45 protein-coding genes, 2 tRNA genes, 1 other RNA gene, 1 pseudogene and 1 riboswitch (2 of these 50 running past the window's edge) are annotated in these 57,671 nt (G+C 55.2%); of the genes and pseudogenes, 16 read left to right on the top strand and 33 right to left on the bottom strand.

Features of this window, described 5'->3' with window-relative positions; all coding sequences use genetic code 11:
• The 16 genes from B5F98_RS01830 to glgB form a co-directional block, all read right to left on the bottom strand.
• A protein-coding gene (locus tag B5F98_RS01830) for a class C sortase (RefSeq protein ID WP_087369361.1) crosses the window boundary here: on the bottom strand, positions 1-454 show its 5' portion. It extends 410 nt beyond the left edge of the window; 454 of the gene's 864 nt are visible here — the first part of the coding sequence; its start codon is at positions 452-454; its stop codon lies off the left edge, out of view.
• Positions 441-2,381, bottom strand: coding sequence for a SpaH/EbpB family LPXTG-anchored major pilin (locus tag B5F98_RS01825; RefSeq protein ID WP_087369360.1), 1,941 nt, complete (start codon positions 2,379-2,381; stop codon positions 441-443). Before B5F98_RS01825 ends, B5F98_RS01830 begins: the two co-directional genes overlap by 14 nt.
• Before the next feature lie 15 nt (positions 2,382-2,396).
• The gene (locus B5F98_RS01820) at positions 2,397-3,908 is read right to left on the bottom strand and encodes a SpaA isopeptide-forming pilin-related protein (RefSeq protein ID WP_087369359.1); all 1,512 of its coding nucleotides are present in this window, start codon (positions 3,906-3,908) and stop codon (positions 2,397-2,399) included.
• 282 nt (positions 3,909-4,190) lie between these two features.
• Entirely contained in the window at positions 4,191-4,706 is a 516-nt protein-coding gene (locus tag B5F98_RS01815; protein ID WP_143482709.1) for a hypothetical protein, read from the bottom strand.
• Positions 4,707-5,210: 504 nt separating this feature from the next.
• Positions 5,211-5,295 (bottom strand) — tRNA-Leu (locus B5F98_RS01810).
• A gap of 97 nt (positions 5,296-5,392) precedes the next feature.
• A complete protein-coding gene (locus tag B5F98_RS01805; RefSeq protein ID WP_087369357.1) occupies positions 5,393-6,055 on the bottom strand; it encodes a hypothetical protein in 663 nt (220 codons plus the stop codon).
• Positions 6,056-6,282: 227 nt separating this feature from the next.
• Complete coding sequence (gene ppk1, locus B5F98_RS01800; protein ID WP_242961573.1) at positions 6,283-8,451, bottom strand: polyphosphate kinase 1; 2,169 nt, start codon at positions 8,449-8,451, stop codon at positions 6,283-6,285.
• On the bottom strand, positions 8,424-9,323 hold the full coding sequence (locus B5F98_RS01795; RefSeq protein ID WP_087230245.1) for a hypothetical protein: 900 nt from the start codon (positions 9,321-9,323) through the stop codon (positions 8,424-8,426). Before B5F98_RS01795 ends, ppk1 begins: the two co-directional genes overlap by 28 nt.
• A gap of 176 nt (positions 9,324-9,499) precedes the next feature.
• On the bottom strand, positions 9,500-10,771 hold the full coding sequence (locus tag B5F98_RS01790) for a glucose-6-phosphate isomerase (protein WP_206418052.1): 1,272 nt from the start codon (positions 10,769-10,771) through the stop codon (positions 9,500-9,502).
• A gap of 36 nt (positions 10,772-10,807) precedes the next feature.
• Positions 10,808-11,719, bottom strand: coding sequence for an ROK family glucokinase (locus tag B5F98_RS01785; RefSeq protein WP_087369354.1), 912 nt, complete (start codon positions 11,717-11,719; stop codon positions 10,808-10,810).
• Positions 11,720-11,757: 38 nt separating this feature from the next.
• Positions 11,758-13,536 carry a glycoside hydrolase family 13 protein gene (locus B5F98_RS01780; RefSeq protein ID WP_242961576.1) on the bottom strand — a complete coding sequence of 593 codons (1,779 nt, stop codon included), beginning with the start codon at positions 13,534-13,536 and terminating at the stop codon, positions 11,758-11,760.
• 90 nt (positions 13,537-13,626) lie between these two features.
• Complete coding sequence (locus tag B5F98_RS01775) at positions 13,627-16,032, bottom strand: glycogen/starch/alpha-glucan phosphorylase (protein WP_087369352.1); 2,406 nt, start codon at positions 16,030-16,032, stop codon at positions 13,627-13,629.
• Between the two features lie 120 nt (positions 16,033-16,152).
• A complete protein-coding gene (gene glgA, locus B5F98_RS01770; protein WP_087369351.1) occupies positions 16,153-17,583 on the bottom strand; it encodes a glycogen synthase GlgA in 1,431 nt (476 codons plus the stop codon).
• A complete protein-coding gene (gene glgD, locus B5F98_RS01765) occupies positions 17,580-18,698 on the bottom strand; it encodes a glucose-1-phosphate adenylyltransferase subunit GlgD (protein ID WP_087230226.1) in 1,119 nt (372 codons plus the stop codon). Before glgD ends, glgA begins: the two co-directional genes overlap by 4 nt.
• A 14-nt stretch (positions 18,699-18,712) precedes the next feature.
• Positions 18,713-19,903, bottom strand: coding sequence for a glucose-1-phosphate adenylyltransferase (locus B5F98_RS01760; RefSeq protein WP_087230223.1), 1,191 nt, complete (start codon positions 19,901-19,903; stop codon positions 18,713-18,715).
• Positions 19,904-19,950: 47 nt separating this feature from the next.
• Positions 19,951-21,933 (bottom strand): 1,4-alpha-glucan branching protein GlgB, encoded by a 1,983-nt coding sequence (gene glgB, locus B5F98_RS01755; RefSeq protein WP_242961572.1) that lies wholly within the window; start codon positions 21,931-21,933, stop codon positions 19,951-19,953.
• Between the two features lie 361 nt (positions 21,934-22,294).
• On the opposite strand from glgB, the gene B5F98_RS01750 reads away from it, so the two are divergent.
• From B5F98_RS01750 to thiC, 3 genes are all read left to right on the top strand, one after another.
• A tRNA-Ser gene (locus B5F98_RS01750) sits at positions 22,295-22,383 on the top strand.
• 139 nt (positions 22,384-22,522) lie between these two features.
• Positions 22,523-24,235: an ABC-ATPase domain-containing protein gene (locus tag B5F98_RS01745; RefSeq protein WP_087369349.1), complete on the top strand. Its 1,713-nt coding sequence runs from the start codon at positions 22,523-22,525 to the stop codon at positions 24,233-24,235.
• 37 nt (positions 24,236-24,272) lie between these two features.
• Positions 24,273-24,377, top strand: a riboswitch (TPP riboswitch).
• 80 nt (positions 24,378-24,457) lie between these two features.
• Complete coding sequence (gene thiC / locus B5F98_RS01740) at positions 24,458-25,762, top strand: phosphomethylpyrimidine synthase ThiC (RefSeq protein ID WP_087230213.1); 1,305 nt, start codon at positions 24,458-24,460, stop codon at positions 25,760-25,762.
• Between the two features lie 61 nt (positions 25,763-25,823).
• Here the strand turns inward: thiC and B5F98_RS01735 are convergent, their stop codons facing one another.
• From B5F98_RS01735 to B5F98_RS01715, 6 genes and pseudogenes are all read right to left on the bottom strand, one after another.
• A complete protein-coding gene (locus B5F98_RS01735; RefSeq protein ID WP_087369348.1) occupies positions 25,824-27,248 on the bottom strand; it encodes a hypothetical protein in 1,425 nt (474 codons plus the stop codon).
• 125 nt (positions 27,249-27,373) lie between these two features.
• A complete protein-coding gene (locus B5F98_RS01730) occupies positions 27,374-27,769 on the bottom strand; it encodes an arsenate reductase ArsC (protein ID WP_087369347.1) in 396 nt (131 codons plus the stop codon).
• Positions 27,770-27,783: 14 nt separating this feature from the next.
• A complete protein-coding gene (locus tag B5F98_RS13515; RefSeq protein WP_343219384.1) occupies positions 27,784-27,912 on the bottom strand; it encodes a thioredoxin family protein in 129 nt (42 codons plus the stop codon).
• Positions 27,885-28,130, bottom strand: a complete 246-nt coding sequence (locus B5F98_RS01725; RefSeq protein WP_343219383.1) for a thioredoxin family protein — start codon at positions 28,128-28,130, stop codon at positions 27,885-27,887. The genes B5F98_RS13515 and B5F98_RS01725 overlap by 28 nt, the downstream gene beginning before the upstream one ends.
• 20 nt (positions 28,131-28,150) lie before the next feature.
• Positions 28,151-29,157: pseudogene (locus tag B5F98_RS01720) on the bottom strand (permease).
• Positions 29,158-29,241: 84 nt separating this feature from the next.
• Complete coding sequence (locus B5F98_RS01715) at positions 29,242-29,529, bottom strand: metalloregulator ArsR/SmtB family transcription factor (protein WP_158099745.1); 288 nt, start codon at positions 29,527-29,529, stop codon at positions 29,242-29,244.
• Positions 29,530-29,729: 200 nt separating this feature from the next.
• On the opposite strand from B5F98_RS01715, the gene B5F98_RS01710 reads away from it, so the two are divergent.
• The 5 genes from B5F98_RS01710 to B5F98_RS01690 all read left to right on the top strand — a co-directional run bounded on the left by B5F98_RS01710 (position 29,730) and on the right by B5F98_RS01690 (position 38,844).
• Positions 29,730-30,395 (top strand): ABC transporter ATP-binding protein, encoded by a 666-nt coding sequence (locus B5F98_RS01710; protein WP_087369345.1) that lies wholly within the window; start codon positions 29,730-29,732, stop codon positions 30,393-30,395.
• 13 nt (positions 30,396-30,408) lie between these two features.
• Positions 30,409-33,579 carry an FtsX-like permease family protein gene (locus B5F98_RS01705; protein WP_087369344.1) on the top strand — a complete coding sequence of 1,057 codons (3,171 nt, stop codon included), beginning with the start codon at positions 30,409-30,411 and terminating at the stop codon, positions 33,577-33,579.
• Between the two features lie 44 nt (positions 33,580-33,623).
• Entirely contained in the window at positions 33,624-36,836 is a 3,213-nt protein-coding gene (locus B5F98_RS01700; protein ID WP_087369343.1) for an FtsX-like permease family protein, read from the top strand.
• A gap of 74 nt (positions 36,837-36,910) precedes the next feature.
• On the top strand, positions 36,911-38,413 hold the full coding sequence (locus tag B5F98_RS01695) for a Y-family DNA polymerase (RefSeq protein ID WP_087369342.1): 1,503 nt from the start codon (positions 36,911-36,913) through the stop codon (positions 38,411-38,413).
• Positions 38,410-38,844, top strand: coding sequence for a hypothetical protein (locus B5F98_RS01690; RefSeq protein WP_087230182.1), 435 nt, complete (start codon positions 38,410-38,412; stop codon positions 38,842-38,844). The genes B5F98_RS01695 and B5F98_RS01690 overlap by 4 nt, the downstream gene beginning before the upstream one ends.
• Before the next feature lie 37 nt (positions 38,845-38,881).
• On the opposite strand, the gene B5F98_RS01685 is transcribed toward B5F98_RS01690, so the two are convergent.
• The 5 genes from B5F98_RS01685 to B5F98_RS01665 form a co-directional block, all read right to left on the bottom strand.
• A complete protein-coding gene (locus B5F98_RS01685; RefSeq protein ID WP_087369341.1) occupies positions 38,882-40,588 on the bottom strand; it encodes a hypothetical protein in 1,707 nt (568 codons plus the stop codon).
• Between the two features lie 122 nt (positions 40,589-40,710).
• A complete protein-coding gene (gene trxA / locus B5F98_RS01680; RefSeq protein WP_275532466.1) occupies positions 40,711-41,043 on the bottom strand; it encodes a thioredoxin in 333 nt (110 codons plus the stop codon).
• Between the two features lie 48 nt (positions 41,044-41,091).
• A complete protein-coding gene (locus tag B5F98_RS01675; protein ID WP_087369340.1) occupies positions 41,092-43,389 on the bottom strand; it encodes a molybdopterin cofactor-binding domain-containing protein in 2,298 nt (765 codons plus the stop codon).
• A gap of 3 nt (positions 43,390-43,392) precedes the next feature.
• Entirely contained in the window at positions 43,393-43,866 is a 474-nt protein-coding gene (locus B5F98_RS01670) for a 2Fe-2S iron-sulfur cluster-binding protein (RefSeq protein WP_087369339.1), read from the bottom strand.
• Between the two features lies 1 nt (position 43,867).
• Positions 43,868-44,659 carry an FAD binding domain-containing protein gene (locus B5F98_RS01665; protein WP_087369338.1) on the bottom strand — a complete coding sequence of 264 codons (792 nt, stop codon included), beginning with the start codon at positions 44,657-44,659 and terminating at the stop codon, positions 43,868-43,870.
• 417 nt (positions 44,660-45,076) lie between these two features.
• On the opposite strand from B5F98_RS01665, the gene B5F98_RS01655 reads away from it, so the two are divergent.
• From B5F98_RS01655 to B5F98_RS01630, 6 genes are all read left to right on the top strand, one after another.
• Entirely contained in the window at positions 45,077-45,262 is a 186-nt protein-coding gene (locus B5F98_RS01655; RefSeq protein WP_087230161.1) for a helix-turn-helix domain-containing protein, read from the top strand.
• Positions 45,263-45,395: 133 nt separating this feature from the next.
• Complete coding sequence (locus B5F98_RS01650) at positions 45,396-46,067, top strand: response regulator transcription factor (RefSeq protein ID WP_087230158.1); 672 nt, start codon at positions 45,396-45,398, stop codon at positions 46,065-46,067.
• Positions 46,064-47,251 carry a HAMP domain-containing sensor histidine kinase gene (locus B5F98_RS01645; RefSeq protein ID WP_087230155.1) on the top strand — a complete coding sequence of 396 codons (1,188 nt, stop codon included), beginning with the start codon at positions 46,064-46,066 and terminating at the stop codon, positions 47,249-47,251. The genes B5F98_RS01650 and B5F98_RS01645 overlap by 4 nt, the downstream gene beginning before the upstream one ends.
• Positions 47,252-47,311: 60 nt before the next feature.
• Positions 47,312-47,992: an ABC transporter ATP-binding protein gene (locus B5F98_RS01640; protein ID WP_087369337.1), complete on the top strand. Its 681-nt coding sequence runs from the start codon at positions 47,312-47,314 to the stop codon at positions 47,990-47,992.
• 4 nt (positions 47,993-47,996) lie between these two features.
• Entirely contained in the window at positions 47,997-50,195 is a 2,199-nt protein-coding gene (locus B5F98_RS01635) for an ABC transporter permease (protein WP_087369336.1), read from the top strand.
• A gap of 157 nt (positions 50,196-50,352) precedes the next feature.
• Positions 50,353-50,538 carry a cysteine-rich KTR domain-containing protein gene (locus tag B5F98_RS01630; protein ID WP_087230146.1) on the top strand — a complete coding sequence of 62 codons (186 nt, stop codon included), beginning with the start codon at positions 50,353-50,355 and terminating at the stop codon, positions 50,536-50,538.
• 52 nt (positions 50,539-50,590) lie between these two features.
• On the opposite strand, the gene B5F98_RS01625 is transcribed toward B5F98_RS01630, so the two are convergent.
• The 6 genes from B5F98_RS01625 to rnpB form a co-directional block, all read right to left on the bottom strand.
• On the bottom strand, positions 50,591-51,169 hold the full coding sequence (locus B5F98_RS01625) for a nucleotidyltransferase family protein (RefSeq protein WP_087369335.1): 579 nt from the start codon (positions 51,167-51,169) through the stop codon (positions 50,591-50,593).
• A 70-nt stretch (positions 51,170-51,239) separates the two neighbouring features.
• Positions 51,240-52,583: an RsmF rRNA methyltransferase first C-terminal domain-containing protein gene (locus B5F98_RS01620; protein ID WP_087369334.1), complete on the bottom strand. Its 1,344-nt coding sequence runs from the start codon at positions 52,581-52,583 to the stop codon at positions 51,240-51,242.
• A gap of 28 nt (positions 52,584-52,611) precedes the next feature.
• Positions 52,612-53,409, bottom strand: a complete 798-nt coding sequence (locus B5F98_RS01615) for an HAD family hydrolase (RefSeq protein WP_087369333.1) — start codon at positions 53,407-53,409, stop codon at positions 52,612-52,614.
• A gap of 113 nt (positions 53,410-53,522) precedes the next feature.
• Positions 53,523-54,227, bottom strand: a complete 705-nt coding sequence (locus tag B5F98_RS01610) for a queuosine precursor transporter (protein WP_087369332.1) — start codon at positions 54,225-54,227, stop codon at positions 53,523-53,525.
• Positions 54,224-54,937 (bottom strand): radical SAM protein, encoded by a 714-nt coding sequence (locus tag B5F98_RS01605; RefSeq protein WP_343219382.1) that lies wholly within the window; start codon positions 54,935-54,937, stop codon positions 54,224-54,226. The genes B5F98_RS01610 and B5F98_RS01605 overlap by 4 nt, the downstream gene beginning before the upstream one ends.
• 237 nt (positions 54,938-55,174) lie before the next feature.
• An RNA gene (gene rnpB / locus B5F98_RS01600) (RNase P RNA component class A) lies at positions 55,175-55,526 on the bottom strand.
• A 104-nt stretch (positions 55,527-55,630) separates the two neighbouring features.
• On the opposite strand from rnpB, the gene murD reads away from it, so the two are divergent.
• Both murD and B5F98_RS01590 read left to right on the top strand, forming a co-directional pair.
• Positions 55,631-57,022 carry a UDP-N-acetylmuramoyl-L-alanine--D-glutamate ligase gene (gene murD, locus B5F98_RS01595; RefSeq protein WP_087369331.1) on the top strand — a complete coding sequence of 464 codons (1,392 nt, stop codon included), beginning with the start codon at positions 55,631-55,633 and terminating at the stop codon, positions 57,020-57,022.
• Positions 57,019-57,671: the 5' portion of a M20/M25/M40 family metallo-hydrolase gene (locus B5F98_RS01590; protein WP_242954871.1), read on the top strand. It continues 385 nt past the right edge of the window; the window shows 653 of its 1,038 coding nt (coding positions 1-653); it begins with the start codon at positions 57,019-57,021; the stop codon falls past the right edge of the window. Before murD ends, B5F98_RS01590 begins: the two co-directional genes overlap by 4 nt.

The raw sequence follows: 57,671 nt of genomic DNA, 5'->3' as shown, positions 1-57,671 counted from the left end.
TGTGGCCAGCCAGAACTGCATGGCTTCCTGTGCCTCCCACTGGGAGGGAGCTGCCCTCCACCACCCCCACACCGGCGGTGAGGGTGGTGGACTGAGTTCCGTAGTACACGGGGAGAATCACGTCGATGGCGGGAATCTCCAACGTGGCCAGCATACCGCCTCCGGTGGGGTCCAGGGCGGTGAGGATATCTTCGTCTGGGGTTGGGGCACCAGAGACAGAGAATCCGGCAATGGAACAGCTCTGCTCCAGCAGATCTCGGTTGTAGGCCTGGGCCAGCTCCAGGGCTTGTTGGGTGGCCTGGTTGTCCAGCACCTCCACCGCCGTCTCATATTCTGTAATGACCTGGGAGCGTGTTTGGCCCGAAAGCCAGTTGCTGGCCATGGGGTAGAGCATCATCCCCACAGCCAGCACACAGCCCAGCCCCAACAAAAGAGGCGCTTTACTTCTTTTCATCCAGCTCACCCTTTCGCTTCCAGTAGCGAAGGGCGATACACCCGGTGAGCATCCCGCTGGCCAGCACGATGCCTACCACAGTGGTCACCATGGTGCCTTTGCCGCCAGTCTCGGGCAGATCAAAGCCACGGGTGTTGAGGACAGTCAGTGGAACCAGGGCATTGCCGCTGTTCCCCATGGCCTCCATGGTGGCGGAATAGCCATCCACGGTGGCGGTAGCAGTGAGGGAGCCCACCTGCACACCAGGTGTGTACTTGGTGTCGATGTCCACGGTGATCACATCCTCCAGCAGGGTGTAGCCAGCATCGGTCTGGGTCTCAGTAAGCTGGTAAGTGTCCTCCTCCACACCATACAGATACAGGTGGCCGGTCTCATCAGGGGTCATGCGGGTGGCCTCGTCCACGTTGGTGGTGGTGCCGGTGGCGTAGTACACACCCTTTGCAGGGTTGGCCTCTGCCACCACATAGTAGTTGCCGGTGGCGTTGGTCACATTCTGGGTGATGAACTGGACGGCATCAAAGTTGGTGCCTCCGGCGGAGAACTTCTTGGTGAGGTGGATGCCGTAGCTGTACACCTTGGCTTCGTCGGTGAGGGTGCCGATATAGTCCTGGCTGGTGCGCTCCCAGGTGAGGGTGACGGTATTGGGGTTGCCCTCATCACCCAGAATCATGTCCTCGGTGCTGTTGATCTTGGCAGTGTAGTACACCACGCAGGTCCAGTCGGAATACCGCCCTTCCTGCTGGCTGTTGTCCACGGGGGTATTGATGCGTTCCAGACCAGCCTCGTTGAACTGAAGGGTCATCATGGTGGAGCCGTCACTACCATTGGAGTAAGACAGATCGAAATAAGTGCCCTGTCCCTTCTCATTGCACTCCCAGATCTCCACGGCATTGGCGCCCTGGGTGGCAGGGGTGTTAGGGGTGGCAACGGTGTAGTCCTTCTGGGCCGCCTCGTAGCTCTCATACCAGCAAACAATCACGTCGTTCTGGTTGTACTCCAGGCCGGGAGAGAGCATATCCTCGAAGCGGTACTGGGTGAGCTGGGTGGCATTGGAGGTGATGGTGGGCAGGGTGGACAGGTAGCGGTAGCCCATCACGTCCCCGGTGCTGCCGGTGGCCACATCCCGGTAGCCCAGCCCGTCAATGTCTCCGGAGAAGCTGATGCCGTGGGCCAGGTCTGCCACCTCTTTCTCCAGGGTGGGGTTCCCGGTCTCGTTTTTGGGGTAGACATGGACATCGTAGAACCAGCCGTCAGCGGTCTGGGTGTCCATCATGGGCAGGGACACCAGGAAGGGGTTGACGGTGGAGGTGACGTTCTCCGGTACCTCGGTTTCCACTACCAGGTACAGGCCCAGGTCCAGGCCGTCCACAGAAGTGGTGCCCGTGATGTCATCGGTGAGGGCCATGGCAGTGCCGCTCTGGTTGGCCTCCGCCTCCAGAGCATCCTTGGTGGCTCGGCGGTTGGCGGTGAGCTGTTCCTCCAAAGCGTCGATCAGGGTATCCGAGGTATACCAGGGGATTCCACCCTCGGTTTTCACCACGTCCTCCGAGGTGAGGCCCAGAGTGTCCCGCACATCTTCGTTGTCCACCCCGTAGATGACCTGGACGGTGGCATTGGCGGCATCCTGATCCGAGTACATATCAATGCCGCCCAGGCGCAGGTAGGTAAACTCCACACCGCCCAGGGTGTAGTCCTGGAGCATGGTCTCTGCCTCGTGGTTTTCCTTGCCGGTGGACACCAGCCCACCAGTGCTTACCCCCGCCTGAGTGGCGGCGGTGAGGTCATACTTGGTGACGGTGAGACTGGCAGTGTGTCCGTAGTCAATGGTGGCATCCTGGGGGGTATAGGCCAGGGCCGTTCCAGACAGGCCAAGGGCGGCACACAGGGCCAGACCCATGGCGGTAAAGCGATGCATCTTCTGTTTCATGATTCATTGTCCTCCTCAGTGTTTAATTTGATGTTTTTTATACACAACCAGCCCGGTGACGCACAGGAAGGCCAGGGCCAGTCCGGCACTCATCAGCCAGATGGCATAGCCTCCTGTGGCAGGCAGGCGATACACCAGGGTATTGCGCAGGTCGTAGGTGAGATGGTAATAGTAGTTGGTGCCATTGCTGTAGTACACCTCGTCGCTGGTGGTGTCCTTGGCTCCGGCTACCCCATAGGGCAGGGTGATGGTGACGGGCTGGGGCAGAAGCTGATAGCCTTCCTCTGTCTGGATTTCCCGCAGGGTGTAAGTGCCAAAGGGGATGTTCACCAGCTCTACCCGGCCCTTTGCGTCGGTAACCAGAGTATCCGTTCCTTGCCCAGGGACAAACTGGCCGTTCTGCACCACCAGAGCGGCATAGCGTCCATCCGCCTGCTGGCTCCAGGTCACCACATTTCCCTGGTTATCCAGCAGTTGCAGCTTCACCCCAGACAGGTCCTGGTCTCCCTGACCGGACTTGTGAATGGTGAGCATCCCCAAGGGCTGGGTACGCAGCTGTAAATAAAAAACCACCGGGTCTTGCACTCCGGTGGCTAAGGTCTGGCCCACGCCGTTGGACCAGATGAGCAGGGCTCCTGTATTTTGGGGGATGTTCTTCCGCATCGTCAGAGTAACGGGATCGGTAATCTCCTGGGTGGTGGAGAAGGTGTAGGTGTTGCCCTGGCGGGAGACGGTAATCCCGCTGGTGGAGGGGAAGGTGATGTCACAGCCGGTGGTGTTGGTATCTGTGAGGGTTACGGTGTATTTACCGCTGATGGCATCATACTGCATGGTGTGAGCCATATTGAGGCCCACATCCGTGCTGGCAAAGCTGGGGATTACTCGATGTTCAGCCATTTGGTCCAGCATCCAGTCATAGCAGTTCTTGGCCGGATGTCCCTCGATCCACTTCACATAGTTGTCTGCCTCGATGGTCTTGCCCCCATAGGATAGAGCGGAAATGGAGGTGGGGCTGTTGCGGATGCCGCTTTGATACTCCCAGATAATGATCTGGGTGGCAAAGGCAAAGTCGTCCACGTTGAAGGCACATCCAACCTGGCTGGTTGTTGGAATATAGCTGGGGTTTTCCGGGTTGTAGCCGTAGAGCATGGCAAGCATAATGCCTTCACGGGCCGTGGGAGACAATAGTTTGAGATAGTCCGATGTGCCAGCTTCTCCAGAGGTGTAGTCTCCTCCGTCAAAGGCCTTACCGGACTCGATGCAGTAGGCCAGGGTGTTTCCCACATAGTACTTGTTGTTGGTATAGCCACTGGCCTGAGTGCTGGTGATAATTTTTTTGGTACCGTCGCTGTAGTAGCGCATAAAGCTGAATTTCATCAGAGCGTACTTATGGCCGGTAATAGAGGTGTATGGCTCTCCCTCCCAGGTGTTGACCACCTCGCCGGGAGACCAGGCCGACATGGTGGCCAGCAGGGGCGTTTCTTCCTCTGCGGTGGTCTCAACGATGGGGTCGGCTGTCTCTGTCACTACCTCTTGGAACGGCTGCACTTCTGGGGGTGCCGCTGCTCCAGGCAGTACCCCGAGACACAGGGCACCGCACAGAGCTGTGGTAAGGATGCGTTGGATGAGTTTCACTTGTATCACGTCCCTTCTGAGTTAAAATGATCTGTCTCATCTCTTGTAAAAGTGTTCCGGGTTCCTCTCTATCATAGAGGGGAATCCCGTGTGAAGTAATGGGGCATGGGCAATGTCCTCCTTTCGCCGAAATAGAAAAAGCGCCGGAATCTTGGTTAGAACTCCGGCGCAATTTCACATGGTCTGCTGGGGGATATAAGGTTGTGCGAGTTGCTGTTCCTGCTCTTTGATGCGATCGACAACATCGGGTATGCCATTTTCAATCTGATCCTGAATACCCCGGATGCATGCCTCCTGTTTGGGAGACAGGTTCAGGTTGGTGTTTAGGGTATCAGCGCAGCATCGAAAGATTTCTGTGAGCTGTTCCTGGTTGAAAACTTGGTACTGGGGGACAAGGCCGGAACGGATAGCAAAGTCTTGCTTGGCAGCCAGGTAATTGTCTTGAAAGTAGTGGCCGTAGTTGAGACCTGTCCAGCGGAAGTCCCGGTCCCAGGTGACAAAGTGGATGCCGAATTTGGTCTGGTGTCCAGCCAGCACAGTCCCGTTGAAGTCGGCCAGAACTCGAAAGTCTCCGGTCAGTCCCTGTGCCCTCAAGGGGGGAGCCTGCTCCAGCAACGTCATGTATTCCCGCACTGTACCGGCCAGATGGGTTGCCTGCTCACAGGCCTGTTCCCGTTCCAAAGTTGCCACATCCTCCTGTCGGTAGCGTACACCGCCGCCCTCTGTGATCCTGCAGAGAGGGTGGCCATCCCATTCCACAGGTAACAGACTATCCCGTTCTGCTTGGGTGGTGAAGCCTACCCGTTGGAGTACTCGGCGAAGCTCCTGAAAAAATGTGTCTCGTTTCATAATGATTACCTCCTTGGGGCGTGGCGCCCTTTTTGAATTTTGCTGGAAATGAAAAAAGGCGCCAATCTGATGATCGATCACGACCAACAAATTGACGCCTAGAAACGCTGTATATTCTATTTGGAAAAGAGTAGCGCCCTTTTTGAAACTGCTTTGTTCAAAAAGGGCGCTGTTTGCCTATATCTGTGCCAACGACGGGGGAGAGGAGGGTTCGAGTCCCACCAGTCGGGGAAAACAGGGCGTTTGCATCTATGGAATTTTCGGTGAAATTTTGAGGAGAAAAATCCCGGAAACGGTTGATGCCGTAGGCGTTGCGCCTACGGCATCTATAGTGTTGGGATAACATGGTACGGGTAGTGGGGGTCGAACCCACACGCCTTTCGGCACAGGAACCTAAATCCTGCACGTCTGCCAATTCCGCCATACCCGCTTATATGAGCGACAGGAGTTTTTCCTGTCGCTTTTGATATCTCGTTTTTGCTTGAGAAGGATAGATGCAGACAGCACATCCTGCTTGCGCTGCTCTTTCACCCTTCTTTTTCGGTACCGTCCGAATACTCGTATACATCGTATTCCCCGCAGTACGCGCATACGCCCATTCTTGGGGAATTGACCACGGGCAGTGCGCATCCTTCGTGCTCGTGGGACGCCATACATTTCTCGCAGAAAAACGGGTACTCCTCCATCGCGTCACATTCACAGCAGACGTAATCCGCCGCCTCGCCGCACTGTCCGCACTCGAAAAGCAAAGGCAGATTCCGAGCCAGCAAACGGACAGCCTTGCGCTGTTTGGGACGGGACACAGGATGCAGAAACGTAATCCGAAGCTCTGTCGTACTGCCGAAATCATACTCGTAAAAGAGAACGGAACCGGTCGGAATGCGATCCAGCTTTGTGCTCTTCCCTATCTCCACCCCGCCGCGTTGATAAAATGCGCTCATATGCCCACAGCACTCAAGCCAGATCTCCCGCAAAAAAGTATCCAGCGTTTTAAGCGTAGAGGTCAGCGGCATATCGAGGTACAGCCAATACACCTTATCCTCGGCGTCCTCCACCTTAAGGAGGACACATTTCTGGTTCTCCGCTTCCTCCCCGCCAGAATGTCTGGAGGAAAAATGCTTCAAAAAACCCGATTTTGCAACGATTGCGCCACAGAGATAGCAATGCCCTTTTGTCATCTGACTTTCCATACCACACCTGCACTTTCTTCACTGAGGTGACAGCACCTAAATCCTGCACGTCTGCCAATTCCGTCATACCCGCATATATGAGCAGCAGGAACTCCCTGCCGCTATTTTTACAAAAACTTCTTCACTGAGGTGACAGCACCTAAATCTCGCATGTCTACCAATTCCATCATACCCGCATATCTCATTATGACTACGGGTATGGAGTATACCACAGAATTGGGAAAATTTCAATACTTTCTTGTAATCGTCCAGGGGAAGCGATCTTTCAGCCGCTGGAGCAGGGAACCCTGAGGTTTGGACTTGGCAGGTGCGGAGCTAGGTTGTGCCGTGTGGGAAGAGGTACGCATAAACTCCTCTTGACTGTTGAGAGGAGAGACGGTACTGGTTTTTCTCAGATAGCTTCCGTCGCTGAGCATGGAACTGGCCTTTACATTGTCCAGCAACTGGGTGCGGAGAATCCATTCCAGCTGGGATTTTACCTGTGGGTCGTCGATAGGACAGGCGATCTCAACTCGGCGCAACAGATTTCGGGTCATCAAGTCCGCCGAAGAGATGAAATACTTGGCCTGTTCTCCCCGACCAAAGCAGTAGATGCGGGCGTGCTCCAGATAGCGGCCCACAATGCTAGTAACGTGGAGGCTCTCGGTTTTTCCGGGAATTCCGGGCCGAATACAACAGATGCCCCGGAGAATCAGCTGTACCTCTACGCCTGCTTGGCTGGCTTGCTGAAGCTTGTTGATAATGGCCCGTTCTGTGAGGGAATTGGCTTTGATGCAGATATATCCCTGATGTCCCAAGATAATCTGTTCATCCATGTGGTCTAAGAGAGCCTGGTGAATACCGTTGGGGGAGACCAGAAGGCGCTGATAGCTGCCGCTGAGATTGCTCACCAGCATATTGCGGAAGAAAGCGGCACCGTCCAGGCCAATCTGCTTATCAGCAGTCATAAAGCACAGATCCGTGTACATAGCACAGGTCTTTTCGTTGTAGTTTCCTGTGCCGATCTGAGTGATATAGTTGAGGGTATCGCCCCGGCGCATGGTAATCTGGCAGATCTTGCTGTGACACTTATAATCTTCGACACCGTAGATGACCCGGCATCCGGCTTCTTCCAGCACTTTGGACCAGGCGATGTTGTTGGCCTCGTCAAAACGGGCTCGCAGCTCCATGAGTACGGTGACTTCTTTCCCATTTTCCGCCGCTCGACAGAGAATACGGGCAATCTTGGAAGAAGAGGCCAGACGGTAGATAGTCATTTTAATGGCGATGACATCCTTGCGCTCGGCGGCCTCTTGAAGCAATTGCAGGAAGGGGTTGACGGAGTCAAAGGGATAGAACAGGAGTCGGTCTCGCTGCTGAATCTGTTGAATCATGCTCTGCTTGGGGTTCAAATCCTCCGGTTGGCGAGGCTGATAGGGAGGAAAGAGGAGTTTCTCACTGACATCAGCAGGCAGCTGACCAATCAGGGCAAAGACATAGCTCATATTCAACGGAGAGCGGTCCACAAACACCTGGTGCGCTTCCAGGTCCAATCTGTCCCGTAAAATGTCCAGAAAGGCCTGAGAAATGGGCCGAGAGACCTCTAGGCGCACCGCAGACTGTTTACCTCGAAGGTGGAGCAGCTTGCTGACATGGTTCCGGAAGTCCTCTTCGGTGGTGTCCTCAAACTTATCTACGTCAAAGCTGATATCTGCATTGCGGGTGACACAGATGACACAGCTGTCTGCCACCTTGTATCGCTCAAAGAGGGAGGGCGCCCAGTGGAGGAGCATCTGCTCCATACGGAGATAGCGGCCATTGGAATTGGGCAGCATGAGAAAAGCGGGCAGGGAGGCAGGGAGGGGGACAAATCCCAGGGAAAGTCGATCTTTTTTCTCCCGTAACAGCAGAGAAATGTAAAGCCGCTTTGTTTCCAGGTGGGGGAAGGGGTGGTGGGAGTCCACAATCTGGGGAGAGAGGGTGGGAAGTACGTTGGCGGTGTAATACCGGGAGACGTACTGCTGTTCCGCCTCTGTCAGCTGGTCCATGGAAACATCCACGATGCCCTCTTCTTCTAGCTGAGTGCAGAGGGACTCGTAGAGATGGTTTTTTAGGTCGATGAGGGGAGGAATGGTCTCGTAGACACAACGCAGCTGCTCCCGGGGAGACATGCCGCTTTTGTTATCCCGCTCTTTGTTGTTGGAAATGGCAGCCAGGTCGAAGAGACTGCCCACTCGAATCATAAAGAATTCATCCAGGTTGCTGGTGAAGATGGAGATGAATTTCAGGCGCTCCAACAGCGGCACGGTCTGATCCGCTGCCTCTTCCAACACGCGGCGATTAAACCGCAGCCAGCTCAGTTCTCGGTTTTGGGTGTAGCTGTAATCTTTCATAGTTTTGACTGTATCTTCTGGCATAAATAACCCTCCCGGACACCGTACCGACTGACGATGACCTCGTTTGCTTGACAAGTTTTCACCACATGGCGCAGAATCATCAGGCCAGGGATGAGTGTGTGCAGCCGCTCAGGTGCTGCCTTCAAAATCAGATCGGTGGCCGTGCGCTGGTCGGAGCGGAGTAGGGCAAATACCTCATCCAGCTGGTCGGCGGTGACAGACCGGCAGGTCTGGGGCAGCTGGAAGACCGTGCGGGACAGCTTCAAAGCGGCTCGGGCAGAGCCGCCCACCGCTGCAATCTGGTGGGAAGTCAGGTCCTGGGCAGGCAGTTTTCCAAGCTCCCGCTTCAAAGCTTTCTCCATGCGCTCATAGGAGCCGTTTCCGGGAAGAATCCGCTTGACACAGTCCCGGTACAGCTTCAGTGAGCCAATGGGGAAGCTGGAGGCCTGGTTTACCTGGCCATGTTCAAACTCCACCAACTCAGTACTGGCGCCGCCAATGTCCACAAACAGTCCACTGTCCATGGCAGTGTCCTGCATGGCACCCACATAACCGAACGTGGCCTCCTCCTCGCCAGAGAGCACCTCGATGGGGAACCCCACCATCTGGCTGATGGCGGCAGCAGCCTGCTGGGAGTTATGAACGTTACGCAGGGAGGCGGTGGCAAAGGCGGAGATGTTGGTGATCTCCAGGTGGTCCAGCGTCTTTGCAAAGGAGAGCAGTCCAGCTCCAGCTCTGCGGATACCTTCCTCCGTCAGGATGCCGTGCTCCATATAATTGGCCAGCCCGGCCATAATCTTTTCTTTAAACAGAACGGTAAAACTCTCTTTTTCCACGGAATACACCGTCAAACGCATGGAGTTAGAACCGATATCAATCACTGCATGCTTCATGTCTATCCTCCTGTTATATGATCTTCACAGCGGTTTTAGCTATGAATGGACGTAATACACCACTATCTATACTTTACAAAACCTGTGTCAAGATTTCCTGTCGTATTTTGTAAAGAGTATGTAAAAACTCCTATGGCTGCCCAGAGACAGCCATAGGAGTTTGCACGAAAGAAAAATTAGGGACGGCCCAGGAGAGCAAACATGTTCTTCTTATAGGCCTCCACGCCGGGCTGGTTGAAGGGGTTGACCTTCAGCACGTGGCCGCTGATGCCGCAGGAGAGCTCAAAGAAGTAGAAGAGCTCGCCCAGAGTGCGGGCATTCATCTTGGGGCTGCGCAGGACCATAGCAGGAGCGCCGCCGTCGTGGTGAGCGGCCAGGGTGCCCTGGCAGGCCATCTCACGGACAAAGCTCAGGGGCTTGCCTGCCAGATAGTTCAGGTTGTCGCCGTCGTCGTCACAGTGGGGCACAGCCACATCACAACCAGTGTCATCCACATAGATCACAGTCTCGAAGAGGATGCGCTCACCGTCCTGGATGAACTGACCCATGGAGTGCAGGTCGGTGGTAAGCTGCACGCTGGCGGGGAAGATGCCCTTGCCATCCTTGCCCTCGGACTCACCGAACAGCTGCTTGAGCCACTCGCCGAAGAAGGTGTAGGAGGGCTCGTAGTTGCAGAAGATCTCGATCTTCTTGCCCTGGCGATACAGCAGGTTACGAGCGGCGACATACTGCCACACGGGGTTGTCCATGGAGCGCAGGTCATACTTCTCCATAGCCTCGGCAGCGCCGGCCATCAGCTCGTTGATGTCGGTGCCGGACACAGCGATGGGCAGCAGACCCACAGCGGTGAGGACGGAGAAGCGACCACCCACTTCATCGGGAATGACGAAGGTTTCCCAGCCGTTCTTGTCGGCCACGGACTTCAGAGCGCCACGGGCCTTGTCAGTGGTGGCGTAGATGCGGCTGTTGGCCTCAGCGCCGTACTTCTTCTCCAGGTGCTCACGGAAAATACGGAAGGCAATGGCGGGCTCAATGGTGCCGCCGGACTTGGAAATCACATTGATGGACCAGCTGCGGTTGCCGATGCGGCGCATGACCTTCTGAATCTCATTGGGGCTGAGAGAGCAGCCGACAAAGCAGATATCGGGACCGTCGGAGGGGAAGATCTCCAGGGCGGTGCGGGCGCCCAGGTAGGAGCCACCGATGCCGATGACCACCAGCACCTCGGAGTCGGAGCGAATCTTCTTGGCGGCTTTGAGGATGCGGTCAAACTCCTCCTTGTCATAGGCCTCGGGCAAGCGCACCCAGCCGGTGAAATCGGAACCGGGGGCAGAACTATCATACAGCTTGGCGTGAGCGGCGGCCACTTCGTCGGTCATAGCGGTCAGCTGCTCCTTGGACACGAAACCATCCAGATGAGACAAATCCAACGTTAACATAGTGTGCAACTCCTTGTGAAATAAATTTACCCTTGGTTAAGGGAATTAAGCATGATAGAAGAACAGACCAGCGCCGCCATAAATTCCGGCGTTGTTGCCCAACTGGGCCAGAGCGAAGGTGGCCTGACGGGCAGGGGAGAACACGTTTTCCCGGTAGGCATCCACCACGGGGTCCATGAGGATAGAGCCAGCAGCAGATACACCACCGCCGATGATAAAGATCTCGGGGTTGACGATACAGCCGATCATAGCAGAAGCCACACCTAGGGCCTTGGCTGCGGTCTGAATGACCTCCATGGCCTGCTGATTCCCCTCCTTGGCTGCGTCAAACACGTCCTTAGCGGTAACCTTCTCCATGTCTTGGAAAGGCTGGAACTCCCGAGCGGCACGGATGATGCCGGTGGCAGAGGCAGTGACCTCCAGACAGCCGTACTTGCCGCAGGAGCACTGCCAGTCCTGGTGGAAGCTCATGGGCATATGGCCAGCTTCACCGCCTGCGCCGTTGGCGCCAGAGATGATTTGGCCATTGGAAATAATGCCGCAGCCAATGCCAGTGCCCACGGTGAGCATGGCCAAGCTCTTGCGGCCTTTGCCGGCGCCGTGCCACAGCTCGCCCAGAGCGGCCAGGTTAGCGTCATTTTCCACCTTTACCACCAGACCAGTGCGGCTGGATAGCTCGGTGGCCACGTTGATATCCCCCCAGCCCAGGTTGACACAGCCCTTGACCTGTTCCTGGTTGAACACAGGTCCGGGGACGCCCACGCCTGCACCCACAAAGGCACAGTCGTCAAATTGCGCCTTTACCTGCTGGATTTCCTGAGCAATCCGGTCAAACATGGCGGCAGGGTCACGGGGAGAGGGAAATTCGCTCTTGTGCAGCAAAGGGCCTTCTTCGTCCACAAGCCCCAGCTTCACGGATGTTCCGCCGATGTCCACGCCAAAACACACTTGCTTCATTGCGCTCAACTCCTCTTTTTCTTGTCGTCAAGATACGCTTATTCCAAAATAATGGCAACACCCCAGGGCTCCAGATGCAGCAACCGCTTTTCCATATTGATATAGGACTGGAACAGCAGCTGTCCCGTGATGGGGAGGGTCATGGGGTCGGAGCCTCCGTTGACAAAGGTGTGAATCCGCTGTCCGTTCAAGGTGCGGATGAAATGAATGACATGATCGTTGGGGTTTTCAAAGGTGATATGGCCCCGTTTGAGGGCGGCATATCTGCCTTTGATGCGGCTGAGAGACTCATAGGCCGTCTGTAGAGAGGTTAGCTCACGCCCCCAGGGGAAGCACCGGCGGTTAAAGGGGTCTTCAAACCCTTCCAACCCTGCCTCATCTCCGTAGTAGATACAGGGCATGCCGGGCAGCGTGAACTGAAGCGCTGCCGCTGCGCACTCCCGCCGCACTGCCCAGAGTTTGGCATCCTCGCTGAGGAATCGGTTGGCCTTTTCCTGCTTGGAGCCGTCAAAGCTGTCGCCCAACAGGGTGAGGATGCGGGGGGTGTCGTGGGTAGACAGGCTGTTCATGAGGCAGTGGAGAACCTCCTGGGGATAGTGCTCCACCACCGACATGATGTTGGCCCGGAAGCTGTTGGCATCCGGCTGGACCAAGAAGGAGAGAATGGCACTGCGGAAGGGATAGTTCATCACCGAGTCCAGTTCTCCGTGGGAGAAATACTTTCTTCGGGCTCCGTAGCTGATCTTGTTGGAGGCATCCTCCCACACCTCGCCCAGCAGCAGCGCCTCAGGGTTCAGCTCCTTGAGGCGCTGGCGGAACAGGGCGATGAAGTCGTCGGGCAGCTCGTCGGCCACGTCCAGACGGAAGCCATCGGCGCCCAAGCTCATCCAGTGGGCAATGACGCTATTCTCTCCTGTGATGATGTGCTCCAGAAAAGCCGGGTCCATCTCATTGACGCAGGGGAGGGTGTCGATGCCCCACCAGGAGGTGTAGCGGTTGGGGTACTCCTGGAAATCAAACCAACTGCGGTAGGGGGAATTGGGGTCACTGACTGCACCGTGTCCGAAGATATGGTTGCGGTCAAAGTACACGCTGTTGCTGCCGGTGTGGGAGAACACGCCGTCCAAAATCACCTTCATACCCAGCTTGTGGGCGTCGGCACACAGGGCGGAAAAGTCCTCCTCGGTCCCCAACATGGGGTCGGGACGCATGTAGTCGGCAGTGTCATAGCGGTGATTGGAAAACGCCATGGAGATGGGGTTGAGATAGATGACGTCCACATGCATCCGTTTGAGATAGGGCAGCTTTTCCCGAATTCCCCGCAGATTTCCGCCGAAGAAATCGTTGTTCAGTACCTCTCCGTGCTCGTTGGGGAGATAATGGGGGGTGTCGTTCCAGTTTTCGTGTACCCAGTAGGGCTGCAGTTTCTCGGTCAAATCACAGGAGCCCGAGCGAAAAAAGCGATCGGGAAAGATCTGATACATCACGGCTCCGGCATAGGCCTTGGGCGTGTGAAACTGCCGCGGGTAACAGGTCAACTGCCAGAGGTCTCCCTGGTTGATGCTGGTATCCGTCTCTCCGCAACGGTAGACCTGGAACGGCCCCTGAGCACCCTGGCAGCGGAAGTGATAGAAATACAGTCCGCACCGGGGGAGGGAAAACTGCGTTTTATAAATTTGATATCCGTCCTGCGTGTCGGTCAACTCGAAGGATACCTGCATCCCGTAGGCGGTGTCGGTGGTGAGAATCACATCCACGCCGCTGACGGCGTAGTAGTCCGGTACCTTCACCGTCAGGGAACAGGGCTGGTTTTCCATCACACAGCCAAAAGGAGTCTTATATTCTTCTAACAGACAATTAAACGCGACATTCATCCATCAAAACTCCAGACAATGAGGAAAAATAGGTCACTTCAGATGCCAGATGTTCTCGGCATATTCGGTGACGGCGCGGTCGGCAGAGAACAGACCGGCCTTGGCGATGTTGACCAGGGACATGTTGGTAAACTTGCGCTGGTCAGCATACAGGGCGGACACATCATTCTGAGCCCGCACGTAGTCGTGGAAGTCTGCCAGGCACATATAGGGGTCGGCAGGTCCACGGTGGTTGGTAATCAGGGAATTGACGATATCGTCAAAGCGCATGTTGGAGAAACCGGTGCGCAGCAGATCCATCACAGCCTGGAGCTGGGGATCGTTATGAATATATACGAGGGGATTGTACCCGTGATGCCACAGGTCGTTGACCTCGGGGGTACGCAGACCGAAGAGCACGATATTCTCATCGCCCACCTGCTCCCGAATCTCCACATTGGCCCCATCCAGTGTACCCAAGGTAACGGCGCCGTTAATCATTAGCTTCATGTTACCGGTGCCGCTGGCCTCCTTGCCGGCAATGGAAATCTGCTCGGAGATTTCGGCGGCAGGGATGATCTTCTCAGCCAGAGAGACGTTGTAGTCCTCCATAAACACCACTTTCAGCTTGTCGCGCACCACGGGGTCGGAGTTGACCAGGCGGGACACCGCGCAGATGAGCTGAATGATCTGCTTTGCCATGATGTATCCAGCGGAGGCCTTGGCGGCAAAGATGAAGGTGCGGGGCTGGAAGGGGGCGTTGGGGTTGTGCTTGATCTCCAGATACATGTGCAGAATCTGGAGGACGTTGAGCAACTGGCGCTTGTACTCGTGCAGACGCTTGATCTGGACGTCAAACAGGGAATTGGGGTCCACCTGGATGCCGTTGCGCTGGAGAATCAAATCGCTGAGGCGCTGCTTATTGGCCAGCTTGATCTCCTGCAGGCGGCTGAGCACGCTGGCATCGTCCTGGTACTTCAGCAGCTTCTCCAACTCTCTGGAGTCCTTGACAAACCCGTCGCCAATGAGCTCTTTGAGCAGAGCGCTGAGGTCGGGGTTGGACTGGCACAGCCAGCGGCGGTAGGCGATGCCGTTGGTGACGTTGAGGAAGCGGTTGGGCTCCATCTGGTAATAGTCCCGGAAGATGCTGTTCTTGAGAATCTCAGTGTGCAGCTTGGACACGCCGTTGATCTTGTGGCAGGCGGCCAGACACAGGTTGGCCATGCGAATCTCGCCGTTGGCGATGACAGCCATGTAGTTGATCTTACCCATGTCGTTGCCATACTTGGCCCGCAGATCCTCCACCAGGCGGCGGTTGATCTCGCACACAATTTGATACACACGGGGCATCTGCTCGGAGAAGAGGCTCTCGCTCCAACGCTCCAGAGCCTCACTCATAACGGTGTGGTTGGTGTAGGACAGGGTGTTGCAGGTGATCTCCCAGGCCTCATCCCAGCCGTAGTCGTACTCGTCCAGCAGCAGACGCATCAGCTCGGGCACGCACAGAGCAGGGTGGGTGTCGTTGATGTGGATGGACACCTTGTCAGCCAGATTATCCAGACTGCGATAGGTCTTCAGGTGCTTGCGCAAAATGGTCTGGAGGGAGGCAGATACCAGCAGATACTGCTGGCGCAGGCGCAGCCGCTTGCCAGCGATGTGATCATCGGCAGGGTAGAGGACCTTGGAGATGACCTCGGCCATGGTGTCGCCCTCCAGAGCCTTGGCGTAGTCGCCCCGGGAGAAAGCGGTCATATCAAAGCTGCGGGGAGACTTGGCGCTCCACAGCACCAGCTTGTTCACGGCGTCGGTGTCGTGGCCGGAAATATACATGTCGTTGGGCACAGCCATGACGGACTGATAGTTGACGTGGGCCACACGGTACTTGCCGTTGTCGTCCCAGCCGTGGGCTTCGCCGCCGAACTTGACCTCCACGGCCTCGTCCTCTCGGGGCACCAGCCACACATCGCCCATGGTCAGCCAGTCATCGGGGAACTCCATCTGCCAGCCGTCGATGATCTTCTGCTTGAAGATACCGAACTCATAGCGAATGGAATAGCCCGTGCAGGGAATGCCCAGAGTGGTGGCAGAATCCATATAGCAGGAGGCCAGACGTCCCAGACCGCCGTTGCCCAAACCGGCATCAGGCTCCATCTCATACAGGTCATGGATGTCGATGCCGCACTTATCCAGTGCCTGGGTGAACAGCTCTTCCAGACCTAAATTATACAAATTATTCCGCAGGGAAGTACCAACCAGGAACTCCATGGACATGTAGTATACCTGCTTGTCCTGGTCCTTGTTGGTCTTGCGGTTAAACTGTGTGTTCTTTTCCACCAGCATCTCATTGACGAGGTAGCAGAGACAGCGGTAGATCTGTTGGGGAGAGGCGGTGTCAGAATGACAGCCATAGCGTCGTAACAAGGTCTCTTCCAGTTTTTCAATAATCTGTTTCTGATTCATGAAACTGAACTCCTCTGTGCGGATCACAAGGCATCCGCAAAAATTTGAAAACCGTGTTGCCCGTACCCGAGCACAGCCCGCATGAGCGGGCTGTAATCGGGGGGAGGCAACACGGTACAATTATAACATGGAACGATAGATTTGCCAATACTCCTGGACGGACTGATTCCAAGAACTATCAAATTTCATGTCATTTTTTTGCAGGAGCTTCCAGTGCTTGCTGTCCTGATAGAAAGCAGCAGCGCGCCGGACAGCATCCAGCATGTCATGGGCGTTGTAACTTTTGAAGGTAAAGCCGCGCCCTTCCATGGTCTCCGGGTTCAAAGCGGGTACGGTATCGTACAATCCGCCGGTTTCCCGGATGATGGGTACGGTGCCGTAGCGCATGGCGATGAGCTGCGTCAGGCCACAGGGCTCCATTTTGGAGGGCATCAGCACCAGATCGCCGCCGGCGTACGTCTCGTGAGCCAATTTGTTGTCGAAAACGATGTTAGCAGACATCTTTTCCGGGTACTGGTCGGCATAGGAGCGGAACATATCCTCATAATTCTGCTCGCCTGTGCCGATGATGACCAGCTGGATATCCTCCTGCATCAGGTCATCCATGACGGCCTGCACCAGGTCCAGGCCCTTGTGGGAGACCAGGCGGGTGATCATAATCACCATGGGCACGTCGTCCCGGCACTCCAATCCCAGCTTTTCCTGGAGCGCCCGCTTGTTCTCCGCCTTCTTGTCCAACTGGTCACAGGTGTAATTCACCGGGATCAGGGGATCGGTGGAGGGGTCAAAGACATCGGTGTCGATGCCGTTGACCACGCCGCTGAGCTTATAGCTGTGGTGGCGCAGTACCCCATCCAGCCCGTGGGCGTAATAGGGGTCCTGAATCTCGTAGGCGTAGGTGCGGGAGACAGTGCTCACCCGGTCAGACACCAGAATGGCGGCCTTCATCATGTTGGTGCAGCCGTCAAACTGGGTGGTACCCCGCCAATCCTCCGGCAGACCCAGCACTTCGTCCACAAAGGACTCCGGTGCTTTGCCCTGATACTCCATGTTATGGATGGTAAACAGGGTACGGATAGGCTGGTAGGCATCCAAGCCCATATAGAAAGCCCGGAGGAAGACGGGAATCATGGCAGTTTGCCAGTCGTTGGCGTGGATGACATCGGGATACCAGTTGAGGTATTGCAGGGACTCCAAAACGGCCTTGGAGAAGAAGGCGAAGCGCTCGCCGTCGTCGTAGTAGCCGTAGGCGTTGTCCCGGTAGAAGTAGTACTCATTGTCGATGAAGTAGTACTGCAGGTTTCTCTGGGTGTCCTTGGCACGGAACACACCGCAGTACACGCTGCGCCAGGACAGAGGCACCCGGAAGTTACAGAGAAACTCAATGTCCCACCGGGGACTGTCTTTGATGGCCTTGTAGTAGGGGAGAAAGACAGCCACCTGTGCGTTTTCGTCGGCACTGAGCGCTTTGGGCAGCGCAGATGCCACGTCGCCCAGCCCTCCCGTTTTTAAAAAGGGAGCAGCTTCACTGGCGGCAAATAAGATTTTCATACAGTGACTCCTTTGCGGATGATCACGGGAGCAGTCTCCAGGCCTTTGAGCTGGCTACCGGCGGTGATGGTGGCCCACTTGTCCACGATGACGTTCTCCAGGCTGGCGCCCTCGCCGATGACACTGCCCTGCATGATGATGCAGTTCTTCACTGTGGCACCCTTGGCGATGCGTACGCCACGGCCAATGACGGAGTGCTCCGCATTGCCATCCAGAATGCAGCCGTCGGCGATGATACAGCCGGAGATGTTGCAGTCCATGCCGTAGTGAGAGGGCACCTCGTCGTTGACACGGGTGTAGATGGGACGGTCAGGACGGAACAGGGCGTTGCTGATGCCCTCGTCCAGCAGAGCCATATTGCTGCTGAAATAGCTCTCGATGTCGTTGACCCGCAGGACGGGATCGGTGAAGGGGTAGATGTTGATGGACAGGTCCCCGGTGTTGAAGCGGGACTGAATGAAGTCACGCTCCAGGAAGTAGACACCCCGGGCGGTGAACTCAGACACGGTGTCAATGAGCACCTGACGGTCCATGACCATGATGCTCATGCCACAGTAGTCGCCGGGCTGGGGCACGTGGTCCAGAGCGTAGCTGGTGACCCGCATGTTCCCATCCACCTGGATGACGGACTTGTAGGTGTTGCTGTTGCTCATCTTGCTCTGGGTGGCAACCACAGTGATGTCACAGCCGCTGTTGATGTGGGACTCCACCACGGGGCGGAAGTCCATGTTGCAGATCACGTGGGCATCTGCCATCACCACATAGGGAGAGGTGTCCTCCCGGAGGAAGTCCAGAGCGTTACGCAGCTCGTCCAACTTGCCGCGGTTGGCCTGGTTCAGGCTCTCGCTGGCGTAGGGGGGGAGGATCTGCAGGCCGCCGTTCTTGCGGTTCAGGTCCCACTCCTGGGTATTGCCCAGGTGGGTCATCAGAGAGTGGTAGTGCTGCTTGGCCAGCACGCCCACGCTGGTGATGCCGGAGTTGACCATGTTGGACAGGGCGAAGTCCACCAGGCGGTAACGGCCGCCGTAGGGGATAGCCGCCATGTTACGGTCATGGGTAAAAGCGTTCAACTCATCCGAATACATCTCGGAGAAAATAATTCCACACATTTTCATCTTTGTAGCCCCCCTTAAACAATTTCCTTGGGTTTGATCACGGTGCCAGAGGGGATGGTCTTCTTATGACCCACAACGCTGATACCCCAATCCTCGCCCAGGCAGTCCTCCGGGCGTGCGCCGATGGTGACATTCTCTTCGATGACACACTGCTCACCCACGATGGCGTAGCTGACGGTGCTGCCCTTACGGACGATGGTGTTGGGCATCAGGACGGTGCCGCTGACCACAGCGCCTTCTTCCACCTCGCAGCCGGTATAGATCACGGAGTTCTCCACCGTACCCTTGATGCGGCAGCCCTCGGTGATAAAGGAGTTGGACACCTTGGAGGAGGGGGCGATCATGGTAGAGGGGCTGGCATAGTTCCGGGCATAGATCTTGGAGTGGGGGTTGCGCATATCCAGGGGGTCCTTGGGGTCCAACAGGTCCATGTTGGCATCCCACAGACTGCCCAGAGTGCCCACGTCCTTCCAGTAGCCTTCAAAGGGATAGGCATACATGGGACGGCCGTCCCGCAGGAAGGCGGGGATGACGTTCTTGCCGAAGTCGTTTTCGGAGTTGGGGTCGGCCTCGTCGGCGATCAGGTACTTCTTCAGAGCGGCCCAAGTGAAGATGTACACACCCATGGAGGCCTGGGTGCTCTTGGGGTGGGCGGGCTTCTCCTCGAAGTCCACGATGGCCTGGTTCTCGTCGGTGCTCATGATGCCCATACGAGTGGCGTCTTCCATGCTGACGTTGATGACTGCAATGGTGCACTCGGAGCCCTTCTCCTTGTGGAACTGCAACATCTTGTTGTAATCCATCTTATAGATGTGGTCACCGGAGAGAATAAGCACGTATTCGGGCTGATATCTCTCGATGAAAGGGATATTCTGATAGATGGCGTTGGCCGTGCCCTTATACCACTGGTTGCTGGTGGTCTTAGTATAGGGAGGAAGCACATGGGCGCCGCCGAAATTCCGGTTCAGGTCCCAAGGCTGGCCGTTGCCAATGTAGTCGTTGAGCTCCAGGGGCTGATACTGGGTGAGAATACCCACGGTATCAATGCCGGAGTTCACGCAGTTGGAGAGAGAGAAGTCAATGATGCGATACTTGCCGCCGAAAGGCACGGCGGGTTTTGCGGTGTTTTCTGTCAGTACATACAATCTACTGCCCTGGCCGCCGGCCAAGAGCATGGAGATGCATTCTTTTTTTCGTTCGATCACAGTGAAGCCCCCCTAATTCATCTTTCCTCGCTGGTTATATGCGATGGTTATTTGCTGGCCTTTTTGCCAGCGGATTGCTTTTTGGAAACTCTGGTTTTTTTCACCTTTGCGCTGGGCACGCCTTCCACCGTCTTGCGGGTTCTCTGGGGCGCCTCTCGTTCGTAATATACGGTGGAGAGGGGCGGCAGAGTCAATTCGATGGAGTATTTCAGCCCGTGCATGGGTTTCGCCTTAGCCTTGACCGGCTTAAGCGGGGTACCAGTGCCACCATATTTCACGTCGTCGCTGGACAAAACAGGAATATAAGTACCGGCTTTGGCCGCACCGATGCAGTAGTGCTCGCGGGTGACCGGGCAGAAGTTGCACACAACCACAACCTCTTTCCCCTTGGCATCCACGCGCCGGAAGGAGATCACGCTCTGGCTGTTGTCGTCACAGGCAATCCACTGGAAGCCGTGCCAATCGTTGTCATTCTGCCACAGGGCAGGATGGGCCAGGTAGAAGTGATTCAAATCCCGGACATAGTCTTGCAGCTGACGGTGCTTATCATATTCCAAAAGGAACCAGTCCAGTTCCTTGGTGAAATCCCATTCAATAAACTGACCGAACTCTCCGCCCATGAACACCAGCTTTTTGCCGGGATGGGTCATCATATAGCCGTAGAAGGCCCGGAGATTCTGGAACTTCTCCTCATAGTCTCCCGGCATCTTGTTGAGCAGGGAGCACTTACCGTGTACCACCTCGTCATGAGAGAGGGGGAGGATAAAGTTTTCCGAGAACGCATAGGTCAGAGAGAAGGTAATGTTGTTGTGACGGCCCTTGCGGAACAGGGGGTCGGTAGACATGTAATCCAGCATGTCATGCATCCAGCCCATATTCCACTTGAAGTTAAAGCCCAATCCGCCGTCATACCCAGGCTTGGTGACCATGGGGAAGGCGGTGGACTCCTCGGCGATGACCAGAGCGCCGGGGTTAAATTCGAAGGCAGCGGCGCTCATGTCCTGTAAGAACTTCACCGCGTCCAGATTGGTATTGCCGCCGTACTGGTTGGGGCGCCACTGACCATCCCGGCGTCCGTAGTCCAGATAGAGCATGGAAGCCACGGCGTCCACTCGAATGCCGTCCACATGGTACATGTCTAACCAGTAGACCACATTGGAGATGAGGAAGGACCGCACCTCGTAACGGCCATAATCGAAAATGTGGGTGCCCCAGTCCGGGTGCTCCTTGCGCAGAGGGTCGGAGGGCTCGTAACAGCAACCGCCGTCGAACTCATACAGGCCCGTCTCATCCTTGGGGAAGTGTGCGCCCACCCAGTCTAAAATCACGCCAATACCTGCACTGTGGCAGATATCCACAAACTTCATAAAGTCCTTGGGTGTGCCGTACCGGGAGGTGGGGGCATAGTACCCAGTGACCTGATAGCCCCAGGAGGGCTCAAAGGGATACTCGCTGATGGGAAGCAGCTCGATGTGGGTATAGCCCATATCCTTGACATACTTGACCAAATCCTTGGCGTATTCCTCGTAGGTCATGTAGTTGCCATCGGCATGCTTACGCCAGGACCCCAGGTGCAGTTCATAGATGTTCAGAGGACGGGTGAGCGGCTGCTCCTTGGCCCGGGCAGCACAATACTCCTGATCGGTCCACTCAAAGCCGTCCAGATCATAGATCTTGCTGGCAGTTTCGGGCCGAGTGCAGGTATGTACGCCGTAGGGATCGCTCTTGAAGACAAAGGAGCCATCCGGGCGTTCGATGTAGAATTTGTACTCGTCAAAGTGTTTGGCCTCGGGCAAAAACTGCTCCCAAATTCCATCGGTGAGCTTGTCCATGGCCGGCACATCGGTGTCCCAGTCATTAAATCGGCCCAAAACCCGGACAGAGCGGGCATGAGGGGCCCAGACACGGAACACATAGCCCTCCTTTCCGTCCCGGACCTCCTTGTGACAGCCCATAAATCGATAGGCGTCGTGGCTGGTTCCGGCGCTGAAACGGGCGATGGCATCGTTGAGATATTCGGTGTGATTCAAGGTATATGCCTCCCAATTCCTCGAACAACTCATGAGGTAATGATGCTGTGGTTTATTTTGTGGCTTTCATTATACTGCGATAGAACAATAAAGTCAAGATGCACAAAAAAGCAAATGAAAGCGCATATACTTTTAGTATACTATGTGTTGTTTTCGTAAAAAATGATTACGAGCCCTTAAATTCCCATTAAATGCTGTCAATATCTTACTATAACCTGTAGTAGCGAAAAAGAACGTTGACTTTTGGAGGAAAATCATGTATTCTATATCAGCTATCATTGATGGAGACGTATCGAAGTGGTCATAACGAGAACGACTCGAAATCGTGTGACACTCGAACAACACCCGAACAATTTCATATGGAGACGTATCGAAGTGGTCATAACGAGCCTGACTCGAAATCAGGTAGCCCGCAAGGGCTCGTGGGTTCGAATCCCACCGTCTCCGCCAAAAAGTCCAGCAGCCTTTGGGTTGCTGGACTTTTTTGATTTCATCCAGTGAATTTTATGGCCATGTACACCACTTGAACCGGGGCAGGGGGTGGGGTATACTGGGGAACAGAAACCATGTGTATCAGGAGGGCAAGACCATGCAGACCGCTGCACAACTTCAACAGCTGCTTACCCGCATAGACCGCAGAAGTTACCCGGCCTATAAGGACACCCGAGGAACCTATCAGTTTCCGGGCTATATACTGTCCATCGACCACGTCCAGGGAGACCCTTTTGCCGCTCCCTCCAAACTGAGCATCCATGTCAAAGGAGAGAAGGCCGGGTTTCCTCATGAGCTGTACCAGATGCCCTGTCAGCGCATCGCCTTACAAGATGCCATCACCCGCCTGTTTGCCCGGAAAGCTGGGCAGGTATCCGGACTGGCCAGAGGCTCCGGGCACAGCGGGCTTCTTTCCACCAGCCGCTGTGGACAGGAGGTATTGGAGCGCACGGCATGCAGTATGGACCCGGTCTCCGGAGACGTTGTATTGCGCTTTGAGGCAGGATTTCCCGCCAATGGCCGCACGGTAAACGCCGGAGAACTGAGAAAGATGCTGTTTGAGTTCCTGCCTCAGTGCGTGGAAGCATCCCTCATGTACCGAAATTTGGACGGAAAGAGGCTGCAAGGGGTAGCAGATCTGGCGGAGGACCAGCAGTATATCCGTGAGACTCTTCCCAAACTTGGCCTGTGCGCCTTCGTGGCAGACGGCAGCATTCTCCCTCGAGCCACTGGCATCTCTGCCCAGCCCATGAAGGGCAGTGTACCATTTCAGTCACCCCAGGAGTTGTCTGTCACCTTGGAACTGCCCCACCGGGGAACCGTCACCGGCATGGGTATCCCTAAAGGCATCACCCTCATTGTGGGCGGTGGATATCACGGGAAATCCACCTTGCTCAAGGCGCTGGAGGCAGGGGTATACAACCACATCGCCGGGGATGGGCGGGAATACGTCATCACGGATCATACCGCCGTCAAAATTCGGGCGGAAGATGGCCGAAGCATTGCCCAGACGGATATCTCCATGTTCATAAACCATCTGCCCAATGGAAAAGACACCACCTGCTTCACCACCCAAGATGCCAGCGGAAGCACCTCCCAGGCTGCCAATGTGGTGGAGAGTATAGAGGCAGGAACCTCTCTGCTGCTCATGGATGAGGATACCAGCGCCACAAACTTCATGATTCGGGATGAGCTGATGCTGCGGGTCATTCACCGGGACATGGAGCCCATTACCCCGTTTTTGGAGCGAGTGGAAGAGCTGTATCACACCCACGGTATCTCCACCATTTTGGTGGCAGGCAGCTCTGGCGCCTATTTTCACCCCGCCCACCACATCATTCAAATGGACCGATATATCCCCAGGGACATTACCGCACTGGCCAAAGAGGCGGCACAGGCATTCCCCTCCACCTGTGCCCAGCTGGAGCCTGCACCGGCTCCCAATGTACACCGCTGTCCCCGTAGATCGGAGGAGTTTGGCCAAGGTGATCGGGTAAAACTGAAAACCTTGGGGCGGGATGGGGTATCCGTCAACCGTGTGACCATTGACCTGCGGTACGTGGAGCAGCTCACCGACTCGGAACAGCTTACCGCACTGGGATACTGCTTGGTATATGCCCAGAAGTATCTCATGGACGGCAGACGCACCCTACAACAAGTAGTGGAGAAACTGGAACAAATCATGGACCGCAAGGGCCTGGAAGCGCTGTGCGGTCGTGAGGGAGCCTTTTTGGCACGGCCCAGACGACAGGAGATCTTCGCCTGTTTCAACCGGTACCGGGGGCTGAACCTGGCTGGAAAAACTTCTTGAGTTCTCTTCTGAATCGTTGTATAATACCATTGCTTACAATTGAAAACGGGGAGCTTGTAGACAGGCTGAGAGGAAGGTGCGCCCTTCGACCCATGAACCTGATTTGGATAATGCCAACGTAGGGAGACATATGCTGTCATCAGCGGGGATACCAAATCAGGTATCCCCGCTGTTTCTGTTTCAACGCTCATCCAACCCGCATCCAGAAAGGAAGAGATCAACATGAGAACATACACAACCCAGATGGACGCAGCCCGTCAGGGCATCATCACCCCGGAGATGAAGGCGGTGGCCGCCAAGGAGTACCGCACAGAGGAGGAGATTCGGGAGCTGGTAGCCAAAGGACAGGTGGCCATCTGTGCCAATAAACTCCACACCTGTCTGGACCCCAACGGCGTGGGCTCCATGCTGCGCACCAAAATCAACGTCAATCTGGGGGTGTCCCGGGACTGCAAAGACTATGACGTGGAGATGCAGAAGGTGATGGCAGCAGTGAATATGGGGGCAGAGGCCATCATGGACCTGTCCTCCCACGGTAACACCCAGCCGTTCCGCCGGAAGCTGACCCAGGAGTGCCCTGCCATGATCGGCACGGTCCCCGTATACGACAGTGTCATCCACTATCAGCGGGATTTGGCCACTCTCTCCGCCAAGGACTTCATCGACGTGGTGCGACTCCACGCTCAGGACGGGGTGGATTTTGTCACCCTCCACTGCGGCATTACCCGCAAAACCATCGACCAGATCAAAAACCACAAGCGGAAAATGAACATCGTCTCCCGGGGCGGCTCCCTGGTGTTTGCCTGGATGAGCATGACCGGGGAAGAGAATCCCTTCTATGAGTACTTTGACGAGATTCTGGATATCTGTCGGGAATATGACGTGACCATTTCCCTGGGAGATGCCTGTCGCCCCGGCTGTCTGGCCGATGCCAGCGACGTGTGCCAGATTGAAGAGCTGGTACGCCTGGGCGAGCTGACCCGCCGAGCCTGGGCCAAAGACGTACAGGTGATGGTGGAGGGCCCCGGCCACATGCCCCTGGACCAGATTGAGGCCAACATGAAGCTCCAGCAGACCATTTGCATGGGCGCTCCCTTCTATGTGCTTGGTCCCCTTGTCACGGATATCGCCCCTGGCTACGACCACATCACTGCCGCCATCGGCGGGGCAGTGGCCGCTTCGGCAGGCGCTGCCTTCCTGTGCTATGTGACCCCCGCCGAACATTTGGCTCTGCCCAATGTGGAGGACGTGAAGCAGGGAATCATCGCCTCCCGCATTGCTGCCCACGCCGCGGATATCGCCAAGAAAATCCCCCACGCCAGAGACCTGGACGACGCCATGGCCGATGCCCGGCGGACCTTCGACTGGGACAAGCAGTGGGAATGTGCCATTGACCCGGAGACCGCCAAGGGCATCCGGGATGACCGGGCCCCGGAGCACGAGGACAGCTGTTCCATGTGCGGCAAGTTCTGCGCCGTACGCAGCATGAACAAGGCCCTCAGCGGAGAGTACATCGACATTCTGTAATGAAAACAGGGATTCCCCCCCAAAATGGAGGAATCCCTGTTTTGCATTGAACTTTCAGAGGTTAAGGGGCAAATTGCAGCATGGTTTGAACGGTGGAAAAGGGGCGTCCCGCCCCTAAAGAGGGACTCTTTTGCTGGTGGTCTGTGGCCGTGAGCACCGGGTACTGAAATCGTGAAGTCTGGTGGGTGTACTGAACCCAAGAATCGATCCAGACTGTTTCGCCAGGAGAAGTGGGAAACACAGAGTATGCCACATAGCCCCGGTGATTGCTTCCCTGACGAGGAAGAGAGAAGGAGGCAAACCAATCTGAATTCGTTTGCTGGCCCCAAAAGATGGAGTCGTAGGTGTAAGAGGCTTTCTCCAGACGGGCATAGGGAGAGACGAAGGTCGCGCCGTTGTCGTCGTACAGAAGGCGGCCGTGCACCGCATCTTCGGCAGGAATCCAATACGAGGTGTTGGTGTAGGCAGGGGTGAGTTGGAACGACTCTGTACCGTAAAAGGCAGGGCTATCCTCCCACTGGAAGTGGTGGATGAGCTTCCAACGCTCCGGCTCTTCGGACAACTGCACTCCAATGCCCGTCAGGTGCAGCTGAGGCACTTTTCCATCTGACGTAGTATGTTCCTCAAAGGAGCGGGTGTACTCATCTACCACCACCTGCTGGGCACCCTGACAATCCTGCAAATCCTCCATAGAGAGGTCATTTAAAACCGTGTCTGGGAAGCCCAAGTCTCGAAGCTTTTCTTTGATTTCTTGTTCCTGAGAAGAGGGCGGCGCAGACAGCAGCATCCAATCCATGGAGTAACTGTGGAAGAAGAGAAATCCGCCTGCCACGCCCACCAGAATGCACCCAGTGAAACACAGCGCAAACCGTCCCTCTGAGAGCCAAGCCCGCAGCCGAGGGAGCGGGTATCCGGCGGTGGTGACTGCCTGGGAGAATCGGAAGATACGGTAGAGGCAAAAGACATAGAGAATGATCAGAACGAGAAATCCAAACAGTCCAATCACTCCAACCACGGACAGCAGGGTCAATCCCACATACCACACCACCAGTCCACCGGCGGCTCTGGTGGATGCCTTCACTCCGGAGGCCTTTCGCAGCTGAAGCAGTCCCCGCCACAGGGAGAATAGAGTGACCAGCACCAGGAACATCGACGCCAGGTTTGTCAGATATCCCAAAGCAGAGGTATAGAATTGATTTTGAAAGATGGTGGCGTTTAGGGCAAACATCGGTACCAGGGCGATACAGCGCACTGCGGTGAAGACATAACAGCGGAACAGCCATTTGTTTTCCCGTCGTATGGCTCGGAAGCCCAAGTATAACAGGAGTAAACCAAGGAAAGACAGCAACTCTTGCAGCAGAGGAATCTCCAGGGTGAGGGTGCTCAGGGCCAATCCCCAGAGGATTTGGGTCATCGTAGTCTGCCAGTTGGGCGTCGGATCAGAACGGGACTCGGGGGCATCGGGTATAACTTGGAAGTTTTCCATAGGTCGGCCTCCTCCCTGATTATGATAGATTCATCATATCTCATCTCGCCTCAAATGCCAAGTAGAGAAACAAAAATCCCCCGTGCTCGGAACAAGTTTCACCGAGTACGGGGGAGTGATTTCTCTCAAGAGAGTTTTTCCTTGAGTGCTAGAATCTTGTTATAAATGGTTTGAATCGTTTCTTCAAACACCTCGTCACTCTGCCCAGTGGGGTCTTCCAGGCCCCAATTCTCCGTATAAGGGGCGGTAAAGGCCGGACAGCTGACGTTACACCCCATATAAATTACCACATCCGGCTGGGGCAGCTGGGAGACCAGCTTGCTGTACTGGGTCTCCTCCATGTCGATGCCGTGGAGCTGTTTCATCATGCGCACGGCGTCGGGATTGATGCGGTCTTTTACCTCGGTTCCGCCGGAGTAGCTCTCAAACACATCTCCCGCCAACTTTTTGCCCAGGGCCTCCGCCATCTGACTGCGGCAGGAGTTGTGAACGCACACAAACGCAACCTTGGGTTTTCCCATGTCATTCATCTCCTTTATTCCTTACCATCCTTCAGCAGCGCTTCGATCTGGGCGGGCTTAAGCACCTTTCCAGTGGACACTACCTTGCCATGCACCACCAGAGCAGGGAGGCTCATCACCCCGTAACCGGCAATGGTGGCCATGTCCTGAACATATTCCACATCTCTACATTCAGACCCAGACTACGCACCGCCTCCTGGGTGTTCTCCAGCAGGGTGTGGCAGGAGGCACAGCCGGTGCCCATCACCTGAATGGCTGCCCCGGACTTGGGGGCCACTCCAGGTGCAGAACAACCGCATTGACAGGAACAGGAGGCCGTCTGCTCCTCTTTTTTCTTCTTACCAAATCCAAACAGTGCCATGTTACATTCCTCCTATATGATTACACTAACAAAACTTGAATGGCATTGAAAAAATATCCAACCAGGATGATGCCCAGGGTACAGATACCAATAAAGGCCGCCAGCAGCCGGGGCTTCACCGACTGTTTCAGCATGATGAGGGAGGGAAGGCTCAAAGTCGTCACCGCCATCATAAAGGATAGTACGGTACCCAGTCCAGCCCCCTTAAACAGCAAACTTTCCGCCACGGGGATGGTGCCGAAAATATCGGCGTACATGGGCACTCCCACCAGAGTGGCCAGAATTACCGCCAGGGGATTTTGGCTGCCCAGCACCATCTCCACCCAGGTCTGGGGCACTACGTTGTGAATCAGTGCACCGATACCCACGCCCAGGAAAACATATGGGGCCACCTTTTTCACCGTGTTTACCAGCTGTCCCTTGGCATAGTCCACCCGGTCTCGTCGGGTCAGGGTGCCGCTCTGGCTTTCGATGTGGGGCGCATGGCGGATGAAATCCTCCACATACCGTTCCATCCCCAGCTTTTGCAGAAGCGTGCCGCCGATTACGGCAATGACCAGCCCCAGCAGCACATACAACACCGCCACACGGGTGCCGAACACGCTCATCAGCAGCACCAGGGAGCCCAAGTCCACCATGGGGGAGGAGATGAGAAAGGAGAAGGTCACGCCCACCGGAAGCCCAGCACTGGTAAAGCCCATGAAAATGGGGATAGACGAACAGGAACAGAAGGGCGTCACCGTTCCCAGTAGAGCCGCAACCACATTGGCCCACAGGCCCTGGAATCGACCCAGAATCTTCTTGGTACGCTGGGGGGAAAGTAACTCTGCAAATACGAGATGCCGAAAATCGGCACCGAGAGTAAGACAAAGATTTTAATGGTGTCATAGAGGAAAAATTGGACAATCCCGCCCAGGGTTCCATCCAGGCCCACCGCAGCCAGACCATTTCCAATGAGTTCGTTGAGCCATCTCATTCCCAAGACTTGATCTTGGAAGAAGAGCCAACCTGATCTGATCCATTCCATCTAATCCATACCTCCAATCATAGTTCTAAAAATTTCGATTTGAACAAGTTGAGAAAAAACCATCTCAAGAAACAGATGGTTTTCTCATCCACAGCAGTTGTCTGCGGTGCCAGCAGCCGAGGTATCCGTCAATTCCTCCAACAGCTGCCGGGCATAGGCACAGCCCTCCTCCCCCAGGGAATAGTGGGTCCACTTTCCCTCCGTACGTCCCACGACCACACCGGAGTCACAGAGAATCTTCATGTGATAGGAGAGGGTGGACTGGCTGATGTGTAAATGCTCCAACAGCGCACAGGCACACTTCTCGCCGCTGCGCAATAGCTCCAAAATTTGCAGCCGATTCACATCGCAAAAGGCCTTAAATACTCTCATATCTGAGGCGTGATCTCGCACAGCAATCCCTCCCATCGCATCGAAGAATTTCAATCTAACAGCAGTATATTCAATACATCGAGAAATGTCAATATGTCATTCAACAATATGGTTGTTTTGACCATAGAGCCGTTGCATCATTCTGTGGCATGTTGTATACTTAAACAAACCACAAAATACAAAAAAAGGAGCGGTGAATCATGGGAGTATTGGAACTTAGAGACGTCAGCTATACGTATCAGACGCAGTATCAAAAGGTAGAGGCCCTGCGGAACATCACCGCATCCTTCGATGGTGGAAAGGTGTACGCCGTGGTTGGCAAATCGGGCAGCGGAAAAACCACGTTGCTCTCCCTGTTGGCGGGGCTGGATCTGCCCACAGAAGGAGAGGTGCTGTGCCACGATGTGGCCACCAGCCAAATGAAGTTGGAGCAGTACCGTCGGGAGCAGGTGGCGGTGATTTATCAAAATTTCCGGCTGTTCCCCTTGCTCACGGTGGCGGAAAATGTGATGTACCCCATGGAGCTGCGGGGGACAAGCCCCAAGGAGGCAAGGGAAAAGGCTAAGATTTTGGTAGAAAAAGTAGGACTGCCCGAGACCGTGCTGGGCCGTTATCCCACCATGCTCTCCGGCGGTGAGCAGCAGCGGGTGGCCATCGCCCGCGCCCTGGGCATGGACACCAAAATTCTCTTGGCGGACGAACCCACCGGAAACCTGGATACGGCCAACAGTGAGAACATCTATTCCATCCTCCAGAGTTTGGCCCATGACGACGGGTACTGTGTCATCATTGTCACCCACGACCGCACCCTGGCCCAGAAAGCAGATGACATTCTGGAACTGAAAGACGGTCAGGTGGTAAAGTGAGGAGGCGAATCCCATGGTGATACGAAACGGTATTCTCAGTACAGTTCGGGCCCGAGGGCGTACCGTCCTATTCAGCCTGCTCATCCTGCTTTTGACCCTCTCCCTGTCCCTGGGAATGGCCCTGTGGAGCTACTGCGCCCAGACGCTGGAGGCCATGGACCAGGCTTACACCTCCATTGCTCTGGTGGAACACATGGGAGAGAACTATCCCGACCCCTATGCAGCGGACGATACCGCCCGCCAGTCCCTGGCGCAGTTGGGGGACTATAGCCAGGTGCCCGGGGTAACGCTGTGGGAGACCACCGATTGGGGCGTCGCCCTGTCCGAGGGATATCAGCGTCCGGACGGCACCATTCCCTATGAGAACCAGGTGGTTTTGGCTGTGTTCCAGATCACCCAGAAGTACGTTCAAGAGTCCTTCACCATTGAGCTGGAAGACCTCCCGGAGGAGTATATGATTCGGGAAGGCCCCACCTGCACTGTAAAAACCAAGGAGGGCATGTGGGAAGATATTCAGTATTATTCCCTGCTCTCCAGCAGAAAAGAGGATGTCCGAGTGGTTGCCAGCCCTAGACTCACTCTAATAGACGAGACCCGCGACATCACATTGGATTTGAGCTGGATGGAGGAGGCAGGGAACGTCTTCGATCGTGGAGAGTCCTATGAGACAGACCCTGCCACAGGTGAGAGCTATTGGGAAGAATATTTCTTGGGATATCGACAGGCTCCGGCAGGGTATACAGGCATCATCGGGAAAAATCTCTACTCCTATGAGGGGAAGAGTGGTGTTCTGGTGGAAATTGACCCCGGGGACAGTGGCTTTGTACCCGAGCCCGGAAAGCGTTACCTCCTCCACGGAGAACTGTACGACAGCGGCAGTTCCAGCCGTGCCATTCGGGTGACGGAGTTCTACGAGGGCTGTGACCAGTCTCCCTGGGTGGCCTTTGACAACTATGATGACCCAGTATTCACTGACAGCATCTTTACAGAGTACGCCCAAAAATATGAGTTGGGCAACAACTACATGCAAGTGGAATCCAGCGATTACATCGCCGCTCTGGAGCCCTTCCAACAAGGAACCTTGTATCTCACCGATGGGCGATATCCCAAAGCGGGGGAGAGCGGCGTATGCGCCATAACCCAGGACATTGCCAAACAGCTGAATTTGAAGGTGGGGGACACCATCTCTCTGTCCATGATGCAGTCTACCGAATACGACCCCTTTGCCTTGGGAGAAACGGACGACACTCGAAGCTGGACCGTGGTTGGGATTGTGAACCAGGCCAGCGGCTACGAGGGGCGCATCTGGGTTTCCAGGGGAGAGGATCTACCTCAAGCACCCCTGTTTGGCTATCTGTTGGGCCGGGCCGTTTTAGACAACAACCGTGCGGTTGAGGCGGTGGACCAGATGGAAGCCATGGCTCCGGATGGGGTGCGCATTACCCTGTATGACCAGGGCTATGCAGCCGCTGCCCAGCCCCTACAGGCCATGGAGTCCACGGCTCAGGGCGTCACGTTTGCCTCCCTGGTGGGTGTGTTGGCTGTCTTGTGCCTGTTTGCATTCCTCTTTGTGGGGCGACAGCAGCAGGCGGTGGACGTGATGGTCTCCCTGGGCACGCCCAGGGGTAAGATTCGGCTGTGGCTCCTCTCCGGCGTGACCCTGGTGGCAGGGGTAGCTGTACTGGTAGGGATGGCGGTATCCGCCGCCTCCATGCAGCTGCTCATTGCTCTGGCCTTGCAAGGGGCTCGTGCCCTGTATGCCGCCGATCGGCGGTATAGCAACGGGGCTCTGGGCGCCACGAAAGAGGTAGAGCTGCCCCAACAAGTGCCTCTTTGGCCTGCCTTGGTGGCAGGCGTGGTGGTGTTTGTGGCCGCTCTGATCCTGTGCGTGGCCTTTGTGGGCCAGGCGCAGCGGAAAAACACACTTCGCCAGGGTAAAACCCGGGTACGTGTTCCCCGCAGCGGCACCAGTGTCGCAGGGAAGGGTGCTGTGCGCTTTGCCTGGCTCTCTGCCCGCCGAGGCGGTTGGCGCTCTGTGGTCGTTCCCGTGGTGGCGCTGGTCTTGTCTGGATTTTTGGGATTTTTGATGGTGACTGCTCAGGGCTGGGAGAGCCAGCGCCGGAGTCTCTATGATAACACCACCATCACAGGTCAATTTACCTCTGCCAATGGAAGGCAGTATACAGATTTGCATCTATCCGATCCGTTCCAGATCAGCGAATCCGGTATGGTGTCTGACATTCAGGTCTATCGCAGCTACCACTACTGGCTGAGCAAGGACATGCCACAATTCGCAGACAATGTACATGGCCAGGACCGCAGGGCCGGGTGGATTGAAAAGCAGGAAGACATGGTATTCCTCAACGGCTTCGCAGTTGCGCCAGACTTTATTTACAGCGAGAAAAGCCCGGAAATCACATGGCTAGAGGGCTGGGACGAGGGATTCCTGACAGAGCCCAACAACTACACCAGTGGCATGGAGGGCATCACCCCCTGTGTTTCCAGCACACGCTGGATGAAAGAGAAGGGGGTGGAGTTGGGCGACCAAATTTCCGTCTATACGGAACTGGCAGGCGATATTCCCGTGTGCATCGTGGGTTCTTTTACTCCGTGGGGAGCTGCTGACAACCTCTACGCGCCACTGAGTTGCTTGCAAACTGACATCGCCGATTATCTGGGTTGCCGTTTCACCCTGAAATCCGCCTATGATTTGGATGATTTCCGGGAGTATCTGGCCCAGGAAGAATATTCTGTCCCAGGGGATTTAAACGGCAATCGCATCGTAGTCATGCTCAACGACTCCACCTTTACCCAGACCGTGGAGGCTCTGGGACGCTACATCACCCTGAGTCAAATTCTCTTCCCTGTGCTCTTCCTCCTCATGGGAGTTATGGGCTTTGTGGTGTCCTGGCTCATGGTCAATGGTCGGCGCATGGAGTTTGCCATCATGCGAGGGCTGGGTGCCTCCAAAAAGCGGGTGTTTGGCTCCTTCTTCCTGGAACAGATGGGACTGTGCCTGATGGGATGCATCCTCAGCGGAGTGGTCCTGACCCTTTGGAGCGGGCAGCCCCTGGTCTGGCTGGCTTCCGCTGGCTTTGCTCTCTTTTATTTGGCGGGATGTGCTCTGGCCGTACGTACCGTGGGACGGACCAAAATCTTTACCCTCCTTACCCATGCAGATTGATGGAATCGAATTCCCCCCACACTTGAGGGAAAGGGTGTGTGTTTATGATTCTTCGCAATGGAATTCTCAGCACTGTGCGCTCTCGTGGTCGCACCGTTCTCTTCACCCTTTTGATTTTCCTTCTCACCCTCTCCCTGTCCCTGGGACTGGGGCTATGGAGCTATTGCACTCAGACGCTGGCAGCCATGGACGCTACCTACACCTCCATCGCCTTGGTGGAGTACAAGGGAGAGAATTACCCCGACCAATATGCCGCCGATGAATCGGCCCGGGTGGCGTTTTTCCAGCTGGGAGACTACAGCCAAGTGCAGGGCGTGGAGCTGTGGGAGTCCACACAACGGGGAATGGTTCTGACAGACGGCTATCAGCGCCCGGATGGCACCATTCCCTATGAGGATAAAATGGTGGTGTCGGTTTTTCAACTCAGTGAGGTATTCGCTTTTCAGGAGTGTCCCGCACAGTTAGAGGATCTTCCCGAGGAATACCTGATCTATTCCGACGACCGGTGCACCGTCCACATCCGGGAGGGGGTGTGGGAGGATGTTCCATATTACTCCAGTGCGCCATTGGAGACGTCAGCGGCATATGTTACCGAACAGATGAACGGAACCGTTACCCTGATAGACAAAGACCGGGGTCTCTCCATGGAGCTGAACTGGCTAAAAAATCAGGGTGGCTTCTTTCGCCGGGACAGTTATATTGAAACCGACCCACAGACCGGAAAGTTGACCTCCATCGACACACTGGTAAACTTCCGCTTGGCTCTGGATCACTACAGCGGAATCATTGGGGAAAACCTGTATTCCTATGACGGAAAAAGCGGCGTGCTCGTAGAGGTCTATCCTGGAGACAGCGGCTTTATGGCAGAGCCGGGAAAGCGGTATCTTATCCATGGAGAGCGGATGGACAGCGGCGCATCCAATCAAGGCATTGTTGTGAGAGCGTTCTATGAGGGCTGTGATCAATCCCCATGGGTTTCCTTTGACAGCTATGACGACCCCATATTCACCGACAGCCTTTTTTCAACGTACGCCAAACAGTATGAGCGGGGCAACAACTATATCCAAGTGGAGGCCAGCGACAACATCCCCGCCTTGGAGCCTTTCCAACAGGGAACGCTCTACCTCAAAGAGGGACGATACCCCCAGGAAGGGGAGAAGGGGGTATGCGCTGTCACCCAGGACATCGCCCAGCAGCTGGAGTTAAACCTGGGGGATGAGCTTTCTGTGTCGGTGATGCAGTCCACCCAGACAGACCCCTTCGCTCTGGAGGAGACAGGGGACAGCCGCACCTGGACCGTGGTGGGGATTGTCAATCAGGGCAAGGGCTACGAAGGGCACCTCTGGGTATCTCGGCAAGACGCCCTGCCGGAAGCCCCGCTGTTTGGATATCTGTTTGGCCGTGCTGTTTTGGACAACGCTGGAGCTGTGGAGGCCGTGGAGCAGATGACGGCCATGGCCCCTGACGGGGTGGAGATCACCCTGTACGATCAGGGCTACGCCACCGCAGCCCAGCCTCTACAGGCCATGGAGGCCACTGCCCAAGGAGTCACCTTTGCCGCCCTGGTAGGGGCACTGGCGGTACTGTGCCTGTTCGCCTTCCTCTTCGTGGGACGACAGCAGCAGGCCGTGGATGTGATGGTGTCCCTGGGTACCCCCAAGAGGAAAATCTGGCTGTGGCTCCTCTCCGGGGTCACAGTGGTGGCTGGTGTGGCTGTGCTTGCGGGCATGGTAGTGTCTGCCGTGTCTATGCAGTTGCTCATTGGGCTGGCCCTGCAAGGGGCCCGGGCTCTGTATGCTGCCGATCAGCGGTACAGCAACGGAGCTCTGGGTACCACCAAAGAGGCAGAGCTGCCTCAACAGGTGCCGCTGTGGCCTGCGTGGGTGTCCGCTGTTATCGTATTTCTACTCGCTCTGGTGCTGTGTGCCCTGTTTACACAGCTGGCCCAGAGGAAAAATACCCTCCGCCGAGGCAAGAGTCAAGTGCGCGTTCCCCGCAGCGGAACCAGTATCACGGGGAAGGGTGCCGTGCGCTTTGCCTGGCTCTCCGCCCGTCGGGGCGGTTGGCGCTCCATGGCAGTACCTGGCGTGGCCCTGGTCCTATCTGCTTTCTTAGGGTTTCTCATGGCAACGGCACAGGGCTGGGATCAGCAGCGGGCTACTCTGTACGAGAACACCACCATTACAGGACAGTTTACCTCGGTCAATGGCAGGCAGTATACCGGACTCATGCTGGAAGACCCTTGGCAACTCTGGGACTCGGGTCTGCTCTCGTCCATGCTGGTCTATGACTCCACCCACTACTGGATGCCGGATGAGATGCCAGACTTTCCAAACACCGCATTCGGCAATAAGCTCCGGGGCGAGTGGGTTTCCAAGCAGCCGGAGCTGGTCTTTCTCAACGGTTTGGAGGTATCTCCCAGATTCATCTATCGTCAAGTACCCACCATCACCTGGCTGGAGGGCTGGGACGAGAGCTTCTTGGAAGCCCCCAGCTACTACAACACCCCCCAGAGCACCCCGCTGCCCTGTATTGCCAGCCAAACTTGGATGGAGGAGCAGGGAATCAGCTTAGGGGATGACATTAAAATCAATTCCCAAAAGGGCGGCACCATTACGGTGTTCCCTGTAGGTTCCTGTGCCTCGGAGGGCACGGACAAGACCATCTATGTGCCGCTCAGCCGTCTCTGCCTGCCCCCTTGGCAGGCGGAGAGCCCACAGCAAAGTGCAGCGCCATGGGACTATTTCCCCGGCTGTCGATTTACCCTCCAGTCCTCCTATAATCTGGAGGATTTCCGAGAGTACCTGGCCCAGGAGGGGTACTCGGTTCCGGGTGATTTGAATGGCAGCCGCATTGTGGTGGTGCTCAATGACTATGCCTTCACCCAGACCGTGGAGGCTCTGGGGCGCTACATCACCCTGAGTCAAATTCTCTTCCCCGTGCTCTTCCTCCTCATGGGAGTCATGGGCTTTGTGGTGTCCTGGCTGATGGTCAATGGTCGGCGCATGGAGTTTGCCATTATGCGAGGGCTGGGTGCCTCCCAAACGCGGGTGTTCGGCTCCTTCTTCCTGGAACAGATGGGGCTGTGCCTGATGGGTTGTATTCTCAGCGGAGTGGTCCTGACCCTTTGGAGCGGACAGCCCCTGGTCTGGCTGGCTTCCATTGGCTTTGCTCTCTTTTATTTGGCGGGATGTGCTCTAGCGGTGCGCACAGTTGGGAAAACTAAAATTTTCGCCTTGCTCACCCACGCCGACTGAGAGGATGAAAGTCCTGGTTATGGGACATCCTCTGTGGTAGAATGGTTCCATAACCAGGAGAGGAGCGCAGGGGCATGCAGGAGAAGACCTATCTATCCATTGATTTGAAATCCTTTTATGCCTCCGTGGAGTGCATGGAGCGGGGACTGGACCCCATGACCACCCATCTGGTGGTGGCCGACCAGAGCCGTACCGAGAAGACCATCTGTCTGGCGGTGTCTCCTGCCCTGAAAGCCTACGGCATCTCCGGGCGGGCCCGGCTCTTTGAAGTGGTGCAGAAGGTGAAGGAGGTCAACGCCCAGCGGCGGCGCAAGGCCCCAGGCGGAGTCTTCACGGGAACCTCCCACCAGGCACCCCAGCTGCTGGCCCGGCCGGACCTGGCTCTGGACTACTTGGTGGCCCCGCCACAGATGGCCCACTATATTTCGTTCAGCACCCGCATCTATAACGTGTACCTGAAGTATATCGCGCCGGAGGACATGCATGTCTACTCCATTGACGAGGTGTTTCTGGATGTGACCCCCTATCTGGACACCTATGGCATGACGGCGGAGGAGTTGGCCCGTACCATTCTTCTGGATGTGCTCCACACCACCGGAATCACCGCCACGGCAGGCATTGGCAGCAACCTATATCTGGCCAAGGTGGCCATGGATATTGAGGCCAAGCACATCCCACCGGACGAAAATGGGGTTCGCATTGCCCGTCTGGACGAGATGAGCTACCGCCGCAACCTCTGGGCCCATCGTCCTCTCACCGATTTCTGGCGGGTTGGCCGGGGGTACGCCAAAAAGCTGGAACAGCAGGGGCTGTACACCATGGGCGACATTGCCCGGTGTTCTCTGGGCAGGCGAGAGGACTACTACAACGAGGAACTGCTCTACAAACTGTTTGGGGTGAATGCGGAGCTGCTCATTGATCACGCCTGGGGGTGGGAGCCGTGCACCATCGCTGATATCAAATCCTATCGCCCAACCACCAACAGTGTGGGGTCGGGCCAGGTGCTGAAAACTCCATACCCGGCAGAAAAGGCACGGCTGGTGGTGCAGGAGATGGCAGATCTCCTGGTGCTGGATTTGGTGGACCATCGACTGATGACCGATCAGCTCACTTTGACGGTGGGCTACGACCGGGAGAATCTCACCGATCCCCAGCGGAGGCTGGCCTACCGGGGTGCTGTCTCCACCGATGCCTATGGACGAGCCATCCCCAAGCACGCCCACGGCACCACTCATTTGCCGGAATACACCTCCTCCACCACAGAGATTGTGGAGGCAATAACCAGATTATTTGACCGAATTGTCAATCCCCAGTTGCTCATTCGGCGGCTCAACGTCACTGCCAACCGGGTGCTGCGGGAAGACTGCCTGCCTACGCAAGGGTTCCAACAGATGAGTCTATTCTCTGACGACAGCCAACAGCGGCAAGCCCAGCGAAAGCGAGAGCGCCAGAAGCAGCAGGCCATTCTCAGCATCAAAAAGAAGTACGGAAAAAACGCCCTTCTCAAAGGGATGAATTTCCGGGACGGAGCCACCACCCGGGAGCGCAATGGACAGATTGGGGGTCACAAGGCATGAGGGAGAAGCGACACCCCTACGAGGACATCCTTTCTGTGCCTCGGCCCACCACTCATGTGCGTCCACCCATGTCCCGGCAGGACCGGGCGGCACAATTTGCCCCCTTTGCTGCGCTCACCGGCCACGATGCCGCCATTCGAGAGACGGCCCGTACTACCCAGGCCAGACGCCAGCTCAGTGAGGACGAAAAACTCATATTGGACCGAAAGCAGCAGTTCCTGCTGGAACAGGTGCACCGACACCCACAGGTCACAGTCACCTATTTTCAGCCGGACACCCGCAAAGCCGGGGGAGCGTACCAAGTGTTTACCGGACATGTGCGGGCCCTGGACACTTTCCGACGGCTGTTCCGCACCATGGAGGGCAGAGACATTCCTGTGGACGACATCGTGGATCTGGAAAGCCCCCTGTTTTCTCAATTGAAACTGTAAAAAGCACCACCGACGATTTCGTCGGTGGCGCTTTTTATTAAGATTCTGGGTTTGATGCCGGCGCAGCTGCGTCAATGCTCAGGGAATATCCCTGGAGAATGGCAGTGGTATCCTCCGCCATTTCGTGCTCGATGGTCACTTGATCGCCCACATTGAGGATGACGGCAGTGGGATTCTCTACGGCGGAGAGGGAGTAGAACACGTTCTCTTCCTCCAGACGCACATAATAGTAGGTGTTGCCGTTTAGTACAGCGCTGCGAATCTCCGCCACGACACCCTGGGCCGTGGTCTGAGGCACTTCCTCCTCCTCCGTCAGGCCCTTGTCTGTGAGCATGCGGATATACTGCTGTTCACACTGGGCTACTGTGCTTCCCGTGGCCACCAGCTGATACTGGGCCACGTTGACCATGGCATAGCTCTTCACCAGCAGGGTGTTATCCTGGAGGGGAATGAAGTAGGTGGGTTGTCCTGCCACATTGATCAGCAGGGGGAAGGTGGCGGTGTAGCCCAGGTCCTGCACCACACCCTCGGCAGATGCCTGAGCTGCCGCCTCTGTGGCACCGGGAGCATCGTAGAAAATGGTCTCCTTGGTGCGCTGGTTGGAGAGGAGGAAGCCCAGATTGGACTGGTCGGAGTTGGCGGAGGTGACACCGGTGTACACATACACGTCATCGTTGATGGCGATATAATTATACCCCTCTGTGGTCACGGTCACATCCTTCTGGCCAAAGATGGAGTTGATAAATCCGTTGACCAGGGTGCCATAGTAGTCATATTGCTGCATGATGAGGGCAGGGGTATACAGGTTATCCACCCAAGAGGGCACCTCATCATAATACTGGCTTTCTCCGGTGATGGCGTTACAGAGGACAGCACCCTGAATGTCAGTGCCGCCAAACAGGCCGATGGTCTTTACCACTCGGGGGGCAATCCACCAGGGCTGTCCGTCCTCATCGATTTCAAAGCGGGGAGTGGAGAACATGAAGGTGGGGTACTGGAATCGGAGGTGACGCATGATGTTCCGGTTTAGAGGCTCGGAGAAGGAGTATTTCATTCCCTCCTCCAGCCGCACCACCTGAGCCTCCTGGGTGACCATGTCCACCAGCACATAGGCGGGCAGACCTTCGCCCCGGTTGGTCAGCCACTTGAACAGATCGGCATAGGCCACAGGGGCCACGCGGACGGGGCGGCCCTGGTAGTTGATCTGGGTGGAATCTCCGCCGTACTCAAACTGGCTGACCATGTCGCTGAGGGTACCCATCTGGCGGTCCCCCAGGTACTCGGCAGAGGTGCGGTCCAGGGTGGGAATCTCATCAAAGGAAATCTGGCTGATATCCTGGGAAAATTCACCGCTGTTGACCGTCAGTAGCTCCCGGTAAGCCTGGGCCCGGAAAATGGGGAGGGAGACCAACTGTCCCACCACACCCACTACCACCAGCAAGAGCATGAAAATCCCGATGGGCAGACACTGTTGTTTGATGAAGCTAAGATAATGGCGCACCTTATCTTTCCCGGTGGTCACCACCGTGGTGTCCTGAAACCCTGAGGTAATCAAGGCGCAGACCATATAGACCAGGCACAGCAGGAAGAGGAATCCGTAAAACTCCGTGGCCTGTAGATTGAGGGCAGGAAGGGTGATATAGAAGTAGAGGAAACCCACCACCGCTGTAACCAGGAGGTTCAGAAGGATTTTTCCCAGTTTGCCTTTGGGCCAGGGAAAGCCCTTTTTTCGTCGCTCTTTCATAACATGGAACTCCTTTCGAATCCATAGAGAGTTGATGTAAAGTATACCTGCTTTTCTCAGAAAAAGCAATCAAAAGAGAAACCCGCAGCTGGACAAACACAGCTACGGGTTTCTAAATGGTCTTAGATCATGCGGAGAATGGCTTCCTTGGGCTGCACACCCACGGACTGGGCCACAGCCTCGCCGTTCTTCATCACCACCAGGGTAGGGATGCTCATCACGCCGAACTGACGGGCCAGCTCAGGCTCGTTGTCCACGTTGACCTTGCCCACCTTGATGTCAGTGCGCTCAGCGGCGATCTGGTCCAGCACAGGGGCCAGCATGCGGCAGGGGCCGCACCACTCAGCCCAGAAGTCCAGCAGCACAGGCTGGGAGGCCTGGAGAACCTCCGCGTCAAAATTGTCCTTGGTGATGGTAATGGTATTCATGAGGAACGTCTCCTTTTCTTGTTGAATTTTGTACTCTGAGCATACACCCTTTTATGATTCCCTTCTGTGACAAACTCACACAGAAGATGTTTCGTAGTACTTCTCACCCAGCAGAATCTTCTCCGGGGTGATGGGCAACTCCCGGTGCCACACACCAGTGGCATTATAAACAGCGTGGGCGATGGCAGGGGAGGGGGTATTGATGACGATCTCGCCGATGGACTTGGCACCGAAGGGGCCAGTGGGCTCATAGCTGGACTCAAACTCCACATGGATGCGTCCTACATCCTGGCGGGTGGGAATCTTGTACTGCATGAAGGAGTCCTCCCGGATGGCGCCCTTATCGGTGTAGGTGATGTCCTCATACAGGGCCATGCCAATGCCCTGGGCGATGCCGCCCTCAGTCTGAACCCGGGCCAGATTGGGGTTGATGACCGTGCCGCAGTCCACGGTGGCCTCATAGTTGAGCACCTGAATGGCTCCGGTGGCCTTGTCGATCTCCACCTCCACCATGCCAGCCATATAGGGGGGCGGGGAGACCGGGGAGGAGGTGGTGGCAGTGAACTGGGTCTCAAACTGATTGTTGACCATGGAAGCGGTGGCCACATCCACCAGGGAGACACTGCGCTGCGGGTCGCTGACACAGCGGACCGTCTTGCCGTCAAACTCCGTGTCCTCCACGTCACACTTCATCAGAGCAGCACCGATCTTCTGGATGCTCTCCCGCAGCTTCTCACAAGCTTCTTCCACAGCGCGCCCGGTGAGGTAGGTGGTGGAGGAGGCATAGGAGCCGGAGTCATAGGGGGAGGCATCGGTGTCGGCACCGTAGACCACCACGTTGTCCACGTCACACTCCATGACCTCAGCGGCCATCTGAGCCAGAATGGTGTCACATCCGGTGCCCATGTCAGCGGCACCAATGGTCAGGGCATAGAAGCCGTCGTCGTTGAGCTTGATGGTAGCGCCGCCAATGTCCACATTGGAAATGCTGGACCCCTGCATGGCCAGAGCCACGCCCACGCTGCGCACCTTGCCGTTGCCCATATCCCGGCAGGGATATTTCTCGTCCCAACCCATGCGCTGGGCAGTTTCCTTCAGGCAGCGGTCCAGGGCACAGGCGTTACAGGGCTCATAGTAGTAGGCAGGGGGCACCTGTCCCTCTGCAATGAGGTTCATCAGCCGCAGCTGTACCGGGTCCATCTTCAACTCAGCGGCCAACTCATTGACAATGGACTCCACGGCAAACAGGCCCTGGGTGGCGCCGTAGCCACGGTAGGCTCCGGCGGCCTGCACGTTGGTGTACACCACGTCATAGGTGAAGTGGTAGGCCTCCTGGTTGCGGTTATAAAGCGGGATGGACTTGTGGCCGGACAGGCCCACGGTGGTGGGGCCGTGCTCGCCATAGGCGCCGGTGTTGGACAGGGTATACATGTCAAACCCACGGATGCGACCATCCTTCATGGCTCCGATGCGCACTGTAATCTCCATCTCGTGGCGGGGGCTTCCGGAAGTCTGGCTCTCCTGGCGGCTATACACCAGGTAGGCGGGCTTTCCGGTCTTCCAGGTAACCAGAGCAGGGAACACCTCGGTGACACAGCTCTGCTTGGCACCAAAGCCGCCGCCGATGCGGGGCTTGGTCACCCGAACCTTGGACTTGGGAATGTCCAGGGCGTGAGCGATGATGCGCCGGGCGTGGAAGACGATCTGGGTGGAGCTGAGCACATTCAGCCGCCCATAGGTGTCCATATAGGTGTAGGTGCGGAAGGTCTCCATCATGGCCTGGCTGTTGGCCTTGGTGTGGTAGGTGCGCTCCAGCACCACATCACAGTCGGCCAGCACCGCCTCGATGTCCCCGTGCCCCATCTCATCGTGGGCACACAGGTTTCGGTGGTTGTCCGCCCCCACAGGGCAGTGGGCCACCCAGTTGTCCTCCGGGTGCACCAGAACCGGGTTATCCTTGGCAGTGCGGAAATCCAGCACCGCAGGGAGCACCTGATAGGTGACCTTGATGAGCTTCAAGGCCTTGTCCACAGCCTTTTCATTCTCACCGGCCACCACGGCCACGGCGTCCCCGTGGAATCGCACATGGCGGTCCAGCAGCAGGCGATCATAGGGGCTGGGCTCAGGATAGGTCTGTCCAGCCATGGTAAACCGCTTCTGAGGCACATCTTTATAGGTGAAAATGGCCTCAATACCGGGCACCTTCATGGCGATGGAGGTGTCGATATTCTCGATCATGGCATTGGCATGGGGGCTGTGAAGCACCTTCACCACCAGGGCGTTGGGGTCCCGCAGGTCCCCGGTGTACACCGGTTTGCCGGTAACCAGGGCCATGGCGTCCTTTTTACGAACGGGTTGATTCACATGGCGCATTCCTCACACCCCTCCTTTCTTCTGGGCATCCTTGAAGGCCAGATAGGACTGAATGCCCCGCAGCTGTCCCTCATAGCCGGAGCAGCGGCACAAGTTGCCGCTGAGGTAGGAGAGAATCTCCTCCTCGGTGGGGTGGGGGTTCTCCCGGAACATGGCAATGGCATTCATCATCAGGCCGGGGTTGCAGAATCCGCACTGCTCCGCGCCCTGGTCGGCGATGAAGGCCCCGAAGTCAGCGGCCTCCTCCTGAAGTCCCTCCAGAGTGGTGACTTTGCGACCCGACACCCGGGCAGCCAGCACCGAGCAGGACAGCACCGGCTTGTCGTCTACAAAGACGGTGCACAGACCACAGTTGGAGCTCTCACAGCCCCGCTTGACGCTGGCGCAGCCCAGGGAGCGCAGCACATCCAGCAGCAGGCTGTCCGCCTCCACCACAGTGGCAATGTTCTTGCCGTTGAGTTCAAATTTCAATTCCATGTCACTTCACCTCACAGGCTGCCAGCACGGCCCGCTGCACCAGCACGCCGCAGATTTGACGGCGGTAGGCAGCGCTGCCCCGCATGTTGGACCCAAAATTCAGTTGTCCGGCCACATAGTCTCCAAATCGGGCGGCGCTGGTCTCATCCACACCGCCACAGAGCAGCCCCTCCTGATCTCGCACCAGAGCCGCCTTGTGGGGACGGGCACCCACGGATGCCTGCCACACCCCATCCACGCAGGAGACCGCACAGGTGAGGATGGGGAAGTCGGTGCGGGCATGGCGCATAGCCTGGTAGGACACCCGCATGGGCTGCTTGTCCACCACCAGCTTCACCAGGATGTCCCGGTCCGCGGGCATCTGGGCATACTGCTCCAGGGGAATCTCTCCGGCGTGGTGGCACACCACCTTGGCGTTCAGGGCCAGGAACACGGTGAGCACGTCGGAGAAGCCGTAGCGGCCAAAGATGGAGCCGCCCACCGTGGCGGTGTTGCGGAACTGCACGCCCACAATGTCCTTGACGGCATCGGCCACAGCATGGTTCGTCCAGGCATTGAGGGCAGGGTGCTGCTCCAGTTGGCGCAGGGTGACCATACAGCCGATCTCAAACGTATGGTCTGTCTCCACAATGGTGTCCAGCCCCAGGCCGGACAGGTCAATGGCAGTGCCCACACTGCGGGTGGTCATTTTCATCCAGTGCATACCGCCCAGGATGAGATTGGCTTTCTTTTGGTTCAATTCGTAGGCCTGTTCCAGGCTCTCCGCCCGGACATATTGTCTGATGGTCAACAAGACACTTCCTCCAAACCTTGTATTTTCAAATCATATGGCCAATGCACAACGATACACAATATATTGTACCGTACTTTCATGAGGATGTAAAGCGACAAAAAGCACACCCCGTGCCAATCGGCTGGGTACATACTATTCTTTCGGCTAGCTTTCCATTGCGGCTCTTATTGTGACTTTGATGATTTGCATAGACCGCTCATCACAGTTATGTAGCATACGAACAATCGTTTCCACTTCAGAATCCTCAACCTGTTTTTCAAGGAAGAAAATCTGATGTGGGACAATCGTTAATTCACAGATTAGTTTATTAACTGGGCTTTTCCCCTTCATTTTCAATTCGATATACATCTTTGTATATTTTCTGTTCCTTGCTTTATTCGAGCAGCAGAACTATAATGCACTTTGTGGAGGTGCGCTATGGACTATATGACCTTGAAAGAAGCGAGTAAAAAATGGGGCGTGACCCCTCGCAGGGTAAACTACTACTGCGCCGATGGCCGTATTCCCGGCGCTATCAAGATGGCTACAATCTGGCTGATTCCGAAAGACGCGGAAAAGCCGATAGACGGTAGAACCAAACAAGGAAGGTTAAAGCATGAATAGTGTTTTGATTATAGACGACAAGAAACTTTGTAGGTAAATTATTTCTGCACCGATGGGCGCATATTCAGAGCCGTGAAAACAGCTAGTGTTCTGCTTATTTACAAGAGTGCGAAGCAACTGGGAGGAGAACAATATGATTGAAGTTTATTATGCGGAAGATGATGAAACAATTGGAAAATCTGTAAAAGAATATCTGGAACAGCAGAATTGCAAAGTGACTGTTTTTGATAGAATTTCCGATGTCAGGAAAGCATTAATTGGTCACCTGCCTACTGTCGTTTTGCTGGATTGGAATATGCCGGACGGACAAGGAAATGAATTGTGTCTTTGGATTCGGGAGAGATGGAAATATATCCCTATTATATATTTGACGGTTCGTGGCGATTCCCACGACATTGTTACCGGATTCCAAAATGGGGCAGATGATTATGTGGTGAAGCCCTTTGATCTTGCTGTTTTGTATTCCCGCATTTTAGCTCTGTTACGAAGAATCGAAGGCATAGACAATACAAAGCTGTCCTGCGATGACTTGATGTTGGATAAAGAAAGAACGGCTGTCTATGATGGGCAGGAAGAAATCTTCGTAAGCCAGCCGGAGTATCGCATTCTCCTGATTCTGATGGAAAACAAGGGGAAAACAATTACCAGAAACCAGCTGTTAGAGCAAGTCTGGGATTGCAGCGGGAACTATGTAAACGACAATACGCTAACGGTCACAATGAAAAGACTGCGGGAAAAGCTAAATAACCCATCCTGTCTGAAAACGATCCGAAGTTTTGGTTACCGTATGGAGGACACAAAATGAGCGAAAAATGGAAGCAAAGAATACTTTTGTTTTTTCCGTTTGCTATTCTTGCGGCGGGCATGATACTTATCTCGACTTTTTTCTTGTACACCTATCGGCAGATAGCGTTTGAACACACCTCGGCGCTATGTGAAATTATATTAAAAAGCTCTCCTGAAGCCGAACCGCAGTTATTAGAGGCCCTGAAAGATTATCATTCCTTGACCGAACAAGAGCTCAGAGGGAACGATTATCTGGAAAAGTACGGATACCGGGCCGATGATTTTTGCAATGGTTTTCCGCCGGATACAGTGTTTTTTCCTATTCTATTTTTCCTTGCGACCGCCTGTGCCTTTGCAGCCGAAATCTTACTCTCCCGCATAAAAATTCACAAGAGAATTGCTGATTTGACTGCGTATTTGGAGCAAGTCAATATCGGTTCACACGGGACATTGGTACAAACACAGGAAGATGAATATTCTCATTTGCAGGACGAAATATACAAAACTGTCACAACGCTTTATCAAACAAGGGAAACAGCAGTTGCTGCAAAGAACAATTTTGCAGAGAACCTTGCTAATATAGCGCACCAACTGAAAACACCGATCACAGCAGCCTTTTTATCGTTGCAGCTTATGGAAAAAGAGATTCCGGTGGCTTACACAGAACAAGTCAAATGGCAGTTGAAGCGATTAAATCGTCTGGAAGAATCTTTGCTCATGCTTTCAAAAATCGACGCTGGAACACTCCCGCTCAAGCGGGAAAAGGTTGATCTTTATACCGCGTTAAATCTGGCGGCAGATAATCTAAATGATCTATTGCGGGAAAATCATATTTCCGTTGACATTCCAGAAAATGGCTGTATCGAATTTTCTGGGGATTTGGAGTGGACAATGGAAGCCCTCATCAATCTCATAAAGAATTGTATGGAACATTCCAAACCGGGTGGCGTAGTTCATTGTGACTACTCAGGTAATCCTCTTTATGTAGAAATTCGGGTATGGGATGACGGGGCTGGCTTTGACACAGAGGACTTACCACATCTTTTCGATCGTTTTTATCGGGGACAACGTGCGGTTGGAGATGGAATCGGAATTGGCCTGGCTCTTGCCCGTTCCATCTTTGAATTGCAGAACGGAACCATAACTGCCAGTAACTTACAAAATGGTGGTGCTTGTTTTGAAATAAGGATATACAGTCACTGAGATGTCACTTTACTTTGTTATACTTTACGTAAGACCATTTGGTAGAGAGGAGAAAGTGGCATGGAAATACTAAGATGTGAAAACGTCCGAAAAGTATATGGCGATAGAAACAATCAGGTCGTGGCGCTGGATCACATTAACCTGTCCGTACAAAAAGGAGAATTTGTAGCAATCGTAGGAGCATCCGGTTCCGGGAAATCTACCCTATTGCATATTTTGGGAAGTGTGGATAAGCCGACAGATGGGAAAGTCCTGATAGAGGGAACGGATATTTCCACCATGAACCGAACACAGGCAGCTATCTTTCGGCGCAGGAAGGTCGGGCTGGTCTATCAGTTTTATAATCTCATCCCCACCCTTACTGTCCGAAAAAATATTCTCATGCCGCTTCTGCTAGATAAGCGCAACCCCAATAAGGAATACTTTGAGAAGATCGTACATTCGTTGGGGATTGAAGATAAGCTGGAAGCACTGCCCAGCCAACTATCTGGCGGACAGCAACAACGTGTTGCTATCGCCCGTTCTTTGATCTACCGTCCGGCGCTCCTGCTTGCTGATGAACCAACCGGCAATCTGGATCGGAAAAGCGGAGAGGAAATTATTGACTTGCTAAAACTATCTAACCGTAACCTGGAACAGACGATTCTTCTGATTACCCATGATGAAAAGATCGCATTGGAGGCAGATCGCATTATTACTATAGAAGATGGGAAAATCGTTGGCGATCAGAAACGGAGGTAAGGATATGTGGAAAGACTATTCGATAGGATTCATCAAAAAGAATCGAGCTTCCAGTGTCTCCGTTTTGGTTGCGGCGTTTATTTCTGCTCTATTTCTTTCTTTATTGTGCGGTTTGTTTTATAACTTCTGGAATTATGAAATAGAATCTGTTGTTTTAGAAGAAGGAAACTGGCAGGGACGCATCAGCGGGTCGTTTGAAGAAGATACAGTGTCGGAAATTGAAAATTTCGCCACTGTAAAAACGGCTGTGCTCAATGAGGAGTTATCAGACGATCAAACTCTTGTAGTTGATATTTGCTTTGATAACATGAGGGCTGTGTATCAGGATATGCCTCTTATCGCCCGGCAGTTGGGTGTTCCTGAAACTTCCGTATCGTATCACGAATCACTGTTGTCAAATTATTTCATCAACGATCCGCAGGACAGCAATCCGCCCTTATTGATGGCTTTTTATCTCTTTGTACTCCTACTTGTATCGGTGTCTTTGATTTTAATCATTCATAACTCGTTTGCTGTATCTATGAATACCCGTGTACATCAATTTGGCATCTTTTCCAGCATTGGGGCGACACCTGGGCAAATTCGGATCTGTCTTTTACAGGAAGCGGTGATGCTTTGCGTCATTCCTATTTTGCTTGGAAGTTTTTTCGGAATCACTTTGACGTTTGGAACTATCCAGGCAGTCAATGTCCTCGCAGAGGGTATTGTCGGCAGGCATGAAGCTGTCTTTACTTATCATCCGCTGGTATTTGCAGTCACGATTCTAACCTCGTTTTTGACAGTGCTGATTTCCACCTGGCTGCCAGCCAGGAAATTGAGCAAGATGACCCCACTGGAAGCCACAAAAAATACGGAGGAATTGCAGCTAAAACGGAGAAAAAAATCCCGTATTCTTGCGCTTTTGTTTGGAACCGAAGGAGAGCTTGCCGGGAATGCGCTGAAAGCACAGAAGAAATCTCTGCGAACCGCTACGCTGTCATTGACTCTTTCTTTTTTGGGCTTCGCTCTAATGCTGAGCTTTTTTACTCTATCTGGAATCAGTACAAACCATACCTATTTTGAACGCTACCAGGATGCCTGGGATGTTATGGGAACGCTTGAGGACACAAAGATCGAGGACTTTGCTTATACGAATGAAATCCATGCTTTGGCTGATACAGACAGTGTAATCTATCAAAAGGCAGATGCCACTTGCTTTGTTCCGGCGGACGCTATTAGCGAAGAAGTAAAAAGTCTGGGAGGCCTTGAAGCAATCGCAGGAAGCGATGTCGGTGCGGCGGATGGAATTTATACCATTCAGGCTCCCATTGTAATTATGGATGACAGCAGTTTTGTCAAGTATTGTGAACAGATTGGTGTTTCTTCAGCGGAGAACGGAAGCGTTGTTCTGAATCGTATTTGGGACAACATAAACAGCAATTTCAGATACAAGGAATACGTTCCATTTTTATCAGAGAACCAAGACACGATGACTTTGCAAAACAAGGAAGACATGGCTACAACTGTGTCGATCCCGGTTTTGGGCCTTACACAAGAACCTCCGATTTTAAGAGAAGAATATGATAATTATGCTTTAGTTCAATTTGTTTCCCTTTCCACCTGGAAACAGATTCAGGAAACGATTGGAAATGCGGGACCAGACACCTATATTCGCATTCTTTCAGAAAATGAGAGAACTCTAACAAAACTGAATGCGATTGAAACCGAACTAACGAATGTGCTGGGACATGACTTATCTTTTGAGGTAGAAAACCGGGTTCAGGAAAAGATAGACAACGATGCTATGCTGAACGGGTACAAACTGGTAGTCGGGGCGTTGTGTGTGTTGTTGGCCATCATCGGGATTGCCAACGTATTTTCTAATACATTGGGATTTATCCGTCAAAGAAAAAGAGAATTTGCAAGATATATGTCCATCGGAATGACTCCTGAGAGTATGCGAAAAATGTTCTGGATCGAGGCCCTTGTCATCGCTGGCCGTCCCGTTTTGATCACGTTGCCCGTTACCTCCTTATTCGTGTGGTTTATGATAACGGCAAGCTACCTGAACCCAATGGAATTTTTGGCGGTGGCTCCAATCGTTCCCATCCTACTTTTTATCGTGGCACTTTTTGGCTTTGTCGCACTGGCATATTACCTGGGCGGCAAACAAATCCTGAAATGCAACCTGGTGGAAGCACTACGAAGTGATTATATGGTATAGCCAGTATGAATTTCAATCTGCTGGACGACGCCCAAAAAATCCATCGTCCAGCAGCCCTTTAACACGCCCCTAGCGCGGAAATTAAGCATCACACTTCAGTAACGCAATTAACATTTTCTGCGCTAAGAACAAAGGGTAAAGATAAAGGGGGGATGATATGGACGCAAAATGGATATTGTGTCCTCTTTGTGGAGGTAAAACCCGTGATAAAATAAGAGAGGACACAGTTTTGGTTAATTATCCTCTCTACTGCCCGAAATGCAAACATGAATGTTTAATCAAAGCAGAACATTTACACATTACTGTCATCAAAGAGCCAGCCGCAAAGACGCAGAGCCGATGAACCTGTGAGTGATCTCACAGACATCGGCTCTTTTTTATTCTTTAGACTGACTTTAGGGGTGTGCCTGTAAATATTGCTGAATTCTGGACAATTTTTCCGGCGTGTCCGCATCCCATAGCTCCTGGGGCCCCGCCGCCTCGGTATACCACACTGGGGCATCTCCCACGGCAGCCATACCCCCATGTTCTCCCGTGAGCTTCTTCAGAGCAGGGAAGAGGCGGGCAGGGAATAGGGTGGGACTGGAGGGCTGGCCCTGATATGCCAAGCGGTGCACCGCCTTGGGCTGTGCCTGAAAGTCAGATACCAAGCGGCGGATGCTATCCGAGCTGCATAGGGGCTGATCTCCCAAAACAAACAGGCATCCATCTGCGTCCTGGATAGCCTCCAACCCCAGGCGGATGGACTGGCTCTGGGGGCCACCCTGGTAAGCCACCGTCTTCACCCCATGACGACGGCACAGAGTCTCCACCTCAGGGTCGCTGACCACCGCCACCACTTGAGAAAAGCAGGGGAGGGGAATGGCCTCCAGGGTGTGCTCCAGCAGCAGTCTGTCCACCAGAGGCGCCAGCAGCTTGTTTGCGCCGAACCGGGTGCTCTTCCCAGCGGCCAGGACGATACATGCAATGCGCATTTTCCCTCACCTCTCAACACATTTCACATGGCAAAATCAGTTTGCCCGATTTTCCCATCTTGATGCATCCTTAGCGCAGCGTACGCCGCAGGCCCTTGGGAAAGTGGTTTTTCAGCACGCCGTTGCTGCCCTTGACCCAACCCAGAGACAGCCCGTCCACTTTGAGAAGGGTCCATCCCGTCTGGGTACCGGGGATGGTGTTCCCGGATAAGTAGGCGGCAATTTCCGGAGCGTCTACCGAATAGTCCACCTGAGAGGCCGATTCTTTCAGCCACAGGGCCAGGGCGTGGGCGGGCTCGAAGCGATTTTTCAGCAGTTGGCCCAGCTCCAGGCCAGCCCGCAGCACCTTGAGCCCCTTCAAGGCGGGCATATCTTCCGGGACCATCCACAGATTCTTTCCAAAAGAGATGAGCTTACCCTGGGGCAGCGTGACCCCAGCGGCGTCACAGAACTCCCTCAATTCCTTGGGTGTGGCAATGGCGGGCTCCAAAGGCTGGTCCTGACCCGCTGCATCTCCCTGACGCTCCAACACCGCTGCAAAGTGGCCTTCGCCGTGGAGCTTATGGGGCCAGAGGCGGAAGGTATGCTCTAAGCCGCAGGGCGGGGCGTCCACCCAGTCCGCGCGGCCCGGTGCAAACCAAGGGGCGTCCACGGAGACCAGGGAAAAGTCAGGGTGGGTCTGGAGAAAGGCGGCAATGACCCCCTCGTTCTCTTCAGGGGCAAAGGTACAGGTGGAATACACCATGCGGCCGCCGGGCCGGAGCATTTGGGCGGCGGAGTGGAGAATCTCGCCCTGGCGGTGGGCACACATCTGCACCGTCTCCACACTCCAGTCGGTGGAAGCCGCCTCTTCCTTGCGGAACATACCCTCGCCGGAACAGGGAGCATCCACCAGGATACGGTCAAAATATTCCACAAACCGCTCCGACAGCTTGCGGGGATGCTCGTTGAGCACCAGGGCATTGGCCACTGCCATGCGCTCCAGATTGCGGCTGAGAATCACCGCCCGCTTGGGTTCGATCTCGTTGGACACCAACAGCCCCTGTCCGTCCAACAGGGCAGCTAGCTGGGAGGACTTCCCGCCAGGGGCAGCGCACAGGTCCAGCACCCGCATGCCTGGCTGCACATCCAGCAGCCCTGCCGGGGCCATGGCACTGGCCTCCTGGAGATAATACAGCCCCGCCTCATGGTAGGGAGACAGGCCGGGCCGGGTATCGGGGTCATAGTAATAGCCGCTGTCTGCCCAAGGCACCGGGGAGAGGCCAAACTGGGGCAGAGGGGGCGGGGTGTGGGTTTTCAGTTTGTTCAGGCGCAGCGCCACCCACCGGGGATGTTCGGCCGCCGCCAGAAACTCCGCCAGCTCTTCCGGGCCCAGCTGGGCCTCCAGCCGTTTGAGAAATCCTTCTGGAAACATGAGTTGTCCTCCGTCTTATATGGTGAGATTAGGGCAGTTGGTTGGTATCTAAGAAGTAGCGCAGCACGTCCTCTACTCGGTGGCAGGTGGTGGGGAACTGCTCCAGAAGCCCCTGCTCTGCGGCAGCCATGAGGTAAGGATGGCCCACCACAGAGAGCATGGCCGCATCGTTCCAGTTGTCGCCGAAGGCCAGCACATCCTTTGGGTCAATGTCCATGGAGCGGCACAGGCCCAGCACCCCCACGCCTTTGTCTGCCAGGGTGAAGTCCAGCCAGTCCTCTCCGGCCACAGCCATGTGGAAGACGGTGGACCAGGCAGGGCCCAGGGCCTCTGCGGCGGGCTTGGTGCCCAGAGGACAGTAGGCGGAAACCTTCAAAATCTCCTCCGGAATCTCTTCCACGTCCTCCACAATTTTCAGCTGGAAGCCCTTGAAATCCCGCATGTGTACCACGTAGTCCTGGGTGCACTGGCACAGGTAGGCATATTTGGGGCCGGTGATGAGCAGCTGGCTGTCAGGCAAGTTTAAAATCTCCCGTGCCAGAGCCAGAGCGGAGGAGCGCTCCATGGGCGTAGAACCCAAGATGGGGGCGGTGTCCTCGGTGCCTGGCCCGTAAATCACGCCGCCGTTTTCGCACACATAGGACAGTTCATCGGCAATGTGGGGAAAGAGGGAGCGGATGGAGTGGTACTGCCGACCGGAGGTAGGGCAGAAGGGAATGCCCCGCTCTTTGAGCTGCTCAATGAGAGAAAAGATTTCTCCGGACAGCTTGGTCTCCCCGTAGGGCAGCAGGGTGCCGTCGATATCGCTGACAACCAGTTTGATCATTGCTTGTCTCTCCTTTATATCAAAACCTATGAAATCTCGGTGATTATACCATAGCTCTTTTCGTTTCACAAGAGAAACCCCTCCACGGTGCAAACCCGTGGAGGGGAAAAGATTTATCCAACCGCCTGACGCTTTTCGTGGATGAGCCGAGCCCAGTACACAATGGGGGTGTCCAGCAGAGAAGTGAAAATGAAAATGACATAGCTGGAGAGGACAATGGACACCAGGGTAGGCAGGTCGTATCTGCCGTAGAAGGCAAACAGGGTGTATAAAATAGCGTTGAGCAGCTGGGAGATCAGGGTAGAGCCGTTGTTTCGCAACCACAAAAAGGCCCGCCGATCTCCGCTGCGGCGCTGGGTGAACTCCCACCACTTGTGGTACAGCCACACATCAAACACCTGGACAATGGCGTACACGGCCAGAGAGGCCAGCATAAGCCGGGGGGTATTGGAGAAAATGGCCTGCATATACGGAGTAGCCCAGTCGTTCACCGAGGGCACATACATCAGCCAGGACTGGGAGACCAGCACAAAGAGAACATTGGCGGCAATGCCAATCCATACCGCCTGTTGGGCCTGCTTTTTTCCTGCAATCTCGCTGAGAATATCCGTGACCAAAAAGGTCGTGGCAAAGAGGATATTGCCCAGGGTCATCTCCATGCCAAAGGCTTGGACCAAAATCAGCACCTCGATGTTGGCGGCAATGGTGGCAAAGACGGTAAAGGACATGAGGCCACTGGTGCCAAACAGGAAAAACCACAGCAGCACAGAGCCGTATAGAACCAAAAGGGTGACAATCAATAGCAGTTCATTTCTCATAATTTCTCTCCTACACCAAAGTCTGTATTCTCCAACAGAATGTCCACCCGGGGGTTGTCCTTGTACAGAGGGTAGACCTCCCGCACAAAGGCTGCCCGAACCTCCAAATCAGGAAGAATTGGGGTGGTGTTTGGAACCATCACGTTGATACAAACCCGGTGAAAGTGAGCAAGGCCTGTCTCCACGTCCCGCTTCATGCCCTCCACACTCTGGCCCGACAGGCCAAAGAGGAGACAGCACTCATCAAAGGGGGCAGCAATGGCGGCAGGGTCCGTCTCGTCAATGCCCTTGTCCAAGATGCGCTCCCGGTAGTCGGCATCGAAGGTCTCAACTCCAATTTTCACGTGGAGGGTCACCCCCAGCTTTGCAAAGTGCTCCCGCAGAGCCGGAATGGTCTTGCGAAACAGCCAGTGGCTCTCCACATGCAGGTCCCGGATGCCCCGCTCCTGGCACACCCGGTCCACCTCCGCCAGGGTAGAGGGGTGGAGCTCGGCAAAGGACCCGGAGTTGATGACTTCCAGGCGGCCATAGCGCCCCGTGACATGGGACAGCGCCTCCCGGTTGAGAATCAGGTTGGCCTCCTCGTCCTGGGAGGCATCCAGATGGTAATCGCAAAACCGACACCGCTTCCAGGCGCACCCCCGGCCCCGCAGCAAAACAATTTCCCGCGGGTTTTTATCTTCGATGACAGAATAGCGACTGAGTTCCACCTTGAATCCCTCCATGGACAAAAAATAAGGTGCACCCTCCGGTTTCGGAGCGTACACCATCCTCGTTGTTTGCGCACAAAAGCGCACCACAGCCCAAGGCTGTGGCTTTCCCGTAGTTTTGTTTAGAGACAGGATGGTTCCGAACTGTCTGTTATGGAATTGCGGATTTTATTATAACGGATTTTCCCCGCCTGTCAAGAGAAAAACGGCTCACCCCGGACGGGGCAAGCCGTTTTTGGTACAAGTGAGCCTGTAAGCCGGGTTCTGTCCTTTAAGACAGCCATCTATCTAGGCACAGCGTTGCCGCTGCACTCCAGCCACCTCCTCAACGCAGCCGGGCCGGCTTTGTGTGCGTTTCCACGGTGTTGCTCCGGATAGAGTTTACAGCGATGAGCAGTTCCCAGTCATCGGGCGGGCGCTTATCTCCGCCTTTCCACCCTTACCTTGCAAAAGCAAGGCGGTATATCTCTGTTGCACTTTTCCTGAAGTCGCCTTCGGCGGGCGTTACCCGTTATCCTTGCCCTACGGAGCCCGGACTTTCCTCATGGACGGCCTTTCGACCTGCCCACGCGGCTGTCCAGCTTACTTGCTCTATGATTGTACTTCAACTTTGCATGATTGTCAAATGGGAGTTTATGCGTTATAATAATCTGATGTCATTTTACTCCTATGAGGAAAGGGAGGCAACGGTCCATGCAATCAATTCTATGGGATTATTTGAATTCACTCAAGGGTAAAAAAATTGCCGTCATCGGCATGGGGGTGTCCAACGCCCCGCTGGTAAAGAAAATGTTACAGGCCGGACTGACGGTCCGTGTGTGTGATAAACGAGAGAGAGATGATTTTGACGGTCTGTCTGAGCTGGAGTCCAAGGGCTTGAAGGTGAGCCTGGGCCCCAACTATCTGGACGGCCTGGAGGGGGCAGATGTGATTTTCCGCACCCCTGGTGTGCGGCCTGACCTGCCCCAGATCGCCAACGCCGTGGCGGCAGGCGCACAGTTGACCTCCGAGATGGAGACATTTTTGGACCTGTGTCCATGCAGTGTCATTGCAGTCACCGGCTCGGACGGAAAGACCACCACTACCACCATCATTGCCGGACTGCTGAAAGCAGCAGGCTATCGCACCTTTGTGGGCGGCAACATCGGCCATCCGCTGCTGTGCGAGGTGGACGAGATCCGTCCCGACGACATGGTGGTGTTGGAGCTGTCCTCCTTCCAGCTGATGACCATGCGTCAGAGTCCCAACGTGGCTGTCATCACCAACCTGTCTCCCAACCACCTGGACGTCCACAAGGACATGGAGGAGTACATTGCTGCCAAGCGCAACATCTTCGCCTATCAGGATACCGGGGACAAGCTGGTGCTCAATGCAGACAATGAGATCACCGCTGGATTTGCCTCTCAGGCCCGGGGCGAAGTTACCCTGTTCAGCCGCAAAAAGAGCCTGGAGCGGGGCGTCTGTGTCCGGGACGGGATGATCTGTTACCACACCCGCCCCATCCTGGCAGCCGACGACATTCTCATTCCCGGAGTCCACAACCTGGAAAATTACATGGCCGCCATTGCGGCTGTGGACGGTCTGGTGTCCGATGAGACCATTCGGGAGTACGCCAAGTCCTTTGGCGGTGTGGCCCACCGCATTGAGCTGGTACGCCAGCTGGACGGTGTACGCTATTACAACGACTCCATCGCCTCCAGCCCTACCCGTACCATTGCCGGCTTGCGCTCGTTCTCGGAGAAGGTAATTCTCATTGCCGGCGGCTACGACAAGCACATTCCCTATGATGTGCTGGGCCCGGAGATCGTCAAATCCGTGAAGTGTCTCATTCTCACTGGTGCCACCTCGGACAAAATCCAGCAGGCCACCCAGCAGGCTCCAGACTACACCCCTGGCAATCCCGAAATCCGGCGCTGCGAGAATCTGGAACAGGCCGTCCATACCGCCCACGACGTGGCACAGCCTGGAGACGTGGTGATTTTGTCTCCTGCCAGCGCTTCCTTTGACTGCTTCCGCAACTTTGAGGAGCGGGGCAACAAGTTCAAGCAGTACGTCAATGCCCTGGAGGGAGTGACCGCCCATTGAATACCCTGGAATGTCTCAAAACCCTGTGCCAGACCGGAGGCCCCTCCGGTTATGAGGCACCCGTGGCAGACCTGGCCGCCCAGCTTCTCACCCCCTGGATGGATGAGGTGTGGACGGACCGGCTGGGCAACGTCATCGGCCTGCGCCGCTGTGGCAACCCCAACGCCAAAAAGCTGCTGCTGGACGCCCATCTGGACCAGATCGGCCTAATGGTCACTGGAGCAGAAGACGGGTACCTGCGCTTTGCCTCCATCGGCGGGGTAGACCCCCGGATGCTCCCCGACCGGGAGGTAACCATCCTTACCCAGCCGCCCAGACTGGGCGTGATTGCATGTCTGCCTCCCCATGTACTGTCGGCGGAGGACCGGGAGAAGGCCCCAGCCCTAGGGGAATACTATGTGGACACCGGCCTCTCTCAGGAGACGGTGGAGCGGGAGATTCCCGTGGGCACCCCAATGGTGTTCCGGGAGAGCTTTTTAGAGCTGGCCGGTGGAAAGATTTGCTCCGGCGCTTTGGACGACCGGGCCTGTTTCGCCGCTCTGCTGCGTACCGTGGAATTGCTCAACCTAGAGCAACTGGACGTGGATTTGTACATCATGGGCAGCACCCGGGAAGAAACCGGGGGTACTGGTGCCATGGTAGGCACCTG

The sequence above is a fragment of the Pseudoflavonifractor sp. An44 genome (assembly GCF_002161675.1).
GTDB classification, from domain to species: domain Bacteria; phylum Bacillota; class Clostridia; order Oscillospirales; family Oscillospiraceae; genus Enterenecus; species Enterenecus faecium.
This window is presented reverse-complemented; position numbering and strand designations above follow the sequence as displayed.

Coding starts and splice junctions, on each gene's coding strand:
- B5F98_RS01825 (WP_087369360.1), bottom strand. CDS start 2,381: ATGAAACAGAAGATGCATCGCTTTACCGCCATGGGTCTGGCCCTGTGT.
- B5F98_RS01805 (WP_087369357.1), bottom strand. CDS start 6,055: ATGGAAAGTCAGATGACAAAAGGGCATTGCTATCTCTGTGGCGCAATC.
- ppk1 (WP_242961573.1), bottom strand. CDS start 8,451: ATGCCAGAAGATACAGTCAAAACTATGAAAGATTACAGCTACACCCAA.
- B5F98_RS01795 (WP_087230245.1), bottom strand. CDS start 9,323: ATGAAGCATGCAGTGATTGATATCGGTTCTAACTCCATGCGTTTGACG.
- B5F98_RS01785 (WP_087369354.1), bottom strand. CDS start 11,719: ATGAAGCAAGTGTGTTTTGGCGTGGACATCGGCGGAACATCCGTGAAG.
- B5F98_RS01780 (WP_242961576.1), bottom strand. CDS start 13,536: ATGGAAAACCAGCCCTGTTCCCTGACGGTGAAGGTACCGGACTACTAC.
- B5F98_RS01775 (WP_087369352.1), bottom strand. CDS start 16,032: ATGAATCAGAAACAGATTATTGAAAAACTGGAAGAGACCTTGTTACGA.
- glgA (WP_087369351.1), bottom strand. CDS start 17,583: ATGAAAATCTTATTTGCCGCCAGTGAAGCTGCTCCCTTTTTAAAAACG.
- glgD (WP_087230226.1), bottom strand. CDS start 18,698: ATGAAAATGTGTGGAATTATTTTCTCCGAGATGTATTCGGATGAGTTG.
- B5F98_RS01745 (WP_087369349.1), top strand. CDS start 22,523: ATGCAGACCGCTGCACAACTTCAACAGCTGCTTACCCGCATAGACCGC.
- thiC (WP_087230213.1), top strand. CDS start 24,458: ATGAGAACATACACAACCCAGATGGACGCAGCCCGTCAGGGCATCATC.
- B5F98_RS01735 (WP_087369348.1), bottom strand. CDS start 27,248: ATGGAAAACTTCCAAGTTATACCCGATGCCCCCGAGTCCCGTTCTGAT.
- B5F98_RS01730 (WP_087369347.1), bottom strand. CDS start 27,769: ATGGGAAAACCCAAGGTTGCGTTTGTGTGCGTTCACAACTCCTGCCGC.
- B5F98_RS13515 (WP_343219384.1), bottom strand. CDS start 27,912: ATGGCCACCATTGCCGGTTACGGGGTGATGAGCCTCCCTGCTCTGGTG.
- B5F98_RS01725 (WP_343219383.1), bottom strand. CDS start 28,130: ATGGCACTGTTTGGATTTGGTAAGAAGAAAAAAGAGGAGCAGACGGCC.
- B5F98_RS01715 (WP_158099745.1), bottom strand. CDS start 29,529: ATGAGAGTATTTAAGGCCTTTTGCGATGTGAATCGGCTGCAAATTTTG.
- B5F98_RS01710 (WP_087369345.1), top strand. CDS start 29,730: ATGGGAGTATTGGAACTTAGAGACGTCAGCTATACGTATCAGACGCAG.
- B5F98_RS01705 (WP_087369344.1), top strand. CDS start 30,409: ATGGTGATACGAAACGGTATTCTCAGTACAGTTCGGGCCCGAGGGCGT.
- B5F98_RS01700 (WP_087369343.1), top strand. CDS start 33,624: ATGATTCTTCGCAATGGAATTCTCAGCACTGTGCGCTCTCGTGGTCGC.
- B5F98_RS01695 (WP_087369342.1), top strand. CDS start 36,911: ATGCAGGAGAAGACCTATCTATCCATTGATTTGAAATCCTTTTATGCC.
- B5F98_RS01690 (WP_087230182.1), top strand. CDS start 38,410: ATGAGGGAGAAGCGACACCCCTACGAGGACATCCTTTCTGTGCCTCGG.
- B5F98_RS01685 (WP_087369341.1), bottom strand. CDS start 40,588: ATGAAAGAGCGACGAAAAAAGGGCTTTCCCTGGCCCAAAGGCAAACTG.
- B5F98_RS01675 (WP_087369340.1), bottom strand. CDS start 43,389: ATGCGCCATGTGAATCAACCCGTTCGTAAAAAGGACGCCATGGCCCTG.
- B5F98_RS01670 (WP_087369339.1), bottom strand. CDS start 43,866: ATGGAATTGAAATTTGAACTCAACGGCAAGAACATTGCCACTGTGGTG.
- B5F98_RS01655 (WP_087230161.1), top strand. CDS start 45,077: ATGGACTATATGACCTTGAAAGAAGCGAGTAAAAAATGGGGCGTGACC.
- B5F98_RS01650 (WP_087230158.1), top strand. CDS start 45,396: ATGATTGAAGTTTATTATGCGGAAGATGATGAAACAATTGGAAAATCT.
- B5F98_RS01645 (WP_087230155.1), top strand. CDS start 46,064: ATGAGCGAAAAATGGAAGCAAAGAATACTTTTGTTTTTTCCGTTTGCT.
- B5F98_RS01640 (WP_087369337.1), top strand. CDS start 47,312: ATGGAAATACTAAGATGTGAAAACGTCCGAAAAGTATATGGCGATAGA.
- B5F98_RS01635 (WP_087369336.1), top strand. CDS start 47,997: ATGTGGAAAGACTATTCGATAGGATTCATCAAAAAGAATCGAGCTTCC.
- B5F98_RS01630 (WP_087230146.1), top strand. CDS start 50,353: ATGGACGCAAAATGGATATTGTGTCCTCTTTGTGGAGGTAAAACCCGT.
- B5F98_RS01625 (WP_087369335.1), bottom strand. CDS start 51,169: ATGCGCATTGCATGTATCGTCCTGGCCGCTGGGAAGAGCACCCGGTTC.
- B5F98_RS01620 (WP_087369334.1), bottom strand. CDS start 52,583: ATGTTTCCAGAAGGATTTCTCAAACGGCTGGAGGCCCAGCTGGGCCCG.
- B5F98_RS01615 (WP_087369333.1), bottom strand. CDS start 53,409: ATGATCAAACTGGTTGTCAGCGATATCGACGGCACCCTGCTGCCCTAC.
- B5F98_RS01610 (WP_087369332.1), bottom strand. CDS start 54,227: ATGAGAAATGAACTGCTATTGATTGTCACCCTTTTGGTTCTATACGGC.
- murD (WP_087369331.1), top strand. CDS start 55,631: ATGCAATCAATTCTATGGGATTATTTGAATTCACTCAAGGGTAAAAAA.